This window comes from Candidatus Palauibacter sp. (assembly GCF_965197445.1).
In the GTDB taxonomy this organism is placed as follows: Bacteria; Gemmatimonadota; Gemmatimonadetes; order Palauibacterales; family Palauibacteraceae; genus Palauibacter.
In genome coordinates, this window is sequence record NZ_CBDANE010000003.1 from 461,374 (window position 1) to 519,044 (window position 57,671).

A 57,671-nucleotide genomic window follows, 5' to 3' on the forward strand; every position below is an offset into this window, starting at 1 on the left:
CCAGCCCCTCGAGCAACGGCCAGTGCTCGGGCCCCTGCATGCCCCGGCCGCCCGAGACCACGATGGTCGCTTCGCTCACATCGAGACGGTCTCGATCGCCCTGCTCCACCGCGACGGTGCGAACGCGGCTCTCGATGCCGCCGAGATCGAGCGTGGAGACGTCCCCCGCCGCGGCCTGCTCGACGGGCGCAAAGACGTTGGCCCGAATCGTCATCACGGCCGGGCTCCGGCCGAACCTCAGCGTGGCGATCGCCTTCCCCGCGTACATGGGCCGCCGGACCACGATCTCGCCACCCTCCAGCCGGCAGTCGATGACCTCTGACGCGACACCGCGCCCGAGGCGGGCGCCGACGCGGGGGGCCAGATCTCTTCCCTGTGCCGTGGCCGCGAAGATGACCGCACCGTAGTCCCCGGCTTCGACCACCCGGGCGACGGCCTCCGCGGCAACGTCCGGCTGGCACATGGCGAGAGCATCGGATTCCCCGACGAAGATGCGGTCGGCACCGAAGCCGCCGAGCCGCACGGCCGCCTCTTCCGTTCCCGTCGGACCGAGAGCGACGGCATGCGCCTCGCCCCCCAGTTCGTCGGCGAGCCGACGACCCAGCGTGACCGCCTCCCGCGACGGCCGCCCGGCCGACCCCTCACGAATCTCGGCATAGGCGAGCACATCGGCCATCAGAGAACCCCCGCTTCCTCGCGCAGCGCGCGCATGAGGTCGGGGACAGCGTCGGAACCCTCGCCGATAATGCGACCGGCCGCGGGTGCCGGCGGTTCCTCCAGACGGATGAAATCAATGGTGGGGGCGGAAAGGGTCACCTGGCGCTGCTCCAGGGGCTTTCTCTTCGCCGCCATGATTCCCTTCAGACTCGGATAGCGCGGCTCGTTGAGGCCCTTCTGCGTCGACACCACGGCCGGCAGCCGGAACTCTAGCACCTCGTGTCCCCCCTCGACTTCGCGCCGAGCCGTCGCCTCTATCCCATCGATCTCGAGCCCGACCACGACGGTCGCGCACGGCAGGCCCAGGAACTCGGCCACCATCTGCGGGACCTGCATGTTGTCGTCATCGATGGCCTGCTTCCCGAACAGAACGAGATCGTACTCGCGGTCCCGGATCTCGTCCGCAAGCGCCCGCGCCACCGGGAGCGCGTCGTGCGAGCCGTCGCACTCGAGGAGCACGCCCTCATCGGCGCCCATGGCGAGCGCCTGACGAATCGACTCGACGCTCTGCGGCGGTCCGAGCGCGATCACCGTCACCCTGCCTTCTCCCGCCTCTTCCTTTCGGCGGATGGCGTCCTCGAGCGCGAACTCATCGTAGGGGTTCACGACGTACTTGACGCCGGCCGGGTCCAGCCCCCTCCCGTCCGGAGTTACTCTTACCCGGGTCGCCGAATCCGGGACCCGCTTCATACAGACGATTGTTCTCATATCGGAAATCAGGTGGGGTTCAGGCGTTCTGATAGGTGTCGATCTCGTCGTTGCTGAGGGAGCACATGCGAAACGCGATGATGTCGATGAGATCGTCCGTCACGTCCTTCTGGCGGAGAATCCTGGCCCGTTTGTCCTCCGAATCGGGCCGCGCTTCGCGAAGCTTGACGAGCCGCACCGCCAGCCAATCGAGGAAGTCGTGCACCACATCGCGGTGCTCGCGGTCTCGATCCGGCTCCCCGTTCGGAGCCCTCGGCAGGAAGGCGTCGATGAGCGCGAGCAGCCCCGGGAAGACCATCTCGGTGAGTTCCTCGTCACCCATCAGTTCTTCGTCGGTGATCTCCTCCCAGCTCATCTCGTTCCAGTACAACTCACACGCCTCTTCGAACAGATGCTGACGAACCTCCGGTGACGCCTTGCGCAGAACGATGTCGCCGGGCGCGAGTCTTCGGCCGATGACTTTTCGCATGCCGCGGATGCGTTCCCTGACGAGGGTCCGGCCGGCGAGGGCGTACGCATCATCGTAGGGTTCCGCCGTGGCGGTTCGGGGTTGCGTTGCGTTGTTCACGGGGCCGAAGATGCGATGGCCCCGGTCAGGGAACAAGCGCCGGGGCCGACGCCGCCGTGGGCCGGTGCAACGGCCGGCATCGAGGGGGTGTTACCCAAACGATGGTGACGTCTTTGGCGGAAGACACGCGAACGCAGAGGCAACGACCGGACGCCTCGACCCGCCCCGGCTCCCGGCCCGAAGCAGCGCCGGACCCGGGCGCGGACGAGCCCGGCCTCGTGGAGGCCGTGCAGGCTGGCGATGTGCAGGCGTTCTCGCAGTTCGTGACGCGGTACACGGACCCGGCGTACGCGGTGGCCCTCTCGATCCTGCGGCACGAGCAGGACGCGGAAGACGCGGTCCAGGCAGCGTTTATCCGCGCGCTGGAGCGAATCGGGCAGCTGCGGCCGGGGAGTCGCTTCGGACCGTGGTTTTATCGCGTGCTGCGGAGCACGTGTCTGAATCTCCGTCGGCGGGAGCTGTTACGGACACATTCCGAACTGACGGACACGGCGGCGTCGAGAGATGACCCGCACCGGGAGTTCGAGCGGAGTCAGGCCCGCGGCCGGGTGTTCGATGCGCTCGAGCGGCTTCCGGAACGGCAGCGGACGGCAGTGATGATGTACGATCTGGAGGGATACGATCACGCCGAGATCGCCGGGATTCTCGGGATCGCGGTCGGTACGTCGAGGGCGAACCTTCACCACGGTAGACAGGCGCTGCGCCGGATTCTCAGCGAGGACGCCGGGTCTCCCAGCGATGGAGGAGAGGAAGATGAATAACAGGGATCAGGGGCGATCCGGCCGGCGGGAATCCGAGTGGCCCGAGTACCTGGAGCCGCTGCGGCCCGATCAGATCACCCGGCGCCGTCTGCGCCGGAGTGTGATGGCCGCGGCGGAAACGTTGCTCGAGCGCCGGCCGCTCTCCTGGATCGACGTCACGGCCAGATGGTCGGCGGCGCTGACTCCGATCGCGGCCGGTCTGCTGGTCGCTGCCGGGGTGACGCTCTATCGCCTCTCGCTGCCCGGTTCGTCCCAGCTGTCCGCAGACCCGGGTCCGGAGCCGGTCGGGCTGGTACGCTCGCTGGCGCCGGATGCGGAGGCGCCGCCCGCGCTGCTTATCGATTTCGTCGAGCCCAGTCGCGACGCGGTCTTCGCGGCCGCGTTGATCAGCCCGTAACGCGCTGAAACGCGAGCGCTGAAGGGTGCGTATGGACACTTCAAGATTCCGGGCGATGCTGCTGCTGGCCCTCGTCTTCGCGGCCGGGGCCGTCGTTGGCGTGGCCGCCGACCGCTTCAATCTCGCCGTGGCCGCCGACCAGGCTGGCGAGTCGGAGGACGGAGGGCCTGGCGAGTCGGACGCCCGTGGCGGGGATCGTCGCGGCGGACAGACGGCGATCGAGGAGTTCGCGGATGAACTGGGCCTCACGCCCGAGCAGCGGTCGCAGATCGAGGGCTTCCTCGACCACTACCGCGAAGGCGCCAGGAGCCTCCGGGAGGCCGTGCGTCCGCGGTACGGGGCGCTGATGGACTCCGTTCGGACGCAGATCGAGTCGGTGCTGACGGAGGAGCAGGTGGAGGGCTACCGTGACCACCTGCGGCTGCGGTATGGCGGAGGTCGGGATCGAGAGCGGGGGCCGACGGACGGGAGCGATTCCGGCCGAAACGACTGAGACACGAAAAGGCAGCCCCTCCGGGGGTGAGGAAAACGATGACGATTCTACATAGATGGGGACGCGAAGGCCGGCGGATCGCCGGTCTTCGTCGGTGGGGGTTCGCCCTTGTGCCGGGGATTCTGCTCGCGGCGGCATCGACCCCCGAAGCGGCGTTGGCGCAGGTACAGGCGACGGACATCGACAATGTCCGAGCCATCACGGTCGACGAAGCGGTCGAGATCGCGCGTCGCCGCAACCCCACGCTGCTCCAGGCCTTCTCGTCGATCGAGATGGCCGAGCACAACCGGCTGAACGCCTTCGGGCAGTTGCTGCCCAGCCTGAATATGAACTTCGGCTACCAGAACTCGTCCACGGGCCGCATCGACCCGCTCGGTGAGGGCATCGTCGCTACGAGTTACTCTACGCGGCTCACGGCTTCCTACAATCTCTTCAACGGGTGGAGCCGGTTCACCGACCTGAAGGGCGCCCGCCTGGGCGTCGTCGAACAGAACGCCCGCTACAGGGAGGTGGAGTTCCAGGTCATCCAGCAGGTGAAGTCGCAATACGCGGCGACCGTCGCGGCGCGCGAACTCGTCTCCGTCGAGCAGCGCCGCGTACAGCGGCAGGCGGACCAGCTGGAATTCGTCCGACAGCAACTGGAGCTGGGGCGAGCGACGCGCTCGGACTCCCTCCGCTCGCAGGTCGACCTCAACAACGCGCGGCTCGCGCTCCTGAACGCCGAAAACAACGCCCGCACGACGACGTTCCGGCTCACCGAGGCCGTCGGGTCGGAGACGCTGGTGGGACCGATCGCCGGGGCGGAGCTCGCCGAGACGCCGATCACCTTCACCCGTGACGAACTGTTCGCGATAGCGGACGTGTCCGCACCCTCGCTGCAGTCCACGTCCGCGGCTGTCCAGGCGGCGGAAGCTGCGGTCTCCAGCGCGCGCTCGGGCTACCTGCCCTCAATCTTCATCGGCGGCGGCTGGGGATGGTCGAACCAGGAATTCCCCCCGAGCAGCCGCTCGTGGCAGTTCTCGGTGAGTGGTTCCTACCCGCTCTTCAACGGCTTCCAGCGCGAGACACAGGTGTTTCGCGCCCGGGCCACGGCGGATCAGGCCCGGCAGTCCGAGCGGGCGGCGCAGCTCAATATCAGCTCGGAACTCGACGCGAGGTACGCCCAGGCCCAGTCCGCGCTCGCGGGCGTGGACCTGGCGTCACAGAACGTCGAGCTGAGCGAAGAGAGCCTCCGTGTGGTCCAGGAGCGGTACCGGCTCGGCCTCGCCACCATCCTCGAGCTCCAGGACGCGCAGATCACGCTCACGCAGGCCGAGGTCGACCTCGTCACGGGGCGGTTCGACTACGAGGTCGCGGTCGCGGCGATCGAGGCGCTGCTCGGCCGGAGACTCGACCAGCCCTGACCCGGCACGGCGGAATCCCGCCGCCCGTGCACTCGTCGTTTCAACGTCCCGATGGCCACGGGTGTCCTCTCAGCGTGCCTTTGGCGGCGTGCGCGCGCCCCTGCGAGTCGCACCCCGGACCTGACACGAGACGAGACTCCGATGTCGATATTCCAACGCTCCCGACGGCGCTCCGCAGCCCCCGACGGGATCTCATGCCGGACCGCTGTTCTCATTGCGCTCGGCCTGGCGGCCGTTGGGTGCGCAACGGGCGAAGCCAACGAGCCCGAACAGATGCTCCAGACGTTGAACGCGACGCGCCAGACCATCGTGTCCAGCGTCGAGGCGACCGGGACGATCGAGCCGATCCGCATCATCGAGGTGAAGTCGCAGGCCGGCGGCGAGGTGTTGGCACTGCCCGTCGAGCTGGGCGACAACATCGACCAGGGTACCCTGCTCGTGCGGATCGACCCGCGGGACGTCAACAACGCGTTCGCGCAGGCGCAGGCCGACCTCGACGTGGCCGAGGCGCAGAACGCTGTCTCGACACTGCAGCTGGACCGGGCTCGGGCGCTTCACGAATCCGACATCGTCACGGCGGAGGAACTGGAGAACGCGACCCTCTCGGCGGCGAACGCAAGGGCGTCGCTCGTCCGGGCGACGACGAACCTCGAACTCGCCAAGGACAAGCTGGACGATGTGACGCTTCGGGCGCCCATCACCGGGACGATCGTGGAGCGGATGGTGGAGGAGGGTCAGGTCGTCACCGGGACCCGGGATCTGACGGGCGGCACGGTGCTCATGCGGATGGCGGACCTCAACGAGGTCCAGGTGCGCACGCTCGTCGACGAGACGGACATCGGCCGGCTGGATCCGGGGCTCCCCGCCGACATCACGGTGGAAGCCTACCCGAGCCGGACTTTCCGGGGAACCGTCCTCAAGATCGAACCACAGGCGGTGGTCGAGCAGAATGTGACCATGTTTGCGGTGCTCACGCGCATCGCGAATGAGGAGGATCTGCTGCGGCCGGGGATGAACGCGGATGTCGAGATCGTGATCGGCCGCCAGGAGGATGTGCTGGCGGTGGCGAACAGCGGGATCAAGTCCCAGCAGGAAGCGGCCCAGATCGTGGAGGCCCTTGGGATGGACGCCGATGTCAACGCCCTGTTGAGCGAATTTCAACGGCAGAATCGGCCGCCGGAGCAGCCGGGAGCCGCGGACGGAGCCGAGAGCGCGGACGGAGCGGAGACGTCGGAAGAGGAACCGCAGATCGGCGGCGTCCCCATGTCCGAGTTCCAATCGATGTCTCAGCAGGAACGCATGCGCGTGTTCCAGGACCTGTCCGACGACGAGCGCCGTCAGGTGATGCAGCAGTTCCGCGCCGCCGGGATGGGCGGCGGACGGGGAGGCGGACCCGGCGGAGCCCGCAGGCGGCCGGACGAGCCCCGGCCGGCGTTCGTGTTCAGGTACGACGAAATGGGGACGCTGGACGTCAAGCCCGTCATGATCGGCCTCAGCGACTTCGACCACACGCAGATCGTCCAGGGGCTTGAGGAGGGTGAGGAGATCGTCGCCGTTCCCTTCTCCCTCATCCAGCAGCAGGAGTTCCTGGACCGGATCCGCAGCAGGTCGGGGCTGCTGGGCGTCGGAGGAAGGCGATGATAACCGGATGATCTTCTTCGAGATCCTGCGGGTCGCGATGGATGCGATCCGGGCCAACAAGCTCCGTTCGTTCCTGACCATGCTCGGCATCGTCATCGGCGTCGGCGCCGTGATCACGATGGTGGCCCTCGGCGAGGGGGCACAGCGGCGCGTCGAGGACCAGATCGCCGCTCTCGGGACCAACGTGCTGACCGTGCGCCCCGGACAGGGGATGTTCCGCGGCGTACGCGGCGGATCGAGCGCGCGGCTGAGGGTCGGAGATGTCGAGGCGGTGCGGAACGGAGCTCCGGCGCTGCTGGAGGTCGCACCGGAGATGCAGGGACAGCTTCAGGTCCAGTTCGGACGCAACAACGCGAATGTCCGGATTCTCGGAACGACGCCCAACTATCCGCGCATCGGCAACTACACGGTCGTCCTCGGCAGGTTCTTCGATGAGTCGGAGAACCGGGGCCGGCGGCGCGTTGCGGTGCTCGGGGGCGCGGTTCCGGCCGTACTGGGAACCGCGCCGGCCGAACTCGTGGGTCGGACGATCTCGATCCGGAACATCTCGTTCGAGGTCGTGGGGGTTCTGGAGGAGAAGGGCGGTCAGAGCTGGTTCAACGAGGACGAGCAGATCTTCGTTCCGCTGGAGACGGCGCAGTTCCGGTTGTTGGGGACGGACAGGGTCAACCAGTTCAAGGTCGTCGTCGAGAGCGAGGCCGCGATCCCCATCGCCATGGTGCAGATCGAGGATGTGCTCCGGCGCGAGCACCGTCTCGGACTGGGACGGGAGAACGACTTCTGGATCTCGGACAGCGCGCAGTTCCTCCAGACGCAGCAGGAGACGACGCAGACCTTCACCATGCTGTTGGCGGGCATCGCAGCGGTCAGCCTCCTCGTGGGGGGCATCGGCATCATGAACATCATGCTGGTGTCGGTCACGGAGCGGACGAAGGAGATCGGTGTGCGCAAGGCGCTCGGCGCGACGAAGGGCGCGGTGCTGCTCCAGTTCCTGTTCGAAGCCACAACGCTTTGTTTGACGGGGGGGATCCTGGGAGTCGCCTTTGCGTACGGCGCGGCGGAGGTTCTCTCGCGGTCGGCGGGCTGGACCATGGCGATCGCACCGGAGGCGATCGGCCTCGCGGTTCTGTTCTCGGCCGCCGTCGGCCTGTTCTTCGGCATCTGGCCGGCACGTCGGGCGGCCGGGCTCGATCCGATCGTCGCGCTGCGGTACGAATAGTCTGCCGCTTCGGACAGCCTTTCGCAGCACCCCTTCGTCACGCCGGATTGGCGGTACGCCGCGGGCGGACGTATGGTCCCGACGTGAGCCCTGACAGCCGCGGTGTCTTGCCGCGGGCTGTCGACGAACCCGGTCCCCGGCGCGATCGATGAGCGTTCCGCTGACAGCACTGCCCGATACCGCCCGCGTGTGGATTTACGGGACGGACCGTCCGCTGGCCTCCCCGGAGCGTGAGGCGCTGATGGCCGACCTTCGCGCCTTCGTCGACGAGTGGACCGCGCACGGGGCGGCGCTCAGAGCCGGTGTGGAGTGGGTTGAAGACCGCTTTGCCGTGATCGCTGTAGACGAAGCGTCGGCACCGGCCTCGGGCTGCTCGATCGACGCCATGGTGCGGCGGCTCGCCGCGTTGGAAACGCGCCTCGGCTGCTCGCTGCTCGATGGCACGCGCGTGTTCTACCGCGACGAGTCCGGCGCGATCGAGGGCTGCAACCGGGCCGCCTTCCGGGCGCATGCGGCCTCCGGAACCATCGTTGAGTCTACACCCGTGTTCGATCCGACCATCGAGAGGCTGGCGGAACTGCGGGCGGGGGAGCTGGAGCGGCCGGTCGCCCGTTCATGGCATCTGCAGCTCACAGGCCACCCCGCCGGACGGTCCTGATCCGGGGACCGGCATGACGGAAGGCCCGGGGGGGGACGCGGGGGACGCGGTGGAGGGGAAACTGGCCTTCGCCCTCTCCGGCGGCGGCGCACGGGCCGCCTACCAGACCGGCGTCCTGTGCCACATCGGTGAGCGGCTGCCGAGACTTCGGATCCCTCTTCTCACGGGCGTCTCGGCGGGCGCGATCAACGTGGGCTTTCTCGCTTCCTATCGGGGCGACTTTCGTCAGGCGACGCGCGCCCTGAGGCGGCGCTGGCTCTCGCTGACGAGCGAAGAAGTCCTGCGGACGAATCCGACCTCCCTGCTCAAGGTCGGGGTCCGCCTTGGTGGTTCCCTCCTCGGCGGCGGAAGCGGCCTCAGTCCGGAGTTCCGCAGTCTCGTGGACACGGCACCCCTGCGTTCGTTCATCGAGCGCAATCTTGTCATGGGGGCGATCGGGGAGCGGATTGGGGCGGGATTCATCGAGGCGATCGGTCTCACGGCGATGTCCTATCAAACCGGGCGCGCGGTGCTCTTCGTACAGGGAGAGTCGCTCTCTCGGCCGGGGCCGTCGAGTTCCCACTACCGGCTCGTCCGGACCAACATCTCGGTGGACCACATTCTGGCATCGGCTTCGATCCCCCTCCTCTTCCCGGCGGTCAAGCTGGGGCAGCAGTACTACGGGGACGGGAGCTTCCGGACCGCCGCGCCGCTCGCCCCGGCGATCCACCTGGGCGCCGACCGCATCTTCACGATCTCGGCCCGCTACCGACGATCGGCGCTCGAGGCGAGACAACCCGATACGACGCGCTATCCGCCCCCGGCGAGGGTGCTTGGGCTGCTGCTCAACTCGGTCTTTCTCGACACGCTGGACTGGGACGCGGCGGCGCTGCGCAGGATCAACCACCTCGTCGGCAACCTCCCGCCCGAGGTGACGGAACGCCAAGGTCTGCGCCACGTTGACCTGCTCATCCTGCGGCCCTCCCGGGACATCGGGAGGCTGGCGCGCGAGTTCGAGATCGAGTTGCCGCGCGCGCTGCGGTTTCTCGTGCGGGGCCTGGGCACGCAGGGGATCAGGAACGCCGATTTCCTCAGCTATCTCCTGTTCGAGAGTGAGTACATCCGGGCGCTCGTGGAACTGGGAGAGGCCGACGCCGAAACGAACTGGGACCGTATCGAGGCGTTTCTCACCTGACTGGGCACGTGAAGATCGTTCACTTCGCCGACCTCCACCTGGACTCGCCGTTCGCCTGGTGCGAGGCGACCGGCGACGTGGCCAGACGACGCCGCGAGGCGCTTCGCGAGACCCTGATCGCCGTCGTGCGTCTGACGCGTGAATCGGGCGCCGACGCGCTCTTCTGCGGTGGCGACCTGTACGAGCACGACCGCGTGACGCTGGATACGGGGGAGTTTCTCCGTCAGCAGTTCGCCTCTCTCGACCCGGTGCCCGTCTACATCGCACCCGGCAACCACGACTGGTACGGGCCGGGGAGCCTCTACGCGACGGAGTGGAGCCACAACGTCCACATCTTTCGCGACGCTACTCTGCAGCCCATCCATCTCGCGCCCGGCATCACGCTGTGGGGCGGCGCGCACTGTGCGCCTGCCAACACCGACAACTTCCTCGGGGGCGGCTTCCGGGTGGAGGGGCCGGGGGTCCACGTCGCACTGTTCCACGGCGCGGAACAGTCATGGCTGGCCGCGCAGGGCGAGGGGAAGGCGCCCCATGCCCCGTTCGAGACGGCAGAGATTCAGGCGGCGGGCTTTCGCCACGCGTTCCTCGGCCACTATCACCGGCCGGCGGACGGCGAGCATCACACCTATCCGGGCAATCCCGACCCGCTCCAGTTCGGGGAGGACGGCACGCGCGGGCCGGTTGTGGCGACTGTGGCCGCCGACGGGACGCTGGAGCGCGAGCGGCATGTCGTGGCAGTGACGCAAGTCCACGAGCTCGCGCTGAACGTGACCGGCTTCACGAGTCGGCAGCAGATCCGGGACGCACTGCGCGAAGAAGCCGAGGGGCTCGCGGGGCTCGCGCGCCTCACCGTCAGCGGCGACCTGGAACCGTCTCTCGACCTCCAGGAGGACACGATACGGGAGCAGTTGCTCGAGACGTTCGAGGCGGTGCGGATCTGGAAGTCGGGGCTGCATCTCGCGTACGACCTCGATGAGATCGGTGAGGAACCGACGGTGCGGGGACAGTTCGTGAGGGATGTGCTGGGCGCGGAGCTGCCGGAGGACGAGAGGCGTCGTGTGCTGAGGATGGGACTCCGTGCGCTCGACGGGCGAGACGATCTCGAGGTGCTCTGATGCGCTTCGAGTCTGTGACCGCCCACAAGTTCGGGCCCTTCCGGGATGAGACGCTGAACTTCGGGCCCGGAATGAATGTCGTCTACGGTCGGAACGAGGCCGGCAAGTCCTCGTGGCACGCCGCGCTCTATGCCGGACTCTGCGGCTTGCGTCGCGGGAAGGGGGCGGCGCCCAAGGCGGAAAGACACTTCGCCGAGAGCCACAAGCCCTGGGGGATTGACGAATGGGAGGTGGGGGCGACCATCGAGCTGGCGGACGGCCGCCGGGTGGAGTTGCGGCACGACCTCGCGGGGAAGGTCGACAGCAGCGCGCTGGACACCAGCGTCGCGAACCGGGACTACGCGAGCGAGATCATCTTTGACGGCGCGCCCGATGGCTCGCGCTGGCTGGGACTCAACCGCCGGTCGTTTCTCAGCACGGCTTGTGTGCGACAAGCGGATATTCTCAAGGTCCGGGACAATCCGGAGTCGCTTCAGGAAGACATGCAGCGGGCCGCAGCGACAGCCGGGGCCGATGCGACGGCGGCCGCCGCGCTTCAGCGGCTCGGCGAATACCTGAAAGAGCGGGTCGGCTCGAAGCGGGCGCCCACGAAGCCCCTGGTGAAGACGGGGCGTGATGTCGCGACCGCGCGCGACGTGCTGGGGGCCGCGCGAGAGGCCCACGCCGACTATGTGGGGCGGCGAGCCCGGGTCGAAGAGCTGGAACGGGCCGTAAAGGACGCCCGGTCGAGAGTGGAGGCCATGCAGGCGGTGCTCGCCGAGGCGGAGGCGGACGCGTTCGCGGACCGGCTGAGGGATGTCGAGGCCTTGTCCGAACAGTTTACCGAGGGCGCGCCTCACCCGCCGCCCGATGGGGGCGAGCTCGAGCGAAGGGTCACCGAGGCGCTCACGACGTGGGGCAATCTTCCCGTCCTGCAGGAATTGACGGGGCCTTCGGCGCGGGAACTCGCAGAGAGAATCGACCGGCTCCAGCGTGAGGTGCTGGCGGCCCGCGCGGTCGTCGCGGAAGCCGGCGCCGAGGAGACCGAACGCCGGGTCGACCGCGCTCTCGAACTGAAGACCCTCTTCCCGACGGGTGCGCCACGCATCTCGGCGGCCGAGGAGGTACACGCCAACCAGATTCGGGATGCCCTCCAGGAGTGGGCCTCGCTCCCCACGCTCCCGGCCCCTGTCGGGCCGAGCGTGGAAGAACTCGAACAGGCACTGACGAGCTTCGACAGGCGGCGTCAACCCGATCCGGAATCGTCCCGTTCACGAAGACCACAGTCGTGGCTCGCGATGTCGGTCATCGCTGCCCTGGGAGGGGTCGCGATCGCCCTGCTGCTGCCTGACTACGGTGTCGCGGGCTTGATCCTCGCGGTCGGAGGAGCCGTGGGGGCCCTGTCGCTTAGGCTCGCGGGGCCACGCCCGGACGCGAACATCGCGCTCGCACTCGACGTGAAGCGCGACGGCCTGGCGCAACAGTTGAGGGCGCGGCGGAGCGAGCAGGCAAGCTACGACGCCGGCCTCCGCCGCCGTAATGACGTGATCGAGCGACTGCGAGCCCTGGCCGAACTCGATGAGGAGGAGGTTGTCGCACCGGACGCGCTGGCCCAGCGCATACGCGGTCGACAGGAGACATGGCGGAGAGAGAGAGAGGCGGCCGACGGGCTGGCTCCGCAGTGGGACGAACTCCAGGGGCTGCTGGGCGGTGTGTCGGTGGACGACCTCGTGGCCGAGGCCGGTCGGCTTCACGCAGAAGCCGACCGGATCATCGGGTCTTCGGACCAGGTCCGCCTGGCCGAGCTGCGGACGAAGGAGCTCACCGGAAGCGATCTCGCCGAGATCGAACGGCAGGCGGATGAGCAGCGTCGCGCTTTGGAGGAGCAGCGAGCGGAGCGTCTCGCGGCGGAGGACCGGCAGCGGCGGGACACGGAGCGGATCGAGGCGGCCACGGAGAGACTGCGCGAGGCCGCCGCGCAGATCGGCGTGACCGACGACGACGCGGACGGCTTGGCATCCGGGCTGGCGGAGTGGCGAGATGGCCGGGTACGGATTCTCGCCGAGGCGGGGCAGCGGGGCGAGTCGTGGGATCGGCTGCAACAGCTGCTGGGCGAGCGTACGCTGGACGAGTTCGCCGCCGAGGCGGAGCGGCGGCGCGCAGGGGCGGTCCGGCTCCTGGATGGGGTCGCCGCGCGCACCCTTGCCGAGGTCCGCGAAGGACAGCCTACCGGCGAAATGCTGATAGACCTTCAGTCGCGAGCGGAGTCGGCGCGCGAGGAGTGGCTGAGCGCGCGCGGGCGGCTCGCCGAACGTGAGAAGCACCTCCCCAGCGTTGCGGACGCCGAGGACTCCCTGGCGGCCGCGGAGCGTGAACAAGCTCGAATCGCGCGACTGAAGGCCACGCTGGACAGTACCATCGACTTCCTCGAACAGGCGCAGGAACGCGTCCTCCGCGACATCGCGCCGATCCTCACGAGCACGGTCCTCGAATGGCTGCCCCGCGTGACGCAGGGTCGGTACACCGGGTGCCGAATCGACCCCGAGTCCCTGCTGGTGGAGGTCCGGACGACGGGGGGCCGTTGGCGGCGTGCCGAGTTGCTGTCGCACGGCACGGCGGAGCAGGTCTACCTCCTGCTCAGGTTCGCACTCTCCCGACATCTGACGAGAGAGGGTGAGACCTGCCCTCTCATCCTCGACGATGTCGTGGGCGCATCGGATGCTGAACGCAAACGGACGGTACTCCGCACGCTGCGGTCACTCGGAGAATCGACGCAGGTGATCCTCTTCACCCACGAGGACGATGTCCGGGATTGGGCGAAGCGGAATCTCGAAGCGCCGAACCACCGCCTGATCGAACTTGCGGGGCCACGGCCTGAAACCGGGGGGCTCCCGGCTACTTGAACGCCTTGGAGCTGGTGGAGTGGCCGGGGTTCACTTTCGCGCTCGGATCCAGGTAGTGCACCGCGTTGTTGACCGCGATGGCGGCCTCGCCGAAGCCGGTGGAGATCAGTTCCAGCTTGCCCTCGTACGTGGCGATGTCCCCGGCCGCGTATACACCGGCGATGTTGGTCTGCATGCGCGAGTCCACCAGGATCGCGTTCCCCTCGAGTTCGATCCCCCATTCGGCGATCGGACCAATGTTGGGAACGAACCCGATAAGGGCGACGATCTCGTCGACCTCGATCCTGACCGTTTCCTTCGTCTTCGTGTGCTGGAGCGTCGCGGCTTCCACGCGGTCGGTCCCGTGGATCTCTGTCACCGTATGGAAGGTCCGTAGAGCCAACTCGCCCCGGTCGTGCGCGCCCTCGACCTGCTCTACCGTGCGCTCGTGAGCACGGTATCGGTTCGACCGATGAATGTGGGTCAGCTCTCCGGCGATCTCGCGCAGAGCCCAACTCCAGTCGAAGGCGGAGTCACCTCCCCCCACGATGAGAACGCGCTTTCCCCGGAATGATTCGGGATCCTTCACATGGGCGGTCAGACCCCGCTTCCAGAACTCATCCCACCCCGGGACGGCCAGCGTCCGACTCTTGAACGCCCCTTTCCCTCCGGCGATTACGACGGTTCGCGTGGGACGAGGTCCCTCGTCCGTGCGGAGATCGAACGCTTCTTCCCCGGGGTTGAGCTCGAGGACGCGCTCTTCGAGGCACACCTCGGCGTCGAACTGCAGGGCCTGCGTTACGAGATCTCGCGCCAGGTCCTTGGCCAGGACCCTCGGAAACCCGGCTACGTCGAACACATCCTTTTCGGGATAGAGGGCCGTCAGCTGGCCGCCGAGTTCAGGGAGAACATCGATGATCCGGGCGGAGACGCCCCGCATTCCGGCGTAGAACAGCCCGTAGAGACCGGTGGGACCGCCTCCAATGATCGTGATGTCGACTGTTTCGGTGCGCACGCCTTCGTCGTCCCCACCATCCGGAGCCGGTCACGCCACGCTCTTCCACTTCCGCCTGAGACAGTGCGTCCCGTAGTCGATGATCGCCCAGACCGAGGTGACGCCGACCAGGAGCACGAGTGCCGGAACATATCGGGGGTCGAAGATCAGAGCGAGAAGCGCCAGGAACTGGAGTCCCGTGGCGATCTTGCCCGGCCATCGTGGCCTGAACGGGATGATCAGAGACACGAGTCTGGCGAGAAAATATGAGCCGGCGGTGTACAGGTCCCTCAGGATCAGGATGAGGAACGACGCCCAGTCGAGCCCGCCTCCCGCCAGAAAACCCGCAAGCGCCAGCAGGACGAACAGCTTGTCGCACAGCGGATCGAGCAGCAGGCCGATCTGCGAGCGCGTCCCGCTGACGCGGGCGATGAAGCCATCGAGAACATCGGTCGCTCCGGCCGTGGCCACCAGGACGGCCATAAGCCCGGGATCCTCCACCGCAATAAACGCGAGACCCAGCGGAATGCGGCTCAGCGACAGGAGATTCGACAGGGTAAGAAACCCCGGATCATGCGTCTGTATCGGAATCCTCCGCTTCGAGCTGGTCGCGGAACCTGCTTCGCGAACGGGAAGATGCATGTTCCGGGGGCGCGTCTCCAGTACCCGCGCCAGGGTCGTCGTCGGCTCCAGGGGCTTGCCGTGGTGCGCGGGTCTACGTCGGCAGGTCGGCGTTCTCGGCATCGAGTCCATCAGCGTCGGGACGCGGATCCAGCATGACCAGATCCTCGACAACGACGTCCACGGTCGGGATTGCGATCCCATCGCGCTCGAAGGAGCCGTACTCGAGATGGCCCTCGACGTACAGGCGCGAACCCTTGTGCACGAACTCTCCGACGGTCTCCGCCTGACGACGCCAGAAGGTGAGTCGGTGCCAGTCGGTGCGGCGCTGCGTTTCGCCGTTCTTGCGAAAAACCCGGTTGGTCGCGAGTGACAGGTGCGCCACCGGAGTGCCGGCTGCGGTCTCGCGGACGTCCGGGTCGCTTCCTGCGTTACCTACCAGGATGACGCGATTCACGGTTCTCGACATGGCCTTGTTCTCCTTGTTGCGCGTGTAGTGGTGACGGCAGACATGCGAGTATCCGCTCCGGGGCGAACGGGTCCAAGGCGGGCCCCGCCATCACCTGAAGTGGCCGAACCAACCTTGACGAAGAGCTCACGAGTGGGTCAGGTCAGGGATGGCTGCGACGGATCTTTCCTCGAAATCGGCGCGCGGACGGGCCCGCACCGGGCTCGTCCTGATTGCCGTCAGCATGCTGCTGGGGGGGGCCGTCTTCTTCAGCGACCTGATCATCCGCGCCGGTCTCGAGGGGGCGCGGATCACCGTGCTGACCCATTCGGCCGCGGGAATTGGGCCGGGTTCGGCCGTCTGGCTGGCCGGGCGACCGGTGGGACGCGTGCTGTCGATCTCCTTCCGCCCGGTCGACGTGATCGCCGCGGACGCGCCGACATACGGGCATGTCGTCATCGAGGGAGTGATCGACCGGGCCGTCGAGCCGATGCTGCGAGCGGACGCCACGGCCGATGTGCGGCCAGCGGATATCCTGGCCCCGGTGATCGTAGCGCTCGATCCGGGGACCGGAACCGCTCCGCCCTGGAACTTCTCGGATACGCTCCGCGCGTCCGGGCCTCCGCTCGATCCCGAGACCGTGATGGCGATGGCGGACACGCTGTTCATGGCGGCGCGATCGCTCGAGGCTCGGGCTGCAGAAGCTGGAAACGTGATCGCTTCGGGACAGGGCTCGATCGGACGTTTCCGCCGGAACCCGGGGGCGCTGGCGTCGGTGAAGCGCGACCTCGACGGGCTCCAGGGCATCTTGCTACGCGACGTTCCGCGCTCTTCGCTTGCCCGCCTCGCGGCGGACACGCTCGTGGGGCCGGCCACTCGCCGCGTCCGGGAGCGACTGGCCGAGTGGAACGCGTCCCCTCAGCGCCGGATCGCGCGGCAGAGTCTCGTTACGGCCACCGACGCGCTGGATGCAATGGTCGTCCGTCTCGGTTCGCTGATGGAGCGGGTAGAGCGCGGGGAGGGCACGGCGGGCCGCGTCCTGATGGACGGCGAGATCCAGAGACAGCTCGCCGCGCTCCGCACCGCGGCCGCCGAACTGGCCGAGGACCTGAAGTACAATCCGTCTCGCTGGCTTCGCGTGCGCGTTTTCTAGCGGATCTTCCGACAGCCCGCGACGGCTACATCCTGCGGCGCGGCAGCCCGCCGTGCACGGCGAACTTCAGCACTTCGGTCTTGCGGCCGCGCTTGTGTCGAACCCCGATGATGATGTGGTCGACGACGTGGTCGCGGTCCTCCAGCGAAACCGCGATATCGACCGATCCATCCGCGGCCGTGATCCGGGTGCGCACGGATCGGCCGGGTTCGGCGTCCGCGGCGCGCGCCGGGTTTCGGCACAGCGTGCGGGACGAGCGGCGTCTGCCGGGGAGCGGGAGCGACAACTTCAGTAGTCGAAACCAGTCCGGCTGGTAACTGATGCGCCACAGATTGCCGAGTTGGTCGAGTCCCCTTCCCTCACGATTGTGTCTGGCCATCCGGCGCTCGACCTTTGCGGTAACGGTTGCGGCCGGTCGCTTGACCGTGCCCGGCGGCACCATTATGGTCGTTGAGTCCACCCTGGACCACATCCCCTGGCCGCAGCAGGACACCTCACGATATGACCACGCCACATGCCTGGCGTGGCCGCTTCAGGGCCCCGAGAGAACAACGGCAGCCCGTCTCACTTACTCTTCCGGAGGATGGCGTTGGATATCGCCGAACTCAAATCGAAGTCGATCGGCGAACTTCATGACATGGCCGAAGAACTCGACATCCTCAACTTTTCGGGTCTTCGCAAACAGGATCTGATCTTTCGGATCGAACAGAACCTGCTCGACTCCGACATCGTCCTCCGGGGCGAGGGAGTACTCGAGATTCTGCCGGAGGGGTACGGTTTTCTCCGGAGTCAGGACTGGAACTACCTGTACGGCCCCGACGACATCTACGTCTCTCCCTCGCAGATCAAGCGGTTCGACATGCGCACGGGGGACACGATCCAGGGTCGTGTACGGCCGCCGAAAGAAGGAGAGCGGTATCTCGCCCTCCTCAAGGTGGAGACACTGAACGGCGTGGATCCGGACAAGGCCAAACACCGAATCGCGTTCGATAACCTCCGGCCCCGATATCCGGAGGAGCGGCTCGTCCTCGAGAAAAAAGACGGCGATGTGTCGATGCGGATTCTCGATCTCATCGCACCGATCGGGAGGGGGCAGCGAAGCCTGATCGTGTCACCGCCGAAGGCCGGGAAGACGATTCTCCTCCAGAAAATCGCCAACGCGATTGTGGCAAATCAACCGGACGCCAAGGTGATCGTGCTCCTCATTGATGAGCGGCCCGAAGAGGTCACCGACATGGAGGAGAATGTCCCCGCCGAAATCATCTCATCGACCTTCGACGAGCCGGCCGACCGGCATACGCAAGTCGCGGAGATGGTGATCGAGAAGGCGAAGCGGCTGGTCGAGTACCAGCATGACGTCGTGATCCTCCTCGACTCGATCACGCGCCTGGCTCGCGCCTACAACACCACGGTCCCCCATTCCGGGAAAATCCTCTCCGGCGGCGTGGATGCGAACGCGCTCCACAAGCCGAAGCGTTTCTTCGGCGCCGCGCGGAACATTGAGGAGGGCGGGAGCCTCACGATCATCGCCACCGCGCTCATCGAGACCGGAAGCCGGATGGACGAGGTCATCTTCGAGGAGTTCAAGGGCACCGGCAACAGCGAGGTGCTGCTGGACCGCCAGATCTCGGACAAGCGCATCTATCCGGCGATCGACCTCAACCGTTCGAGCACGCGCAAGGAGGAACTCCTCCTCAACGAAATCGAACTCAACCGCATGTACCTGCTCCGGAACTTCCTGTCCGACATGCCGCCGGCCGAGGCTATTCAGTTCATGATCGACCGGCTACAGCGCACCGAGACGAACCAGGAGTTCCTCGACTCGATGGCTGCGGGCGGCTAACTCCCCTCCGCCAGGCCCCTGCGCCGACGTCACGGCGCCCGCAGCCAGCGATCCTCCAGGACCTCGAGGAGGGCAGTGTACGTCGCGCCCACAGCGGTCATTGTGACGCGGTACGTGCCGGGATCCACCGGCGGCCCCAGCCTCCGAACCCCGCCCTCGGGGCCCGGGTTCGTGCGCAGATCCCATGTCACCCGGTTGAGCCCCGCATACCCCGTTCCCTCGAGCTGCTGCACGACTTCGCCCGTCGCGAGGTCCGAGACCTCGATCGATACGTCGGTGGGGGCGGCCAGATAGTACTGGATCATCGTGCCCGGAGGCGCGCTTTCCCCCGTCCAGTTCTTGTCACCCGTGATGGATCGGCTGCGCTGGATTTCGTTCTTCCATCGCACGGCCGGGCGTGGATCGAACAGGTGAGCCTCGCTCGCCAGCACGTCTTCGTTCAGCGCCTGGAGCGCCGCGATGTCGTCCAGCACGTAGATGCTGCGGCCGTGCGTGGCGAGCACAAGGTCGTTATCCCGTGGATGGACGAGCACGTCGTCGATCCGGACGACCGGAAGACCCGGCATGAAGTCGTGCCATGTGCCGCCCTCATCGAACGAGACGAAGAAGCCGAATTCCGTCCCGGCGTAGAGTAGACGCGGGTTCCTCGGGTCCTGGCGGATGGTGTTCACGTTGCCGAAGGACGGGAGATTGGAACTGATGCTCGCCCAGGAGCGGCCATAGTCCCGCGTCACGTACACATAAGGTCGGAGGTCGTCGTTCTTGTGCCCGTCGATCGAGACGTACGCCGTCGCGGGATCCACGTGCGACGCTTCGACCCGGGACACGTAGTGCCGCGTAGTACCGCCGGGCAGGTTGCGGCTCACTTCAGTCCAGGTCGCCCCGCCGTCTCGACTCACCTGGATGTTTCCGTCATCTGCCCCGGCCCAGAGAAGACCCGGAACGATGGGAGACTCGGTGATCGACGTCAGGCTGCTCCACCTCGATACGCCGTCGTTGCGAGACAGAGCGCACTCCAGCCCCCTCTCGAACTGCGAGCATCGGGGAACGCTGTTGGCGACGCCCATCACGACTTCGGCATCCCGGTCGATGTCCTTCGTGAGGTCGGGACTCATCGTCCACGTCTCGCCGCGGTCGCGCGACGTGAAGAAACGGTTGCCCCCGGCGTGGAGAGTCCGCGGGTTGTGCGGCGAGAGCAGGAGCGGCGTGTTCCAGTTCCAGCGGATCTCCGCCGGCGGGACCGGGACGATGTTGGTGTCCTCCGGCCTTTCCTCATCCGGAGCGCGGGGTGAGATGGATCGGGTCGCTCCCGTACGAAGGTCGACCCGCCGGATGCGTCCGTTCTGGGACTCCACGAAGACGATGGCGGGGTCGGTGGGGTCGACCTGTGTGTAGAATCCGTCGCCGCCACCGACCCGATACCAGTCCTGCGCGAGAATGGGCCCGGAGCGCACGGAACTCGGTCCGCACCAGCTTCCGTTGTCCTGCAGACCCGTGCAGACCTGGTAGGGGCGGCGCATGTCGACCGAGGCGTGATAGGGCTGGCCCACAGCCCAGGAACGCAGCGATTCCCACGTCTCACCCTGGTCCCAGCTCACGTCGACCGAACCGTCGTTGCCGATCATTAGATGGTCGTGGTCGGCCGGATCGATCCACAGCGCGTGCTGGTCGACGTGCCCGTACCCGTCCAGAGTCTCCCACGTCCGGCCACCGTCGAGCGACTTCGCCACGCGCTGGTCCACTGTGTAGACGATGTCCGGGTCTTCGGTCGAGGCGCGAATCTGACTGAAGTACATGGGCCGCCCGTTCTCGTTGCTGCGGAACTCCCATGTCCGGCCCTTGTCAGCGGACCGCCATACCCCGGACCACTGAGGGTCGGGCGGCAGCGAATCGACTCTCGCGAGCTGGCGCCACTCTTCGATTTCGTCTTCCGAGAGCGGCGCCTCCTGATCCGCGGCCACCTCGATCTGGGCGTAGACGACATCGGCATCGGCCGGCGTCATGGCGAGGGCGATGCGCCCCATGGTTCCGGCGGGGAGGCCGGAGCCAACGACGCGAGACCACGTCTCGCCGCCGTCTTCCGAGCGCCAGATCCCGCTTCCCGGACCGCCGCCGACGAAGCAGCAAACGGTGCGCTGGCGCTGATACGTCGCCGCCAATAGCACGTCGGGGTTCGACGGATCCATTACGAGGTCCGTAGCGCCTGTGTCTTCGTCAACCGCGAGGACCTGCCGCCACGTCTCGCCTCCATCGGTGGACTTGAACACACCGCGCTCGGGGTTGGGTCCGAAAAGGTGGCCGATCGCGGCGACCCACACGACGTCGGGATTCGCCGGGTGGACGAGAACCCGCGCGATGCTCTGGATCTCGCTCAGCCCCATGTGAGCGAACGAGGCGCCGCCATCGCTGCTCTTGTACACCCCGTACCCGAACGAAGAGCTCTGCCGGTTGTTGGCTTCGCCCGTCCCTACGTAGAGGACCTCGGGATCTGACGGCGCAAGGGCGAGATCCCCGATGGAGTGCGTCTCGTAGGAGTCGAAGATCGGCTGGAAGGTGGTCCCGTTGTTCGTGGTCTTCCACACACCGCCGGTCGCGAAGCCCACGTAGAACACCCGTGGGTCCGTGGGGTGGACGGCGAGATCGTCGACGCGGCCACCCTGCCCCACCGGCCCGATCGATCGCCATCGGAACCCCTGGAGCAGCGGGTGTTCCGGAGCGTTGATGATCGGTACTTCGTCGCCGTCCTGGCCGCTCGCGGGCAGTGCAGCGAGTGAGACCGCGGTGAGCGCGAGGGCGATCGTGGAGACAACGCGCGTGCCTGATGCGTCGGGCATGGAGGCCTTCTCTTGAAGCGGGATCGGGGTCGTGACCCGCCATTATCCGACGAGTGGTCGCCGTCTGTCAAAGCGAAACCGTCGCGGCGGTGGGCGTCGACTTGCCCCTTGGGTCCCCGGAAAGCATGCTGCTTTGTGCGGCTCGACCGGAGGATCCATGCCCATATATGAGTACAGGTGCCGCGGCTGCGCGCACGAGTTCGAACTCCTGGTCCGGGGTCGGCTGACGCCCGCTTGTACGTCGTGCGGAAGCGAGAAGCTCGAGAAACTCATTTCGCTGCCACGCGTCCATTCCGATGCCCGGAAGGAGCGATCGCTCGCGGCGGCGAAGAAGCGCGACGCGAAGCTGGGGAGCGAACGCACGCGCACGCAGCGGGAGTACGAACTCAGCCACAACGATTGAAGACCCGACCCAACGACGCGAGCGTCGATGATTTCCTGGCGCGTGTCGGGAAAGAGAGAAGAAGAAGGGACGCGCTCGCCGTGCTGGCACTGATGAAGCGCGTGACGGGCGAGAAGCCGGTGATGTGGGGGGATTCGATCGTCGGGTTCGGCAGCTACCGCTACCGTTACGCCAGCGGACGCGAGGGCGACTGGCCACTCGCCGGGTTCTCGCCGAGGAAGCGGGCCCTCACGGTGTACATCATGTCGGGTTTCGCGAAGCACGACCAATTGCTGTCGCGGCTCGGCAAGCACTCGACCGGCAAGTCCTGCCTCTACATCAACAGACTCGAGGACGTCGATATGGAGGTGCTCCGCGAACTCGTGGAGTGCTCCGTGACAGAAGTCTCGGCCCGCTACGCCGTCGACGCGTGACCTACGATCAGGCGCTGGCCGCGCACGGGTTGGAGGATGTTCAGCCGCGGTACCGGCTGCTCCTCCTCAAGCTCAAGGCGGTGGACGGCCCAGGATACGGACGAGCCGTCGCGAAGTACCGATCCGAGGTCGAGGGTGTGGCCGGGGGCCCCGACGCGATGGCGGCGTGGCTCTCCTACGGCGCCTGGCTGGCGTCGAGGATCGAGCCCGGAGGGATCGTGACAATCTCGCGGGAGGGACTCGCGACGCCCGCTCCGGATCCGCTCCCTCCCGGGCCGATGCTGATCCATCTGCCTGACGCGTTGAACCGTAGGGGGTTCGTGATCGCGATGCCCGTCGATCCGTCCGACGCGCAGCGTACGACCGCCGACCTGCTGTGTGAATAGGGGGCCGTTCTGGTCCATGGATGAGGTGGAAGAGGAGGAACGGCAGTGACGCACGGTACCCTTCGGCACGAACGCATCGAACCCCGTGCGCTGGAGCAGGAGATGCGCGAGTCGTTCATCGATTATTCGATGAGCGTCATCGTGCAGCGCGCGCTCCCCGATGCGCGGGATGGTCTGAAACCGGTCCACCGCCGGATCCTCTACGCCATGCTGGAAGAGGGGCTCCATCCCTCACGACCTCACAAGAAGAGTGCGACGGTCGTGGGCAATGTGCTCGGGCGCTATCACCCCCACGGCGACAGCGCCGTCTACGACACCATGGTTCGGATGGTGCAGGACTTCTCGTTGCGCTATCCGCTGATTGATGGACAGGGCAACTTCGGCTCGATCGACGGCGATTCGGCGGCCGCCTACCGCTACACGGAAGTGAGGATGACGCCGGTGGCGATCGATCTGCTCGAGGACATCGATCGCGACACGGTCAACATGAGACCCAATTTCGACGGCCGTCTGAAGGAGCCCGAGGTGCTCCCGTGCCGTCTGCCGCATCTCCTGCTGAACGGGAGCGACGGGATCGCCGTCGGCATGGCGACCAAGATTCCGCCGCACAACGCGGTGGAGCTGCTTCGCGCCGTCGACCACCTTGTCGCGAACCCGCAGTGCGACGTGGACGAACTGCTCGCCCGGGTGCCCGGGCCGGACTTTCCGACGGGCGGTTACATCCGAGGTCGGGCCGGCATCGAGTCCGCGTATCGGACGGGCCGTGGCCGGCTGGACATGCGGGCCCGGATCCACCTCGAGGAAGGAAGGTTCGGGAAGAGTTCACTGATCGTCACCGAACTCCCCTACCAGGTGAACAAGACGCGCGTGATCGAGCAGATTACGCGTTTGGTGCGGGCCGGGCGGACCGACGCGATCACCGACCTCCGCGATGAGTCCGACCGGGATGGTATCCGGCTCGTGATTGAACTCAAGCGGGATGCCAAACCGGAAAAGGTCGTGGCTACCCTGTTCAAGAAGACCCAGCTCAGATACACCTTCGGCGTCATCATGCTCGCCCTCGTCGACGGCAAGCCGGAGGAACTGGATCTCAGAGCTGTGCTCGGGACGTGGATCGACCATCGGCTCTCCGTCATCCGCCGGGGTGCGGCGCACGATCTCGCCAAGGCCAAAGACCGCGCGCATGTCGTCGAGGGGCTCCAGTCGGCGCTGGATGAAATCGATCGCGTGATCGAGATCATTCGTGGGTCCAGGACCCCGGGATCGGCCCGCGAAAGTCTAATGGCCGAGTTCGAACTCACCGGCAGGCAGGCCGACGCGATCCTGGCGATGCGGCTCGTTCAACTGACGGGCCTGGAGCGCGAGAAGCTGGCCGAAGAACTCCTTGCGCTCAACAGGAAGATCGTCCGCCTGACCGCGCTGGTGGAAGATGACGTGACCCGGCGGGCATTTCTGCGCGCGGATCTTCAGGAGCTCGCGACACGCTACGATGATCCGCGGCGGACCGAGATTCTCGACGATGATGCGAAGTTCCGGCTCTCCGTGGGCAGCGGGGGCGAGACGAAGCTCGTGCTCGTCAGCCGTGGCGGCTACGTGAAAGCGCAACCCGCGGCGACGGGAGGCGGCCTGGCGGGCGCCGAGGTGCTGTCGAGCCGGGAGGGTGACTTCGCGCGCTACGCGTTCCTGGCCCGCGGGTCGGCCGTTCTCCTGGCTCTCACCGCGCGCGGACACGCGCACGCGGTGCCGGTCAATGCGCTGCCGCGAGGTACCCGGAGTTCGCGGGGTCGGCCCATCGAGGAGTTCATCGATTCCGGGTTGGGCGATGAGATCGTCGCGCTGCTGCCGATCGAAGCCTTTGCCCGGGATCGGTTTCTCGTGGTCGCCACGCGGCAGGGGCAGGTCAAGCGGTCCGCACTGTCGGAGTATGTGAACGCGCGCCCCGCGGGCATCATCGGCGCCCGGATCGCTCGGGGCGACGAGGTCGTTGCCGCTTTCCTCACGGAGGGGGGGAGCGACGTGCTGCTGGCGACCCGATCCGGTCAGTCGATCCGCTTTTCGGAGTCCGAGATCCGGGTCATGGGCCGCACGGCCGGGGGCGTGCGAGCGATCGACCTCGCGCACGGCGACGTCGTGGTGGCGGCGGCGGCTCCCCGCGCGGATGCCGATCTCCTGGTGGCGACGTCGGCAGGTTACGGGAAACGGATCCCGTTCACCGAGTTCCGGGTGCAGGGCCGAGCCGGGAAGGGGCTCACGGTCCTCCCCGAGAAGGAGCGTACGGGCGGCTTGGTGGGGTTCATCGAGGCACATGACGCCGACGAAGTCGCGTGGGAGCTGTCCGACGGCTCGGTAGAAGCGACATCGGCGGCGGCCGTGCTCCGACGGGCACCACGTGAAGCCGGCCGGCCGGTCGTACACCTGCGGCCCGGGGTCGCGGTCGAAGCCGTGCATCCGATGCACTCCGGCCGGCGCACGCAGACCACCCCGCCCTCGGCGGACGAGCAACGGCCGCTACCCTCGCCGGAACTCTCCTCGGAGGAGGGCGACTCGCAAGCCGAGTTAGAGTTCTAGCAGCCTGGGACGACATCGACACCCGAATGGGGCACGAGTACGTTCCGATTCCCATCGACGCAACACCGCGGGAGGGTGCGTGACCAGACCAGGCGAGGCCCTGTACGCAGGGCGACTCCTGTGGCTCACCGGCTTGGCCATCGCGGCGCCGACGCTGGCCGGCTGCGGCGGAGGGTCGCCGGAAGGCGCCTCACGAACCGAGGCGGCGGCCCCCGCCCCGGGAGACACGGCTGCCATGTATGCCGCGCAGCTGGCGGAGAGCCTCGGCGGACGGGACGCATGGAATCAGACGCGCTATCTGTCCTTCCGCTGGATCGTCGAGCGAGACGGTCAGGTCGTCGCGAATCGGGAGCACTCGTGGGACCGATACGATGGGCGGTATCGCGTCGCCTACGAGCAGGACGGCACCTCGTACCTCCTGCTGTTCAACGTCAACGAAATTGATGCGCATCCCGAGCTTGGGAAAGTGCCGGCCGGTCGCGCGTGGATGGGTGGCGTCGAGTTGAGCGAAGCCGCGCGGGACTCTGCCCTGCGACGCGGCTACGGTGCCTTCATCAACGACATTTATTGGGCCCTGATGCCGTTCAAGTGGGAGGACCCGGGCGTTCATCTTGCTTATCAGGGGGCTCGTACGCTTTCCGATGGGAAGCAGTATGCGACGGTCCACCTGACGTTCGACCAGGGCCTGGGCACGACGGAGGATCAGTATTGGGGCTTTCTCGACGAGTCGGGGCGGATGGCCGCGTGGCAGTATCACCTCGGCCGATCCGAGGCTCCCGGCGACGTCATCTGGTGGTCCGACTGGCGCCAGGTGGGCGATATCCAGTTCGCCATGACCCGGGTACTGGACGGAGGAGACCGCTTCATCTACTTCGAGGATGTGGCCGCGGCTGAGACCGTGCCCGAGGGGCGCTTCGACCCGCCGACACGTTGAGCGCACTCGCCTCCGGTTCACCGGGACCGGATTCGATCGCGGCGAGTGACGAGGCGGGACGCCGATATCGCGACGGCGTGTACGAACCGCTCGACGAGGGTACGCTGCCGGACGCGCCGGACGGCGAGGCCTTCCCCCGCCGGGGTCACGGGCCACCGTTCAAGCTGATCCGCAGGATGTCGCGGGTCCCTCGCCTCAAGCACATCATCGGTCCTTCCGTCATCGCCCTCGGTATGGGTCTGGGAAGCGGCGAGTTCCTGCTGTGGCCGAATCTCGTCGCCGCCAACGGCTTTTCCATCTGGTGGCTGTTCTGGCTCGGGGTCGTCACTCAGTTCGTCGTCATCGGCGAGATCGAGCGCTGGACGATCGCCACCGGCGAATCGACGTTCGCCGGCATGGCGCGACTCGACCGGCTCGGGTTCTGGCCGTGGCTCTTCCTGGTCGCGACACTCGTGAGCTTCTTCTGGCCCGGTTGGGCGTCTCAGTCTGCCGAGTTCGTGGGCCAGATCGTTGTGATCAGCGGGGGACCGCAGATCGCCTGGCAGCCGATGGCGCTACTCATGCTCGCCTGTATCTGGTTCGGGCTCGCGGTCTCGAGAATCGTCTACAACGTTCTCGAACGTTGCGAGATCGCGTTGGTGGCCGGGTTCTTTCCCCTGCTGCTCATTACGCTGCTCGTCGTCGGCCTCGTGCCGTCGCATCTACTTGAACTGACCGTGGGCGCGGTCTCGTTCGGGAGCGCGCCGGCGGAACTGTTCACGGGCGACCAGTTCCCGACACTCATCCTGGCCGTTGCCTACGCGGGAACCGGAGGCACACTGCTTCTGGCTCAGTCGCTGTGGCTGCGCGACAAGGGCTTCGGGATGGCGAGATTCCAGGGTCGGATCGCCGGAATCCGGGGCCGGAACGAAGAGATCAGCACTTCCGGATTCGTCTTCGATGCGGGCGACCCCACGGCGCTTGGACGGTTCAGGGGCTGGATGAGGGTCCTGCACCAGGAGCTGCTCGTCACCTTCGTTCTGCTCACTCTGCTGAGCGTCGTGATCACCTGCATGCTCGTCGCGGCGACGCTGGGGACGGACACCCCCGAACTCGCGGGCGACCTGACGACGATGGTGACCCTTCAGGGCGAGGCCATCCAGCGCGTGGGTGGGATTTGGCTGAGGGTCGCCTTCCTGCTGGGCGGATCGTTCGTCATCTTCTCGACCCAGCTCGCGATCCTCGACACCGTGACCCGCATCACGGGCTGCATCTTTTACGAGCGCTTCGGATACCGAACCCGCTTCTTCACCCAAAAGCGGACGTTTCTCGTGTTTCTGACGATTTTTGTGCTGGCCGCGATGGGGATCATCACTGCGTCATGGGTGGGAGGCGAGGGGCTGGATGTGCTTCAACCCGATTTCCTTCTCCTCATCGCCGGGCCGTTTACGATGACCAGCATGTTCCTCTTCACGCTCGTGATCGGTTACATGAACGTGCGGAGGCTGCCCGCCCAGTTGGGCCCGCCGGCCTGGAAGCGCTGGAGCCTGCTGTGGGCGGCCGTCCTGTGGGGATGGTTCACGGCCGAACAGTTGTCCAGGACGGTAATGTCCGTCGTGGGTATCGACCCGCGGTTCACGGAGTCGCTGGCCCTCCACCCCATCCGGCTCACGTTCTATTTGCTGTGGCTCGCGTCGCTGGTCTGGTTCGCGACCCGCATCCTGCCGGGACGGGGTACGCGAGCGGCTTGAGTGCGCGACCCCGGCGTCGCCTCGTCCATCCGCCGGGACATCTCCTCGGCACTCTGCATCCGCGAGAGGTCGAGCGAGAAGTCGGGCCTCTGCACCGGCGACAACTTGTCCATGAGTTCGCGGATCTCTCGTGGGGCCAGGCCCGCCGATTCGAGGTCGGCGCGCGTGGCCACTCCCTCCGCGTGGATCGATCCCGAATCCGCGTCCGCCCGCAGCAGGCTGCGCAGGATCGCGAGTTCACCCGCGCTCAGTCGCGCACCCATGACTTCGTAGTCGATCCAGGCTTCGTAGCTCAGGGGGGCGACCCGCTGGAGCATGCCCGCCATCACACGGCCGTACTCCTGGATCTCCCACTGCGCGTGGGCGTCTACTCTCAGGCGCAGAAAATGAAGCAGGTTGTGTAGATCGATCTTCCAGTACCACTGAGTATACGTGGAGAGCGGGAGGTCGATCCGCGCCAGTTCCCGGGCGACGTCTTCGGAGAGTAGCCAGCCGTAGGCGTCCGCCGCTTCGGTCCGCAGGCGCTCCCAGCGATCGACCGCGTCGCGATAGAGTTCGCTCGGGGCCGGATCTCCCTCTCGGCCCTGATTGTTCAGACTGCTCTGGTAGGCGAACTGCTCGTGGTCCGGTTCGTAGAACAACAGCGGCAGGAGACTGTACCGGGCGCTGAGTTCGTTGACGGAAGCGGTGCGGTGCCGGATCCACTGGCGCGCCACGAACATCGGCATGCAGCAGTGGAACTTGAACTCGACCATCTCGCTCGGCGTCGTATGCGCGTGTCGTCGCAGGTAGCGGACGAGACCGCGCGTCTGGCTGACCCGTCGGGTGCCGGCACCGTAGCTCACACGGGCGGCCGACTCCACGGCGGCGTCCGAGCCCATGTAGTCGACGAGCGCGACGAACCCGTGGTCGAGCACGGGAAAGTACGCGCCGAGAATCTCCTCGGCGGCCGGAACCGTCGGTCTCTTCGTCTTCTCCATGGACTACCCCTGCGGCTCGAATCAGGTGGGGTCGGGGCAGAATATCAGTTCGACAGCACGCGAGCGACCGCGCGCTGCCACCCGGAATAGAGGATGTCGCGCGCCTTCGGCGCCATGACCGGAGTCCAGGCGCGGTCGTGTCGCCACAGACCGGCGATCTCCGGCAGACTCGCGAACAGGCCGGCGCCAAGTCCGGCCAGCATCGCGGCTCCAAGCGCTGTGGTCTCCGTCACCGCCGGGCGCGCGATCTCCAGGTCGAGGATGTCGGCCAGGAACTGCATGGCCCAGTCGTTCCGTGCGAAGCCTCCGTCCACCCGCAGCCTCGCGGGTCGGGGAGCCCCATCCGCCTGCATGGCCTCGATCAGCTCCCGCGACTGGTAGGCGACGGCCTCCAGGGCCGCGCGGGCGATCTCCGCCCGTCCCGTGTCGCGGGTCATCCCCAGCAGCGCGGCGCGCGCGTCGGGGTCCCAGTGGATCCCGCCCAGCCCTACGAACGCCGGGACGAGTACGACGCCTCCGGTCGAATCGACCGAGCGTGCCAGCGTCTCCGTCTCCGCCGCGTGCGAAATGATGCCCAGGCCATCGCGCAACCACTGGACGGACGCGCCCGCGACGAAGATGCTCCCCTCCACCGCGTACGTGCGTTCGCCCTCGAGCTGCCAAGCCACGGTGGTCAGCAGCCCGTGCGCCGATGCGAGCCGCTCCGGCCCGGTGTTGAGCAAAGCGAAGGCCCCCGTCCCGTACGTGAACTTCATCTCCCCGGGCTCGAATGCCGCCTGGCCGAACGTTGCCGCCTGCTGGTCGCCGGCGATGCCGCGCACCGGGATCGGGCGACCGAACAGGCCGGCTCGCGTCTCGCCGAAATCGCCCGCCGAGTCGCGCACTTCGGGCAGGACGGAGTCGGGCACACGCAGCAGGTCCAGCAACTCGGGGCACCACCCGCCCGTGCCGATGTCGTAGAGAAGCGTCCGTGAGGCATTCGACGCGTCGGTCGCGTGCACGCGCCCCCCGGTGAGGCACCAGAGCAGCCAGCTGTCGATCGTGCCGAAGGCCAGTTCGCCTCGCGCCGCGGCTTCGCGCGCGCCCGGGACGCGGTCGAGGATCCACGCCAGCTTGGTACCGGAGAAATACGGATCCAACCGCAACCCGGTGTGGCCTGTGACCCACTCCTCGTGTCCCTCATCGCGAAGCACGGCGCAGGCGTCCGCCGTACGCCGGTCCTGCCATACGATCGCCGGGTGAATGGGCCTGCCGCTCGCGCGCTCCCAAACTACCGTCGTCTCGCGCTGGTTCGTGAGACCGATCGCCTCCACGCGGTTTCCGAGGGCTTCCGCGGCTCCGATGGCTTCGCGCGTGACCTCGATTGCGTCGTCCCTGATGCGCTCCGCGTCGTGCTCCACCCAACCCGGAGCCGGGTAGCTCTGCGGCAGCTCGCGCTGCGCCGCCGAGACCGGCGTCCCGGCAAGATCGAAGGCGATGGCGCGACTCGACGTGGTGCCCTGGTCAATCGCGACGAGCGCCGCCGAGCCGCTCACCGGCGCGAGAACCGATCCGCCGGCACTCGGACCAGCTCGTAGGCGCGAACTTCGATCTCACACAGGACCACCAGCCGGTCGCCCAGGACGGCCGCATCCATCAGACAGTCGATGCCGCCCTCGGGGGGCAGCACGACCGACGCCGAATCGCCACCGACCAGCGGTATCGATGCCGCGAATACATCATCGATGAGCCCGGTGACAAGCCACAGCTCGCGGTCGACGACTCGGACGCTGTTGAACGGCACGGTTTCCCGAATCCGGGTCCGCTCGCCTTGCTGCTCTCTCTCCACCACCCCGCCCCCGGATCGCGTCCCGCGAACGATCCAGGCGGGGAGCGGCCAGGGAGCTACGTCGGTCACCCGGGTTCGCGAGTCCCCGAGGGCGACGCGCCAGCCGCCGAACAATTCGGCGTTCCGGTTCTGGACCATAAGCAGCGTGTCCGGAGTGACCGCAAAAAACCGCAGGGCGCCGCCAATCAGTCGCTCCACCGGCCGGGTGCCGAGCGCGCTCGGGATGATCGACGGATCGATTTCCAGGTCACGGTGCCGCAGGCCCGATTGGACGGCCAGGAGGCTGTTCTGGTCCGCCGTGGGATAGACCGGCACGCCGTCTCCAAGGATTCCGAAGTTGGTGACCGGCCACGGCGTCGACAGTTCCTCCCTGAGGTCGCCGTCGGGGCTGAACCAGGACAATCGGGTGAGGCTCGGGTCGACGACGCGTACGCCGCCCCGCGGGTCTGGTTCGATCGACACCGGAGCTTCGAATTCGCCGGGTCCCTCGCCGGGCCGGCCGATGACGGCGCGGAGGTTCGCGTCGAGGTCCAGGAAGAACACCTGCTTTCCGCGCTGGTCGAGGACGAACACGCCCTGGCCGTCCTCCGCGATCGCCATTCCGGAGGCACCTTCGATCAGGACCTCGGCTTCCGGATCGTAGGGGTTGGGCGGGAAGCGTCCGAGGAACGCCCCGGGTACCGATACGCGGTACCCGGGAACGTTGGCCGCTTCGCCGTCGCCGTCGCCCATGAAGCAGGCGGCGAGGACGGGCACGATAGCCATGCCTGCAACCGTGCGGCGCACCACTACACCTTCACGCCGATGATCTCGAAGTCACAGTCCCAATAGCTGGTGCGGTAGAGACGGCCGTCCTCGACCCATGTGCACTCGCAAAGGTCGCAGTAGCTCGTGAATCCGATCCCGGTCAGTGGGATCGTCCAGGTGTACTCGAAGACCCTGACGCAGAACCCGGTGCACACCTGAACAGCCGAAGTGGTCGTCGCGGCCGCAGCAGCGACGGCCGTGGCCGTCGAGACGGCTGCGACCGGTGCGGACGCGTCCGCGCGAGGCGCGTGCGGCGTTTCGGCTCCCAGCGGATCCGCGAGGCCGCCCGCGAAAGCCCACCCCACGACGAGCGCCCACGCCCCCTTGCTTCTCGTTCCTCTCCTCATCATCCACCTCCCCTGATTGATCCCCGAGAGCGACGCCCAGCCGCCCTCTCTGAAACGAGGATCCAGATGGGTATCAACGGGGCATCAACAGGAGATGCGTCAATGAGTGAGAGGACCTCGCGAAGCCAACTCAGACGTCGAGGTTGCGGACGTAACGGGCGTTTCGCTCGATGAACTCGCGACGCGGTTCGACGTTCTCCCCCATGAGGGTCTCGAACAGCTGGTCGGCGGCGGCGGCTTCTTCGATCTGCACCTGGAGCAGCGTCCGCTTGTCGGGGTTCATGGTGGTCTGCCACAGCTGATCGGCATTCATCTCGCCCAGACCCTTGTACCGCTGCAGCGAGGCGCTGCCCCTGCCGTTGTCGAGCCTCGCCTGCGCGGCCAGGCGCTCCGACTCGTCGTAGCAGTAGAACTCCGTCTTTCCCTTCCACACGCGGTACAGCGGCGGCTGCGCGATGTAGATATAGCCTGCGTTGATGAGCTCTCTCATCTGCCGGAAGAAGAAGGTCAGGAGCAGCGTCCGGATATGGGCCCCATCCACATCGGCGTCCGTCATGATCACGACCTTCTGGTACCGCGCCTGCGAGAGATCGAACTCGTCCCCGATCCCCGCCCCGATCGCCGTGATCATGGCCCGGATCTCCTCGTTCGAGAGGATCCTGTCGATCCGCGCCTTCTCGACGTTCAGGATCTTCCCGCGCAGGGGGAGGATGGCCTGGTAGTTCCGATCGCGCCCCATCTTCGCGCTGCCGCCGGCGCTGTCGCCCTCCACGAGATACAGCTCCGCGATCTCCGGGTCCGTGATTGAGCAGTCCGCCAGCTTGCCCGGCAGGATGCCGGTCTCGAGCGCCGACTTCTTCCGGGTCAGGTCCCGGGCCTTGCGCGCTGCTTCCCGCGCCCGCGACGCCTGTACAGCCTTCTCGATGATCTTCTTCGACGGGCCGGGATTCTCCTCCATCCACGTTCCGAGCCGGTCGTTGACCAGACTCTCGACGATACCGCGCACCTCGCTGTTTCCCAGCTTTGTCTTGGTCTGCCCCTCGAACTGGGGTTCCATGACCTTGACCGAGAGCACGGCGACGAGGCCCTCGCGCACGTCATCGCCGCTCAGTGCGGGGTCCCCCTTCTTGAGAATGTTGTTCCGCTGCGCGTAGCTGTTGATGGTGCGTGTGAGAGCGCCCTTGAACCCGGAGAGGTGGGTGCCGCCCTCGTGTGTATTGATGTTGTTGACGAAGGTGAACGTGTTCTCGCTGTAGGCGTCCGTATACTGCATCGACAGTTCGATTTCGGTGTCGTCCTGCGCGCCTGAAACGGAGATCACGTCGGCATGAAGCGGGTGCTTGCGCCCCAGCAGGTACTGGACGAACTGGGCGATGCCCCCCTCGAAGTGGAAGTCACGCCTGGCACCTTCTCCGCGCTCGTCGACGAGGGCGATCCGAACACCCCGGTTCAGATACGCGAGCTCGCGGAGCCGGTTGGCAAGCGTCTCGAAGTTGTATTCGAGGTCCGCTGCGAGCCCGGTGAAGATGGTCGGATCCGGCCGGAAGGTGACCGTGGTCCCCGTCTCCTTCGTCTTCCCCCCCTTGTAGAGCTTGCCCTGGCTGACGCCCCGCTCGTATCGCTGGCTCCACACGTGGCCATCGCGGCGGACCTCCACCTCGAGCCACTCGGAGAGCGCATTCACGACGGAGACACCCACGCCGTGTAGCCCGCCCGACACCTTGTAGCTCGACTTGTCGAATTTCCCGCCCGCGTGGAGCGTCGTCAGCGCGAGCTCGACGCCGGGCATCTTCTCGGTCGGGTGAATGTCGACGGGAATGCCCCGCCCGTCGTCCGCGACCCGGATCGACTCGCCCTCTCCGATCGTGACCTCGATCCCGGAGCAATGTCCAGCCATCGCCTCGTCGATCGAGTTGTCGACGACTTCGTAGGCGAGGTGATGCAGCCCGCGCTCCGACGTGGACCCGATGTACATGCCAGGTCGCTTGCGGACGGCTTCCAGCCCCTTGAGGACATGGATCTGCCGGGCGGTATAGTCCGAGTTACCCTGGTTGTTGTCCCCGGACTTCCGGCCGGTCGTCGACTTCGCCATCAACCCCTCCCGCTCTCGCCTCGGTCGCGGCGCGGCGCGGCCATCGACGAATCCCCGGACTGCACGAACACGATCCGGTCGATCCGGCCGCGGTCGCGGTCCTCGTTCAGGCGGTGCAGCAGCTTCCGCCGCATCATGTTCAACTCCGTCATCCACGCGGCACCCGCGACCTCGATGAACAGCGTCGGGCCCCGGATGCTTCCGACCCTCGTCACGCGGGCAATATGCGGCCCCGCGACACGCTCCCACCGCGCGGCGGTGGCACTGCGCTCCAGGCGCTCGCGGATTCCCATCCGGTCGAGCAACTGAGCCAACACCCCGCCAACCCGTTGAGGATGCCGTTCATCGCTCCGTGCATCGCCCGGCGACGACACGTTCCGAGCCGCCCCGCTCATGCGATGAGCCGCCCGTTCCTCAGATGCCAGCGTGCGAGCCCGCCGCCCCTGAGGCCGACATCGCCGGCCTTGGGAGCCGTGAGGATCACCTGCCCGCACCGCTCGGATTCGAAGAGCCGCAACAGCCGGTCCGAGCGACCCTCGTCAAGCTCCGCAAACACATCGTCCAGCAAATACACCGGCTCCCGGCCGAGCCGTTCTCTGAGTCGATCGGCCTCGAGCAGGCGCAGGGCGAGTGCGGCTGTCCGCTGCTGTCCGCTCGAACCGTAGCTCCGCAGGTCGCGCGCCCCTTCTGCCGCCTCCACCTCGAATCGGATCTCGTCGCGGTGCGGGCCGACCACCGTCATGCCCCGGCGCCGCTCGCGTTCCCGGGTCGACTCGAGCGCGCGCCGAAACCGGTCCAGCCACGATCCGCCGCCCTCGGGCGCGTCCCACGGATCGCCGGACGCGATCGAAGCGGCGTACCGCAGCTTCGCACCGTCACCGCCCGAAATCCGCGCATGGAAGTCGGCGTATCGCTCCGCTCCCTCCGACACCCACGTCGCCCGCCTTTCCGTGAGGAACGCGCCGGCCTCGATCAGCCCATCGGTCCAGGCGTCGATCTCCTCGCCCGCCCAGCCACGCCGCAGCGCCTCGTTCCGCTGCGACAGAAGGCTGCGGTAGCGCTGCAGGGCCGCCAGATAGCCCGGCACTCCCACGGAGAGCGCCACGTCGAGGAAACGCCGCCTCTCCGTCGGTCCTCCGCGCACGATCTCTGCGTCGTCGAGCCGAAACGCTGCGACGCCGACCGAGCCGATCCCGGCCGAAACGCGATCAACTTCGAGCCCGTCGACCTCCACCTTCTTGATCCGCTGCGACCGGTCGTAGGCCGCTGCGACCGAGGTCGCTCCCTCGACCACGCCCTCCAACCGAAACACCGTCTGTCCGAACCGCACGAGTTCGCGATCCCGCGCGCCGCGGAAGGACCGGAAGACCTCAAGGTAGTAAATCGCCTCGAGCAGGTTTGTCTTCCCCGATCCGTTGGGCCCGATGATCGCGACCCCCGTTTCGGGGAACTCGCATTCGAGTCTCTCGAAATTGCGATAGTCGCTCAGGATCAGGCGCCTGAGAAAAGGCGCGGAGGACGCCTCAGGCTGGCGGATAGACGGTGCCTCCGGTGTCTTCGTCACGTACCCGGAAAATACCGCGAAAACCCTTGTGCCGCAAGGAAATCTAGGCCTCCGGACCCGCCGTCGAACATCGGCGGGCAGCGGTTGCCCGACGGGTTCGGAGAAGTCAGCTTCGGGGGTGCTCATGACACCCTGCGGCCGCCGCCGCGTACACCGCCCGCCGTCGAGAACGGGAGCCCCCCGAAGGGTCGCCGCTTCGCTCGGAGCCGCGTTGTTCCTCTCGCCGCTCCACGTCTTCGCCCAGGCCCCCGAGCCGACGGCGGCCCCCGAGGCGGCGAACCCGAAGACAGGCCGGATCTGGAGGGATATCGGGCTCGGAGCGGGCGGTATGGGCGTCGCGTTCCTCCTCGACGGGCCTACCCGCGACCTGGTCCTGGACCATCAGGGCTCCGCAGGACGCGACCTGGCCGAGATCGGTCACGGTTATGGCGACTGGAAGAAGACGGCACCCTTTCTCGCCGGGGGAGGAATCCTCCTCGGCGTGGCGCTCGAAGGCGACAGAGGGGCACGGAAGGCGACGGCGGCCTTCTTTGGCGTGTTCGCCGGCTCGATGGCCAATACGTTCCTCAACTGGACGCTGGGGCGCAGCCGTCCGAGAGATGAGATGGGGTCGCTGCACTTCGATCCATTGCGCAGCAACGCCTCTCTGGGGTCGGGTCACACGGCCTACGCGTTCGCGATCGCCGCGGCCGTCGATGAAGTGACCGATGGCGCCTGGGCGATTCCCTTCTACGCGGTCGCGGCGGGCACCGGGATCGCCCGGGTCTACGGAGACCGGCACTGGCTCTCCGATATCCTCGCGGGCGGCTTCGTGGGACTCTGGGTCGGGCGGCGGGCGACGCGAGCCGCTACGGGCTGGCTCCACGTGGAGGGGTCACCGGGAGCACCCGGCGACCCTGCGGTTTCCGCGGTCCGGATCGAACCCCTCGTCCTCGTGGACGGGCTTGGGGTGCGGCTGCGTTTCTAGCAGCCCCCCCTCGACCTCTCCGGGAGCGCCGTCGGTTCGCGCCTCCTATCTTGCGGGCCGGCGCAGATCCCGCGGCAAGCGGGTCCCGCATCCCCTGGAGCCACGCAGAAGGAAGGAAAACACATGGTTCACGTACCAGGCATCTGGCTTCCGATCCTCCTGGCCGCAGGGCTCGTGTTCGTCGCGAGTTCGGTGATCCACACGGTCCTGAACTACCACCGGACCGACTTCGGGAGCGTACCGGACGAGGACGGCGTGATGGATGCGCTCCGGGGGTTCGAGATTCCGCCGGGCGACTACTCCTTCCCGCATCCGACGGACAAGGAGATGCTCAAGAGCGAGGCGTTCCGCGAGAAGGCGACCCGCGGACCGACCGGGTTCATGACGCTGCTACCGTCGGGGGACCCGTTCAACATGGGGCGCCAGCTGGTGCAGTGGTTCGTCTACTGCATCGTCGTGAGCCTCTTCGCCGGCTACGTGACCGGCCTCGCGCTGGGACCGGGCGCCGCGTACATGGAGGTCTTCCGCATGTCGTCAACGGTGGCCTTCGGGGGATATGCGCTCGCCCACATGCAGAGGTCGATCTGGTATTCCCAGGCATGGGGGACGACGGCTCGGAACATGCTCGACGGGGCAGTCTACGGCCTGCTCACGGGCGGCGCCTTCGGCTGGCTGTGGCCGGCCTGATCGACTCTGGCTACTTCACGAAGTCGGACACCACGGGCTCGTCGCCGCTGTAGTCGTAGAACCCCTTCCCCGTCTTCCGGCCATGGTATCCCGCCAGGTGCATGCGGCGCAGCAGAGGCGGGGAGGCAAAGCGCGCCTCCTTGTATTCCTCGTACATGATCCCCGTGATGTGGTACAGCGTGTCGAGACCCACGAAGTCGCCCAGCGTGAAGGGTCCCATGGGATACCCGCAGCCCAGCCTGAGCCCCTTGTCGATGTCGGGAATCGACGCCACGCCGGACTCGTACGCGCGGATCGCATCGAGCATGTAGGGGACAAGCAGCCGGTTCACCACGAACCCGGTGTTGTCCCCACAGGCGATCGGGCTCTTGCCAAGCGATTCGGCGAAGGCGAAGGCGCAATCGAACGTCTCGTCCGACGTCTGCCCGCAGCGGATGACCTCCACCAGGGGCATGACCGGGACGGGACTGAAGAAGTGGAGACCAACGAAACGGTCGGGTCGATCGGTTCGGGCCGCCAGCTCGGTGATCGAGAGGCTCGACGTGTTGGAGGCGAAGACCGCGCTCTCCCCGCACACCTCGCCGAGCGCGCCGAACAGCTCGTGTTTCGCCCCGAGGTTCTCCGTGATCGCTTCGATGACGAGATCGCACTCCGCGAAGTCTGCCAGATCGAGGGTCGGATGGAGCCTGCCTACCGCCGCATCCCGCTCCGCCGCTCCCAGCTTATCCTTGGCTACCGCGCGGTCCAGGGTCTTCGTGATGCGGGCCATGCCGCGGTCCAGGAACCCCTGCTCCACCTCGCGCACGACCGTCTCGTAGCCGGCTCCGGCGCTGACCTGAGCGATCCCGCTGCCCATCAGTCCGGCTCCCACGACCCCTACCCTCCGAATCTCGGCCAATGTCGAATCTCCTCCTGAATGATCTCGGCTAAAGGAATGCGTGCGCCCTCAGCGCAGGAGCTTCCGGTGCCACGGCTGCTCGGCGCTGGAGAGATTCTCGCCGCGCTCGAGGCGGTCGAGAAGACCCTCCAGCGCGAGTTCCATCCGTTGTCTCAGCTTACCCATGGTGGACCGGGCGGAAACCGTCGCCACCCCCATGCAGCCCGAGAAGATGATGATCCCTCCGAACACGGGCAAAATCCCGCCCCCGGTAGCCAGGGCCAGGCCCACCCCGCTGGCGATTCCGCCAATCGTCATCCCCGCGAACCACCCGCCGAGGTGCTCGGCGCGGACGTTCGCAATGTCGGCCGTCAGGCTGACGAGGGACCAGCCGTTCTCGAGCGGCTCGACCGCGACCTGGAGGCTGCGCGCCTTGGCCAGGGTGTATCCCCTGCCGCCGACATCCAGGTTGCGGCGCATCTGGGCGACTAGCCCCGCGGCCGGCTCCCACAGCGACCCACCCGATCGGGAACGAACCCGCTTCAGGAGCTCCTTCTCTCGGAGATGCGGCTCGAGGTTGGCCTCGATTTCCGGCGGACTCCCGGGCACGACCCGACTCGCGCTCACGATCGCCGGCCCGCACAGCCTGCGTGCGAGACCCGTGTCCGCCGGAGGCGTGGGCAGGAGCGAGGCGGCCTGAACCTCGGCCAGCGCCTGCCGGACATGGCGTTCCTCGAGGCCGACCTCCGCCCCGATCTGGACCACCTCGCCCGAGCGGAGGGTGCCGCCCACCGCGGTTGAGTCCCGGAACTGCAGATCCGAGGCCCTGCGGATCACCCTCTCGAGCTGCTCCCGGGTGATCGTCTCGGATCCGGGTGGCCTGCGTTCCGGAAGATCGGATCGCACCGCCTCCTCCGGCTCGGCCGCGGTTCGAGCCGGCGTGTGCCCCCTCGATCCCTTCGGACCGGAATCACCCGGCGACATCAGGCTCCCGCGCCACGGTCTCCGGCTCGACAGCGGCATCATTCACGGCGCCGGGCGGCTCCGTCCCGGGTAGCCGCGGCCGGTCGCCCGAACCCTCGAGCGCCCGTTCTTCGGCGGGGGCGGAAGCCTCGCTCTCCGCCGGCGCGGCCATCCCCTTGAACAGGCCCGCGAGCGGACCGAAGTCGATCGGGAGCGGGAAGAGCGTCGTGGAGTTGTTCTCCGCCGCGATCTCCGTCGCCGTCTGCAGGAAGCGCAACTGCAGCGAGGCCGGGTATTCGCTCAGCTGGCGCGCCGCGTCCCGCAGGTTGCTCGCCGCCTGCAACTCACCCCTGGCGTTGATCACCTTCGCGCGCCGCTCGCGTTCCGCCTCGGCCTGGCGCGCGATCGCCCGTTTCATCTCGTTTGGCAGGTCGACGTCCTTGACCTCGACGCCGGTCACATCGATCCCCCACGCGTCGGTGCCCTGGTCGATGATGTCGCGCAGGATCTGGTTGAACTTCTCCCGCTCGGCGAGCACCTCATCCAGTTCGGCCTGGCCGATGACCGACCGCAGTGTCGTCTGGGCGAGCTGGGAGGTGGCGAAGAGGTAGTCCTCGATCTCGAGGATGGCGCGCCTCGGGAGCCTGACGCGGAAGTAGAGTACCGCGTTGACCTTCACGGAGACGTTGTCGCGCGTGATGACGTCCTGCGGCGGGATGTCCATCGCGATGATCCGCAGGCTGACTCGCTCCATCCGCTCGACCCCGAACGGGACGAGGAAGATGAGCCCTGGCCCGCGGGTGGGTCGCACGCGACCGAGCCGGAAGACGACGGCCCGCTCGTATTCCTTCAGGATCCTGAGACTCGTGGCGAGCGCGAGCGCTCCCGCGCCGGCGAAGATGAAGAAGATGGGATCCATGTTCAGAACCTCCGACAGCTGGGAATACCCGGCGTCAGGCGTCGACCTCCACGATCACGGCCGCCCCCTGTCCACCGCCGATGCAGGCCGCCCCGAGCCCGAGCCCGCCGCCCCGGCGCCGTAGCTCGTGGAGGAGGTGGCCTGTGATTCTCGCCCCGGTCATGCCGAGCGGATGACTGAGCGCGATCGCCCCGCCATCTACGTTGACCTTGTCCCTGTCGAGACCCAGCTCCCGCTCGACCGCCAGATATTGCGGAGCAAACGCCTCGTTCACTTCGACCAGATCGATGTCATCCAGAGTCAGGCCCGCCTTGTCGAGCGCGGCGCGAGACGCCGGGGCAGGCCCGATACCCATGATGTGGGGCGGGACCCCGGCCACCGCATAGGACACGAGCCGGCCGACCGGCTCCAGGCCGTGCGCGGCGGCGTAGCCCGAGCGGGCCAGAACGAGCGCCGCGGCGCCGTCCCCGATGCCGCTCGCATTGCCGGCGGTCACGAGACCGTCCTGCTTGAAGTAGGGCCGCAGCTTTGCCAGCCCCTCGACCGTCGTGTCCGGACGCAGGTGCTCATCGCGCTCGAAGGACTTCTCCCTCCCCTTGCGCCCCACCGTCACCGGCACGACCTCATCCTCGTAGCGGCCCTCGCTCCAGGCCTCCGCCGCGAGCTGCTGGCTGCGCACGGCCACTTCATCGGCCTCCGAGCGGGAGATCCCGTATTCCTCCGCCAGGTTCTCGGCCGTCTGCGCCATCGAGAACCCGCAGTAGGGATCCGTGAGCGCCTCCCACAGCGAGTCCTCGAACTTCGGCGCCGGCCCCAGCCTCAGCCCCCAGCGCGCACCGCGCACGATGTGCGGGGCCTGGCTCATGGACTCGGCGCCACCCACGAGGCATACGTCGCTCTCACCGAGCTCGATTTCCTGCGATCCGTCGATGACCGCCTGGAACCCCGACCCGCACAGACGGTTCACGGTCACCGCCGGGGTCTCGATCGGCAGCCCCGCGCGCAGGCCCACATGCCGTGCCAGGTAGATGGCGTCGGCCGAAGTCTGCATCACGTTGCCCATGACCACGTGCCCGAAGCCGCCGGGCTCCGCCCCGGAGCGTTCGATCGCCGCTTCCGCCGCGACGACGCCGAGGTCGACCGCCGAGTGCTCCTTCAGGCTGCCGCCGAACGCCCCCATGGCCGTCCGGGCCGCAGACAGAAAAACCGTACCATTCCCGTTGCTCTCGCGCATTTTCGCGAAATCCTTCCTCTGTATCGGATCTATGTCCTTCGCGGGTGGGGCCGCCGTGTGCCGAGCGGGCAGACCCGCGACAGGAAACGTAGCGAAGCGGATCAGGCGGCGCCCGAGGCCACCCGTCTCACGAGCCAGTCACCGACTTCGGACGTGCTGGCGCCACCCCCGATGTCGGGCGTTCGCACACCCTGAGCGAGCGCCGCATCCACCGCCCCTTCGAGCGCGTCCGCTGCCTCGGCGGCCCCGTGGTCACGGAGGAGCAGCGCCGCGCTGAGCACCGCCGCCATCGGATTGGCCCGGCCGGTCCCCACGATATCGGGCGCACTGCCGTGCACGGGCTCGTACAGGCCGTGAAGGCCGGGGTTTACGTTGGCCGAGGGCGCGAGTCCCGGTCCCCCCACCACTTCGGCCCCCAGATCCGACAGGATATCGCCCAGAAGGTTCGATGTGACGATGACGCCGAACCGCGCCGGCACCCGGATCATCTCCATGGCCAGCGCGTCCACGTACCTCATTTCCGACTCGACGCCGGGATACTCCGAGGCGACTTCCGAAAACACGCGACGCCACAGGCCGAACATGTGTGGCACCGCATTCGCCTTGTCGGCGAGCGTGACCCGGAGCCCCAGTGGGCCGGCGTACTCAAACGCCAGGCGCACGATGCGCTCGACGGCGAACCGGCTCGCGACCGATTCCGACACGGCGACCTCTTCCGGCGTGCCCTCCTTCTCCACCCGTCCCACGCCCACGTAGAGCCCTTCGGTGTTCTCTCGAAAGATCTCGAAGTCGATGGGCGCGGCGTCCGCCGATTTCAGGGGCGAGAGGCCCGGCGCGCGCAGCCGGAGAGGCCGGCGGTTCAGGAACAGGTCCAGCCGCACCCGCAGTCCGAGCAGGAGATCGCGCGCATGCCGTCCATCGGGCACCCGGGGATCGCCGACCGCGCCGAACAGGATGGCGTCGAAGTCGTCTCTCAGTGTCTCGAAAGTCGACTGGGACATCGTCTCGCCGGTGGCGAGGTAGTGATCCGCCCCGTGCGGGAAGTCAGTGAGTTCGAGCTCGACAAGGCCTGCGGACGCGGCGGCCCTGAGTGCGCGACACGCGTGGCGAGTGACTTCGGGTCCGATTCCGTCGCCGCCGATGACGGCGATACGCAGCCTTCCGGAGGCGATGGCCGGCTACCGTTCGATTTCGAGCGCGCCGACCCGGGCCGAATCCTCGAGGAACGCGCGCGCAGTCTGCCAGGACACGGCGACGCCGGTCAGCGTCTGTAGCCGCAGCGCTTCGTTGCGCATGAAGTCGGAGATGGAGACGCCGGGCTGATCGGACCCGTTGCGCATCGCCCGCACGATCCCGTCCCAATCGCCCTCGTACACGACTCCGTCGGGCGCTCGCACCCGGTGCACGCCCTCGCCCAACGGGTCGGGGGGCCGCCCGAAGAGATCGAGCTGGCCTGCGCCCGGTCGTCGCGGCGGCCCGCCGAGACCGGCTTCGACCTCGGCCAGCAGCCGATCCTCCGGGCTCGGATCCGGCACAAGCTCTTTCAGAGCCAGCAGGTAGGGCTGCAGTTCCTCGGCGTCCGACGGAAGATCCCGAAGTCGCCGCTTGAGTTCGATGATCCTCCAGGCGACCGTCGGGTCCGACACATCGGGCGCCGGAATCGTCTCGAGCTGCGCCAGCGCGCCCCGGAAGTCGCCGCGCTCATAGAGCACGTTGCCGTAGAGCGCACGCGCCTCCTGAAATCCGGGATCGAGCCGAACCGCCTCGCGACTCCAGAACAACGCCCCTTCCGTATCCCCTTCGCGGTAAAAGGTGAACGCCAGATCGAGCGCCGCGTCGGGGCTCGCCGGATCGGCCACCTGCGCGAGCCGGCAGAAGCGTTCAGCTCGCCGGAACAGACCCTCTCGCAGAAGGCTGCGTCCCACGCACATCATGAGTTCGACGTCCTGGTCGTATCCGAGATCGATCAGCGCCTCGAAGATCTGGAAGGCGGCGGCCCGCTCTCCCAGCTTGAGGAGCACGTCCCCGTGCCCGGCCAATGCTTCCTCGTGCTCGGGATCGATCCGGACAACCGCCTCGAATGCGGCCCTCGCCCAGGCGTACTCCTCGCGAGCCAGTCGTGTGTAGCCGAGAGAAACGAGGAGTTCGATCGAGTCGGGATAGCGGGCGAGCGCCTCCTTGAGGAGGCCGAGCGCCTGGTCGAAGTTGCCGGCCTCGTAGAGCCGCTGCGCTTCGGCGTCGAATTGCTCGTAGTTCCAGGAGTCGGGCTGGTTCAAGCGGGGAACCTCAAGCCAGGGACCATTCCGACGGAGTTCGGCGTGTCAGATCGGAGCCTTTCGTTCAGGAGAACACTCACAATTTCGGGCCCGGCTGGCCCCCTAGCAAGTTTCTTCGCCGCCGTCACGGTCCGAACGCCTCACGGAGTTTGCGCACCCCTTCCTCGTCCACGCCGTAGAGGGTGAGACGCGTGATCCGTCGATCAGCCAGTTCGCTGACTTCCAGCTCGCCGCCTCCCAGCGGGACGCGGTCGCCGGGCTCGGGAATCCGGCCCAGCGCACCGATTACGTAGCCCGCCACTGTGTCGTACTCCTCCGCATCTTCCATGTCGTCGATGCCGAGGCCCGAGAGCAGGTCGGCGAAGGAGACGCCTCCGTCCAGCGCGACGGAGCCGTCGGGACCGACTTCCATCCCCTCCTCCGCCTCATCGTGCTCATCGTAGATCTCGCCCACGATCTCCTCGAGCAGGTCCTCGAGCGTCGCGATCCCGTCCGTACCACCGAACTCGTCGACCACGACCGCCATGTGTGTCTTGCGGGTTCGCATCTCCGCCAGCAGGTCGTCCACCGCCTTCGATTCGGGAACGAACAGGGCTTCGCGCATCATGTCACGCGCGACGAGACCCGAGGGCCGTTCGGCGACCACCTCGGGGAGCAGATCCTTCACCACAATGATGCCCACGATATCGTCCAGGGAATCCTCCGTGACCGGGAGCCGGGAGAAGCCCGATTCGGCCACCACTTCAAGGATGACTTTCACCGGATCGTCGGCGCCGACCGACACGATGTCCGGACGCGGCGTCATCACCTCCCGTACGACGGTATGGGTCAGATCGAACACCCCCTCGATCATCGCCTGCTCGTCCTTCTCCACGGCTCCCTCTCGCAGACTTTGCCGAACGAGAAGCTCGATCTCGTCCGGGCTGTGGACGTGTTCGACGCCCCGCGTGTCCCCGACCGGGGCCCGGATCAGCTTGAGGAAGAGCCGCGCCGAGCCGTTGAGCAGCCAGATCCCCGGACTCACGAGGCGGTTGAAGGCCATGAGCGGCCCGGCCAGATAGCGGCTCACGGCCTCCGGCCGCACGAGCGCTACCGTCTTCGGCGCGAGTTCGCCCAGCACGATGTGCAGGTATGTGAGGAGGATGAAGGCGATGATGATCGCCGTCGCATGGAGAGTCGCCGGGTTCGCGACGATCCCCAGCGCGCCGAGAAACGGCTCGAGCGAGCGGACGAGGGCAGGCTCACCGATCCAGCCCAGGCCCAGCGAGGCGAGAGTAATCCCGATTTGTGTACCGGAGATCGCGCGGTCGAGATCGCCCTGCGCCTTGCGGACCACGCGGGCCAGCCGGTCCCCGGCATCCGCCATTTCCCCTATTCGGGATCGACGGGCGCTGACCAGTGCGAACTCCGCGGCCACGAAGAAGGCGTTCGCCACCACGAGCGCCAGAACCGCGCCGAGCCTCAGAACGAGCCCGAGGTCCATTCAGCAGGTGGGAGTGCGCCCCGGTTTTTCCGGGGGCGGGGGTTCGTTCAGGCTACGCTCACCTCGTCAGCGGCTTCCTGCTTCGCTCTCTGGGCCGCACCCCCGTGCGGAATCGCGGGAGCGCAGTACCTTTCGCCGATCGTGCGCAGGACCGAAAGGTCAGCCGGCGTCAGTTCGGGGTATCGTTCTCCGAGGTACTGGATCGTGTCGTCGAACCACTCGTGCCGCTGGTCTTTCTCGGCGTCCAGCACACCGCAGCGTCGAATGTGGCTGAAGAGCTCATCGCGGGCCCGGTCACTTGAATTCGGCATGTAGCTTCCTCTGCTCAAGACACCTCCTGACGGTCGTCCGTCGCTTTGCGGACTTCAAGTCTAACCTGGGATGAGCCTGCGCAGAAAGGGTGCCCACGAGATCGGCGGGTCGCCTCATCCACCCGTCTCAGCTTCACCCGACGTGGACTCGCGCAGGTACATATTCACGGCTCCTCTCAGCATGCGGCTCTTGATCTGCACAATGAGCCGCCGGTCGTCGTCGGAGATGAAGACCTCCGCCCGGCCGTCTTCCCCGAACAGGCCATCCGTTTGAATGATCGGACGCACGACGATGGTCTCGAACGTGCCCGCCGGGACGCGTACGCGCTCGCGCCGAAGAACCTCCACTACGACGGGATTACCGTCTTCCTCGAAGTAGCGGTTGAACTCGTACGTCCGACCAATTTCGAAGTCCAGTTTCCGGATGAGGAAAAGGTAGGAGATTTCGTCCAGGGCTCCCGGCGGCATGGGGAGATCGCGTTGTCGCCGGTGTGGACGATACGCCTCCGCCTCCTCGTCCCAATCCTCCCTCGTGGCCGTGAGAGTCTCATGGTCCAGTTCCCAGCGGCGGTGCCTTCGGTAGCTGCCCTGGCGAAGAACTTCCTCGAAGCGAAGCGACCGGTACGGGTCGCTCGCAATCCAGCTAACGGTCCGATCGTCCATCCGGTAGAGTGGGATGCGCCCCTCAATCTCCATCGAGAGTCGGTGCGTGGGCGTGCCGCGAATCGTGTCCTGCGCCTCGACGCGCAGCGTCATGCGCCCGAACTGGATACGGCCGAACAGCACCGCGTACTCGGCCTCCTCGCCGACCTGGAAGGGCCACGTCTCGGGGAACGCACTGTCGTCCACCGTCGGCTCGGTCTGGCCCACGAGCGAGCCCGCGTTCGCCACAGCGACCGCAAGGATCGCCACACACGCGGCAGAGAGCTTGAGGCTGCGTCCCGACATCTCAGGCCGCCTCAACGATCTGCCGGCCGAGTTCGCGCAGCGAGCGGTCGCGGCCCGCGGCGAACAGGTGCCGGAGTTCCTCGCCGGCGTGAAAACGGGGTCCGCGATAGCGACGCATGGAGTGCGGAGCATAGGGGATCTCCTCGAACCTGCGAACAAAGGGCCAGACGTGCAGCAGCAATGCGGCGTTAGCGGCCCATCCCTCGTACAGCAACAGTTTGCCGGCGCCGGCGCCGGTCGCGCGCTCGAGGGCAAACAATCGATAGAGTCGGAGCGTGGCATAAGGGTCCGTCACCGCCGGTGCCGCGAGCAGGCTGCGGGCGAGCAGGCGACCCCCGAGCCGGGTGAGCCGCCGCTTGTACGGCTCCGCGTCGGACCGCGCGACGGTGACGAGATCAGCCCCTCCCTCGAACCGCCGCAGCATCTCCGACAACCGCTCGGGTGGATCGGAAAAGTCTCCCTGCATGGAGACGAACGCGTCGCGGCGCGGGTACGAAGAACGCCGCAGGGTCGCCCGGACGAGCCGGTCGAGGCTCGCCGCGTAGCCGAGCCGCTCCTGGTTCCGGAGCACGGTCAGGGGGAGCACCCGCGGGTATAGCTCGAGTGCCTCGGGAGTGCCGTCGTCCGAGGCGTCGTCGCAGACGAGCACGTGAAACTGCCGCCGCTCCCCGTACAGAAGCTCGCGGATCCGCCACAGCAGCGGGCCGATCGTCTCGCGCTCGTTGTGAACCGGTATACCGATGTGGATCACGCGTCCGCTCCGTTTTCCGTCACCTGCTTCCACCTCCTGTGAAACCAGAAGTACTGTTCGGGCCGAAGTTCGATCTGCCGCTCCAGCACCCGAACCCAGCGCTTCGTGATCTCGACCGGGGCCGGTGAGGCGCCGGTCGAGCCGCAGTCGATCTCTTCATGGACGATCCGATACGCCGATCCGTCTCGCACCAGGGCGGCGAAGAAGAGAGGGACTTCCGCGGCCAGACACAAACGAGCGGGCCCGAGCGATGTCCAGGCGGGACGGCCCAGGAACTCGATCGGAGCGCTCCCGCGCCGCGCATGCTGGTCGGCCACCAGGGCCAGAATCCGGCCCGACCGCAGCGCGTCGAGCGCCCCCCGGGCCGCCGTCTCCCGGTAGAGCACTTCGAGCCCCAGCGCCGATCTCATGTTGCGGAGTCGGCGTCCGAAGGCGCCACGTTGCGATTGCACCACCGCGGTGATGTGAATGCCGGACGCCCTCATCGCCGCGCCGCCCAATTCCCAGTTACCCAGGTGCCCGGAGACGACCACGGCCCCGCCCCGTTGCGCCGCTGCCGTGCGCAGCCGCAGTCCAAGCCCCGACTCGTCGACGACACGAGAGAGCGTTCGTTCGATCCGCGGCGGCCCGCCCATCAGCAGCGCGACCTCCTGGCCGAAGTGACGGTAGCAGGCGCGGGCCGTGTTGCGGACCCAGCGCGGAGGCGCGTCCGGGAAGCTGGCCGCGAGCTGCCTCTCCACCACACGCCGCCGAACCCTGAGCGGGGCGCAGGACAGCCTGCCCAGCGCCCGTCCGGCCGCCAGGGCCACCGGTTCCGGGGCGGCCCGCAACGCGAGGTGCAACCCGGCCGCGATGGCCCCGACGCCGCCGTCCACGAGCGCGCCCCCGGGCCGCGCGCGGGCTTTCCTCCGGGGCCGATCCACCCGCTCCGTCACGACCTCGCCATCGAGACCGGCGCCAGCTGGTGGTCGAACAGGCGGCGGTATGGCCCGTCCCGGGACACGAGCGCCTCGTGGCTGCCTGCGTCGACGAGCCGCCCGCGCTCGAGGACGAAGATCCGATCGGCCTCGCGCACGGTGGAAAGCCGGTGGGCCACGACGATGACCGTGCGGTCACGGAACAGCGCGGCCGTGGCCTCTCTGATCACCGACTCCGTCCCGGCATCGACGGCCGACGTGGCCTCGTCCAGAACGAGGATCGGGGGGTCCCTGAGGACCGCCCGGGCAATCGCGATACGCTGGCGCTGCCCGGCCGACAGGCGCACGCCACGCTCGCCGAGGACCGTTTCATAGCCCTGCGGCAGCCCCTCGATGAACTCATGCGCGTACGCCGCCCGAGCCGCAGCCTCCACGTCCGCGAAGGCGGGCGGGTCTTCCCCATAGGCGATGTTCGCGGCGACCGTATCGTGGAACAGCACCGCCTCCTGGCCGACGAGGCCGATGAGGCGGCGGAGCGAGTCCATCGAGAACTCACGGATGTCCGTGCCGTCGATCGTGACCCGTCCCGCCTGCGGATCCGCGAACCGGGGCAGGAGGTCGACCAGCGTGCTCTTGCCGCTCCCCGACGACCCCACGAGGGCCACGACCGATCCGCGGGGAATCCTCAGGTCGATGTCTTCGAGCACCGGGCGTCCCGGCTCGTACGCGAAGGTCACCCCCTCGTAGCGGATTTCGGCCGCCGGAGCCGCCGCCGTCCGCGACCCGCCGACGGGCTCGGGCTCGTGGTCGAGGATCTCGAGGAAGCGGTCCGCGGCGGCAAGTCCCTGGGCCGTGCCGGCCGGATACTGGGCGAGCCCCTTCACCGGCGAGATCGCGCGCAGCGCGATCGTCACGAAGGCGACGAACTGCTCCGGCGCCAGCGACCCGTCACCCATGACGAAGGCGGCCCCGATCCAGACCAGTCCCAGCGCTACGGCGGCCGCGAGCACCTCAGACAGCGGGGAGGCGAGATGCCGCATCGTGGCGGCCGCGATGCGCTTGCGGCTGAACGCATCCGAACGCCGCCGGAAGCGCGCTTCCTCGAAGTGTTCCGCGGCCCGCACCTTCACGAGGCGCACGGCCCCGAGTGACTCCTGCAACGCGGCGACCAGCTCGCCCTGGTCCTCCCAGGTGCGGCGGAACCTGTCGCGCAACCCGCGGAGCAGCGGGCGCAACCCGAGCATCACGAGCGGCACCAGAACGATGGCGAGCAACGCGAGGCGCCACGATAGCGCGAACAGCACCAGGGCGTAGGCAGCGAGCGTCGCCAGTTGACGCACCGCCAGGGCGAGCGCGTCCGTCACCACTGGCTTCGCCTCGCCGGTGTCCGAGATGACCCGCGCGACCATCTGTCCGACCTTCCCGCGCTCGAAGAAGGCGAGCGGCAGCCGCTGCAGCCGAGCGTGCACGGCGTTACGCGCGTCCCGCACCAGGAACTCCTGGGTGCGGATCGACAGCACCCGCCCCCCGAACAGGCACAGATTCTTGAGGAGCAGCGCGGCCAGGACCACAACACACACAGCCCGCAGGGCGTCCAGCCCCTCCGCCCCGCCGAGCCACCCACCCGCAATCCCATCGATGAAGCGCTCCGCCGCGTTGCGTCCGCCTTCGGGAAGCAGCGGACCCATCCCGAACAGCGAGCGGAGGAACGGGATCAGCAGCAGGAGGCTGAACGCCTCGAGCCCGGCCGCCACCACGCCGAGTCCGAGACTCCCGAGAAACATCCAGCGGTAGGGCCGCAGGAACCGCAGCAGCCGCCGGTACGACGAGCCCCCCATTACGGGCCCTCCTGTCAACGCGGCGTCAGCAGGGCGACCGGAAGCACCATCTCATCGGGGCTCACGCCGCCGTGCAGAAAGCTGTCCCGGTAGCGGTTCTGGTACTCCCGCAGTCTGGTCGGATAGACAAAGAAGTGATCCTCCCGACAGAGGGCGTAGTTCTGATTCAAGCCGCCGGGCGGGAGACGCCAGTCGTCGGCAGCGGATGTCATCATGACGGCCGCGGGGTTCTCCACCTTCATATCCTCGCCGAACTTGTAGCGAAGACTCGTCGACGCGTCGCGCCCCGCGAAGATGGTGGCCGGCCGGCGGCAGTGAATCGACCCGTGGTCCGTCGTGATGAGCACCCGCACCCCCCGCTGTGCGGCCAGTTGCAGCGCCTTCAGGGCCGGAGAGCGCTCGAACCACGTAACGGTGAGCGAGCGGAGCGCACTCGTGTCCTGAGCCATCTCCCAGATGAGCCTGGACTTCGCGCGGCCGTGCGTCAGCATGTCCACGAAGCCGAACACCAGCGCCGTTGCGCACGGGCTCGACAGGTAGCCGCCGAGCCGCGTGAGCATGGGTTCTCCCTCCTGAGCCGAGAAGATCTTCTCGTAGTGAACGCGGATCCGCGACGCGGTCAGTGCGCGCACATGGCGCTCGAAGAGATCGTCCTCGAACGAGTTGTATCCGATCTCGTTCCCCCGTTCCCACCAGTCGGGCCGCAGTTCCGCGAGTTCATCCGGGAAGAGGCCGCCGAAGATCGCGTTGCGCGCGAACGGGGTCGCCGTCGGCAGAATCCCGGCATACAGCGCCTCTTCGATCTCGAAGTGCTCGCTGACGATCGGGAGGATGGCCCGCCACTGGTCGAGGCGCATGCAGTCCATGACCACGAGGAGAGCCGCCGGATCCTCGTCGAGGATCGGTCGAAAGAACCGCGCCAGCACGTCCACCGACAGCGTCGGGCCGGACTCCCCGCCTTCGTGCACCCAATCGGCGTAACGGTCCGCGACCAGGTCGCAGAACCCGCGGCTGAGGTCGCTCATCAGCCCGTCGAGGATATCCCGGAGACCCGACTCCCCGCCCTCCTCCAGCCTCAGGTCCCAGTCGACCAGTTCGGAGTAGAGTTCGGCCCAGTCCCGCCACGAGTCCGCGGTCGAGAGCCGCTCCCGCAACTCGCCGAAGCGGCGTGAGAAGTCCCGCGTGATGTGCTCATGGCGCAGCGCCGGGCCCGCGAGGAGACGGGTCACCACCGACAGTACCTGCCGAGGGCTCGTCGGCTTGACGATGTAGTCGTCCGCCCGCCGCCCGATCGCCTCGTGCATGGTCGACTCCTCTTCGCTCTTGGTGACCATGACCACGGGGAGGCGCGGCGCCGAGCGCCGGATCCGGTCGAGCACCTCGATGCCGCGCAGCCCGGGCATGCGCTCGTCGAGCAGCACCAGGTCGTACGAGGCGCCGGTGAGCAGTTCGATGGCGTCCTGGCCGTTCATCACGGCGTCGACCAGATACCCGGAGGATCTCAGCAGCAGCAGATGGGGCCGCAGCAGGTCGACCTCGTCGTCCACCCACAGGATCCGGCCCGCCCCCGTCTTTGTCGCCTCCGTCATGCACTGCCTTTCAGGTAGCGGCGTATCGCCCGTTCCAGCTTCTCCACGACCTCTTCCACGCGAATCTGCGACATCCGCGCGGGGCGTGTGGCCCGGGACGGCCGCCGCTCGCCGTCGCCGCTGTGCCGATCCACCAGCAGATCGAGAAACCGGCCGTACGGGCCGCTCCGCTTCGGATCCGTGTACCCGTACAATCCGACCGTCGGCGTCCCCAGCGCCACCGCCACGTGGAGAGGACCCGTGTCCGGCGCGAGTACGATGTCGCTCGCTCGCAGTCGGCCGGCCAGCTGCCTCAGCGTTCCACCGAGCACCGGACGCGGCGGAACGGAGCATAGCTCCCGGAGACGACGGCCGTCCCTCAGTTCGTCCTCGGAGTCCCCGCCCAGCAGAACCGTCCGCAGCCCCAGATCTCCGCCCGCCACGTCGATTACCCGCGCGGTCCGCTCGAGGGTCCAGTTCCTCCGCGGGTTCGAACTGCGGGGCACGACGGCAAGCACGGGCCGAGCGAACGTCTTCCGCCACCGCGCGCTCTCCGCACGTTCCTCGTCCGTGAAGTGGAAATCCCACTCATGGCGCCGGGGCACGGCCAGGTAGTCGAGGAATTCGAACAGTTCATCCTGCACGTGCGCCACAGGGCGGGGCGTAATGCGATGATTGGTCGCCAGCCAACTCAGGTCCCGGGCGCGCCCGCGGTCATACCCTAGCCGAACCGGGGCCGGGAGCAGGCGCGTCACCAGACCTCCCTTGAAGTTCGGCTGCAGGCAGATGACGAGATCGAACGCCTCGGCCGCCACCTCGCGGCGAAACCGAGGATAGGCGCGCCCGCCGAGCCCTCGGTGAAACAACAGGAACCGGTCCACATCCGGACGGCCGGTCATGAGCGCCGCCGGGCCGGGCTGTATAATCCATGTGATGTGCGTCTCCGGCCAGGCTCGCCGCAGCGAAGCGACGACCGGCATCCCCTGGACCGTGCTGCCGATCGCACTCATGAGGACGATGGCCACGCGTCGGGGCGGGACGCAGGAATCGAGGGGTGGAATCACGCGACGACCTGCCGCGAAGGACCCGCGAGGGATCTTCCGGCCCACTCTCCGGTATCGGATCGGGGCCACCCAGGCTGACAACGGCCGCAAAACACTGTAATCTCGGGGCGATGCGAACACTCACCCGCTATATCCTGCGCCTTCATGTCGCGCCGTTCCTGTTCTCCGCCATCGGGCTCACGGTGCTGCTCCTGCTCGATCAGGTGAGCAAGCGCTTCGACAGGCTGATCGGCAAGGCGCTCCACTGGTCGGTGATCGCCGAGGTGTTCGTCTATTCGATCCCCTTCATCCTCGCCCAGACCCTGCCCATGGCCGTGCTCATCGCGGTCCTGTACGTCTTCAGCCGGCTGGAGGGCGATTTCGAGGTGACCGCGATCAAGGCCAGCGGCATCCCGCTCTCGCGTGTGATGGCGCCGGTTCTCGTCTGTGGTGTCCTTCTCGCCGGCACCATGACGTGGTTCAACGACACGATCCTGCCGCAATCGAACCACCACCTTCAGGTGCTCCTTACGGGGATCGGCCTCAAGAAACCGACCTTCAACCTGCGCGAGCAAACCGTCAACGCAGTGCTCCCTTCCCGCCTCTACGTCCACCCCGGTACGATCGATCAGGACAGCAGCTCGATCGAGGATGTCAGAATCTACGACGAACGAAACGGGCAGCAGAGTCGGACCATCTACGCGGCCCGCGGGAAGATGGCCTTCTCCGAAGGGGGAGCGGACCTTTACTTCGACCTCGAGGACGGCGTCGTCCAGGTCCGGCCCAACGGGCGCACGCACGCCTTCCGCCGTATCGCGTTCGAGCGGATGACGCTGAGGGTGCCGGACGTGGGCAACAGTCTCGAGCGTGACACTCTCGGGGCCGTGCGGGGCGACCGGGAGATGAACATCGCCGACATGCGCGTCGAGGCGGATCTCGGCTTCGCGATGGCGCAGGCGGCGCGGGCGGAGAGCGCGGTCTACGCCCGGGAGATCACGAGCCAGCTCCTGAACTTCATGCAATCGCTCGAGGCCGGAGGCGAAGAGGAGATCGCCCTGGTCGATGAGGCGACGGTCCGGGTTGAGACGATCGCGGGAGCGGGAGAAGGAGCAGCAGAAGGAGAGGCTGAGGCGGCCGCGCCGGACTCTGCATCGCTCGTGGCGGAGAGCGCGGCGCGGCGCTTCTACACGGCCTTCGACGCGGCGACCCAGTTTCAGTCCTACGAAGACCGCGAACTTTCCGGCCTCCGCAGGAACAACCAGTTCCTGGTCGAGATTCACAAGAAAGGAACGATCCCGGTGGCGTGTATCGTGTTCGTCCTCATCGGCGCACCCATCGCCGTCCGTTTCCCGCGGGGCGGGGTCGCCCTCGTCGTCGGCGTCAGTCTCGCCTTCTTCGGGGCCTACTACGTCTCGCTCATCGGAGGTGAGGAACTCGCCGACCGGCTCTGGGTCTCGCCCCTGTTCGCCATGTGGGCCCCGAACATCCTGTTCGGGATCTTCGGAGTGGTGGCGCTGGCGCGCTCGACCCGAGTGACCCGCTGATCCCGTGAAGCTGCTCGACCGTTACATGGCCCTGCAGTTCCTGAAGACCGTCGCCGTCTGTGCGATCGGCGTTCCCCTGCTCTTCGTGGTGATCGACCTCGCGGACAACATAGACCGATTCATCGATCAGGGGGCGAGCAAGTGGCACGTGGCGCTGCACTACATCTACCAGTTCCCGTACCAATCGCTGCTCGGCTCACCGATCGCCGCCCTCCTCGGCTCGGTGTTCACCATCTCGGCCATGTCGCGACGTTCCGAGGTGACGGCCGCGAAGGCGGGAGGCGTCTCGTTCTACAGGCTCGGTCTTCCGATGCTCATCGTCGGGGTGGTGCTGAGCTTCGCCGGACTCGCGCTCACCGAGGTGATCGCAGTCACGACGCGGAAGTCGGCCGAGGTCCTGGTGCAGGAGGAGAACCGGAGCCAGTCGATCCGCCAGTCCTTCGTCTATCGCGGAGATGACGGGTACGTGTACAAGGTGCGTCAACTCGACACGCGCGCGGGGCAGATGGAGGACGTCCAGATCGAGCGCAAAGGGACAGGGGCCGACTTCCCCACGATGCACATCGCGGCGGCGACGGCACGGTACGACTCGGCCTCCTCGCGCTGGGTGCTCGAGGACGGATGGGTCCGGCGGTTTTTCGGGCCGGATCGCGCACTCTCATACGAGTTCCGGGAGATATTCGTACGCCAGCTCGACGAATCTCCCGAGGAACTTCAGGCCAGACCCAAGGAGCCGGACGAGATGCGCTACGCGGAGCTGGGTCGTCTGATCGAAGCGGTCGAGAGATCCGGAGGCTCCACGAACCAACTGCGGACATCGCGCGCTTTCCGCGTGGCATTTCCCTTCGCCATGGTCGTGATCATCGTGTTCGGGATGCCGCTCGCGCACAGCAATCGGCGAGGCGGCGCACCGACCTCGGTCGGGATCGCGCTCGGAACGACGATCCTCTTCCTGACGTTGGCTCGCATAGCCGAGTCGATGGGCGCGGGCGGCGCGCTGTCGCCGACCCTGGCCGCCTGGCTGCCGAACGCCATCTTCCTCATCGCCGGGCTCCTGCTGTTCACCAGGCTGCGCACCTAGTCGCCCGCCGCACCCGTAACGCTAGGGTGTGGCACCGCGTTCGAGGCGCTCGATGTCGGCGCGGACCATGAGCCGGATCAACTCCTCGAACGACATTCTCGGGCTCCAGCCCAGCTGCCGACGCGCCTTCGAAGGATCGGCGCAGAGGCGCTCGACTTCGGCCGGCCGCAGGAACGCCGGGTCGAGTTCGACATGGTCGCGCCAGTCGCGTCCGATCTCGTCGAAGGCGATCTCGAGCAGCCGCTCGACGGAGTGCGTCGCGCCGGTCCCGATCACATAGTCTTCCGGCGTCTCCGCCTGCAGCATGAGCCACATCGCCTCGACGTAGTCGCCGGCGAACCCCCAGTCGCGCTCCGCCGCCAGGTTCCCCATGGGGAGCCGCTCCGCGAGCCCATGGTGAATGCGCGCCGTCTCCCAACTCACCTTGCGGGACACGAACTCCAGTCCTCGGCGCGGACTCTCGTGGTTGAACAGGATGCCGCTCGTCGCGAACAGGTCGTAGCTCTCCCGGTAGTTCACCGTGATGAAATGCCCGTACACCTTGGCGACTCCGTACGGACTTCGCGGATAAAACGGTGTGTCCTCATTCTGCGGCGTCTCACGCACCTTCCCGAACATCTCGGAGGACGAGGCCTGGTAGAAGCGGATGGCCGGATCGACCGCGCGGATGGCCTCGAGCACGCGTGTGACTCCGAGCGCCGTGAACTCTCCCGTGAGGAGCGGCTGCTCCCATGAGGTGGGCACGAACGATTGCGCGGCGAGGTTGTACACTTCCCGCGGGCCGACGCGTTCCAGCACCCGGATGAGCGACAGCTGGTCGAGCAGGTCGGCCTGATGGAGCGTGATCCGATCCGTGAGGTGGGAGATGCGGTCGTACTTCTCGACCGACGACCGGCGGACGACGCCGTGCACCTCGTACCCCTTGTCGAGCAGAGACTCCGCGAGGTAGGAGCCGTCCTGTCCGGTGATCCCGGTGATGAGTGCGATCATGCCGCGAATATGCGCGGCCGTCGCTGCGCGGCAAAATCGCGACAGGCTCGGCTGCCGGGGCCAACGCGGTTCCGGCGTCGGCACTTGACCGAACACAACCCGAAGCCACATTCTCGCTCCTGCCGTGATCCAGGGCTCGAGACAGAGGAGGCTCCGCAATTCCCCGCGCCACACCGGTTCCGAAATGGGTGCCCGATCTGCCCGCAGGCCCGGGGGTCTACGTCTTCGTGGACGCGCACGGCCATCCCCTGTACGTGGGGAAGAGCGTGAATCTGCGGCGGCGGGTACGCGGATACTTCTACGCGGGCGGACCCACGAACGAGCGCCTCGCGGAGATGCTGCGCATCGCTCGGGGCGTGGAGGCGCACCCGACGGGAAGCGATCTCGAGGCGCGCCTCGTCGAGGCGGAACGGATCCTCGAGCAGCGTCCGCCCTACAACAAGGCGCTCAAGCGCCGCGACGCCGGCTGGTATCTCGAACTGCGGTGGAACGAGCCCTTCCCCCGGTTGCGGGTGGTCCGCCGGCCGCGTCGCGCCGGAGCCCGCTACGTCGGGCCCTTCTGGAGCCGGCGCCTGCCCGACCGCATCCGCCACCTGGTCGGGAAGATCTTCCGGTTGCGGAGCTGCGCCGAGCCAGTCCGCCCGGAGCTGGACCGGAGCCCGTGCATGCAGTTCGACATGGGACTCTGCACCGCCCCGTGTGCGCGCCGGGTCGGGATCAACGACTACCGCCGGCAGGCGAGTTCGGCGGGCCGCCTGCTGGTCGACCGCGAGTTCGCGTGGGACCTCATGGAACGGCTCGAGGGAGCCCGCGACAGGGCCTCGGAGCGACTCGAGTTCGAGCGGGCCGCAGAGGCTCAGGCACGCCTCGACTGGCTGGAAGAGCTCGAGGAACTCCGGTTCGCCCTGGAGCCGGAGGCAGAGCCGCGGTCCTGGCTCATCGTCCTTCCGGGCGTGGCGGCAACGGAGCGGACGCTTCAGCCCGTCGCGCGCGGGCAGGTGCTGCGGCGCCGTCGGGTGGCATGGGTCGACGGGGCCTGGCAGAAGGCCGTCGAGGACGCATGCTACGCGGTGCGGGTGGCGGAGCTGCGCGCGCCATCCGTGCTCTCGCCGCGGGAAACCGTGCCCAGCGCGATGGTCGGCCGCTGGCTTGAAGAGGAAAACGCGGACGGACACGCCGTAGACCTGACGCGACTCGACACCGCCGCCGCCATCGACCGGCTCCAGCGAATCGCCTCATGATCCTCCGTCACGGAACTCCGGAAGCGGCTTCCGGGTCTTGATGCTCATGCTCGCTTACGAAGACATCGTCGCGGCACGCGCACGTATTCGCTCCGGGGTCGTCGAGACCGGGTGTCCGGCATCGTTTGCCCTCGCCGCCCATGGCGAAGGCCGTTTCCACCTGAAGGCCGAGTTCCGGCAGCGGACCGGGTCTTTCAAGGACCGCGGGTCGCTCAACAAGCTCCTGCGCCTCGATCCGGCGGCCCGGGAGGCCGGGGTCGTCGCGGGCAGCGCCGGAAACCACGCCCAGGCCCTCGCCTATCACGCGTCCCGGCTGGGAATCGCGTGCACGATCGTGATGCCGGTCCACGCACCGCTGATAAAGGTCGCGAAC

General features: G+C 67.4%; 54 protein-coding genes (2 of these 54 only partly in view). 24 read left to right on the forward strand and 30 right to left on the reverse strand.

All coding sequences use genetic code 11. From position 1 onward, the window contains the following. The 3 genes in view from ACN9M6_RS02715 to ACN9M6_RS02725 are tightly spaced (at most 19 nt apart) and all read right to left on the reverse strand, a layout consistent with a single transcriptional unit that may run on beyond the window. Positions 1-676, reverse strand: the 5' portion of a protein-coding gene (locus tag ACN9M6_RS02715; RefSeq protein ID WP_419161376.1) for an electron transfer flavoprotein subunit alpha/FixB family protein. The gene continues 308 nt to the left of window position 1, outside the view; 676 of the gene's 984 nt are visible here — the first part of the coding sequence; the start codon lies at positions 674-676; the stop codon falls past the left edge of the window. Then, positions 676-1,425 carry an electron transfer flavoprotein subunit beta/FixA family protein gene (locus tag ACN9M6_RS02720; protein WP_419161377.1) on the reverse strand — a complete coding sequence of 250 codons (750 nt, stop codon included), beginning with the start codon at positions 1,423-1,425 and terminating at the stop codon, positions 676-678. The genes ACN9M6_RS02715 and ACN9M6_RS02720 overlap by 1 nt, the downstream gene beginning before the upstream one ends. Positions 1,426-1,444: 19 nt before the next feature. Next, positions 1,445-2,029 (reverse strand): hypothetical protein, encoded by a 585-nt coding sequence (locus ACN9M6_RS02725; protein ID WP_419161378.1) that lies wholly within the window; start codon positions 2,027-2,029, stop codon positions 1,445-1,447. Positions 2,030-2,106: 77 nt separating this feature from the next. Here ACN9M6_RS02725 and ACN9M6_RS02730 point away from each other — a divergent pair, with 77 nt between their 5' ends. The 10 genes from ACN9M6_RS02730 (at position 2,107) to ACN9M6_RS02775 (ending at position 13,736) form a co-directional block, all read left to right on the forward strand. Then, entirely contained in the window at positions 2,107-2,754 is a 648-nt protein-coding gene (locus ACN9M6_RS02730; RefSeq protein WP_419161379.1) for an RNA polymerase sigma factor, read from the forward strand. Then, the gene (locus ACN9M6_RS02735; RefSeq protein ID WP_419161380.1) at positions 2,747-3,151 is read left to right on the forward strand and encodes a hypothetical protein; all 405 of its coding nucleotides are present in this window, start codon (positions 2,747-2,749) and stop codon (positions 3,149-3,151) included. The genes ACN9M6_RS02730 and ACN9M6_RS02735 overlap by 8 nt, the downstream gene beginning before the upstream one ends. Before the next feature lie 31 nt (positions 3,152-3,182). Further along, positions 3,183-3,644 (forward strand): hypothetical protein, encoded by a 462-nt coding sequence (locus ACN9M6_RS02740; RefSeq protein ID WP_419161381.1) that lies wholly within the window; start codon positions 3,183-3,185, stop codon positions 3,642-3,644. A 38-nt stretch (positions 3,645-3,682) separates the two neighbouring features. After that, positions 3,683-5,047: a TolC family protein gene (locus tag ACN9M6_RS02745; RefSeq protein WP_419161382.1), complete on the forward strand. Its 1,365-nt coding sequence runs from the start codon at positions 3,683-3,685 to the stop codon at positions 5,045-5,047. A gap of 141 nt (positions 5,048-5,188) precedes the next feature. Further along, positions 5,189-6,688, forward strand: a complete 1,500-nt coding sequence (locus ACN9M6_RS02750; protein WP_419161383.1) for an efflux RND transporter periplasmic adaptor subunit — start codon at positions 5,189-5,191, stop codon at positions 6,686-6,688. A gap of 7 nt (positions 6,689-6,695) precedes the next feature. Then, positions 6,696-7,907 carry an ABC transporter permease gene (locus tag ACN9M6_RS02755; RefSeq protein ID WP_419161384.1) on the forward strand — a complete coding sequence of 404 codons (1,212 nt, stop codon included), beginning with the start codon at positions 6,696-6,698 and terminating at the stop codon, positions 7,905-7,907. A 148-nt stretch (positions 7,908-8,055) separates the two neighbouring features. Next, a complete protein-coding gene (locus tag ACN9M6_RS02760) occupies positions 8,056-8,565 on the forward strand; it encodes an ABC transporter ATPase (RefSeq protein ID WP_419161385.1) in 510 nt (169 codons plus the stop codon). A gap of 13 nt (positions 8,566-8,578) precedes the next feature. Next, a complete protein-coding gene (locus ACN9M6_RS02765) occupies positions 8,579-9,739 on the forward strand; it encodes a patatin-like phospholipase family protein (RefSeq protein ID WP_419161386.1) in 1,161 nt (386 codons plus the stop codon). 8 nt (positions 9,740-9,747) lie between these two features. Beyond that, entirely contained in the window at positions 9,748-10,854 is a 1,107-nt protein-coding gene (locus ACN9M6_RS02770) for a metallophosphoesterase family protein (protein WP_419161387.1), read from the forward strand. Beyond that, positions 10,854-13,736: an AAA family ATPase gene (locus ACN9M6_RS02775; protein ID WP_419161388.1), complete on the forward strand. Its 2,883-nt coding sequence runs from the start codon at positions 10,854-10,856 to the stop codon at positions 13,734-13,736. Before ACN9M6_RS02770 ends, ACN9M6_RS02775 begins: the two co-directional genes overlap by 1 nt. Here ACN9M6_RS02775 and ACN9M6_RS02780 read toward each other — a convergent pair. The 3 genes from ACN9M6_RS02780 to ACN9M6_RS02790 all read right to left on the reverse strand — a co-directional run bounded on the left by ACN9M6_RS02780 (position 13,729) and on the right by ACN9M6_RS02790 (position 15,799). Beyond that, positions 13,729-14,730: an NAD(P)/FAD-dependent oxidoreductase gene (locus tag ACN9M6_RS02780; protein WP_419161389.1), complete on the reverse strand. Its 1,002-nt coding sequence runs from the start codon at positions 14,728-14,730 to the stop codon at positions 13,729-13,731. The genes ACN9M6_RS02775 and ACN9M6_RS02780 overlap by 8 nt on opposite strands. Positions 14,731-14,760: 30 nt before the next feature. Further along, positions 14,761-15,351, reverse strand: a complete 591-nt coding sequence (locus tag ACN9M6_RS02785; RefSeq protein ID WP_419161390.1) for a CDP-alcohol phosphatidyltransferase family protein — start codon at positions 15,349-15,351, stop codon at positions 14,761-14,763. 73 nt (positions 15,352-15,424) lie between these two features. Next, on the reverse strand, positions 15,425-15,799 hold the full coding sequence (locus tag ACN9M6_RS02790) for a single-stranded DNA-binding protein (RefSeq protein ID WP_419161391.1): 375 nt from the start codon (positions 15,797-15,799) through the stop codon (positions 15,425-15,427). A 148-nt stretch (positions 15,800-15,947) separates the two neighbouring features. Here ACN9M6_RS02790 and ACN9M6_RS02795 point away from each other — a divergent pair, with 148 nt between their 5' ends. Then, entirely contained in the window at positions 15,948-16,931 is a 984-nt protein-coding gene (locus ACN9M6_RS02795; protein WP_419161392.1) for an MlaD family protein, read from the forward strand. Between the two features lie 25 nt (positions 16,932-16,956). Here ACN9M6_RS02795 and ACN9M6_RS02800 read toward each other — a convergent pair whose 3' ends face one another. Further along, positions 16,957-17,310, reverse strand: a complete 354-nt coding sequence (locus ACN9M6_RS02800; protein WP_419161393.1) for a hypothetical protein — start codon at positions 17,308-17,310, stop codon at positions 16,957-16,959. A gap of 204 nt (positions 17,311-17,514) precedes the next feature. On the opposite strand from ACN9M6_RS02800, the gene rho reads away from it, so the two are divergent. Then, positions 17,515-18,774: a transcription termination factor Rho gene (gene rho, locus ACN9M6_RS02805; RefSeq protein WP_419161394.1), complete on the forward strand. Its 1,260-nt coding sequence runs from the start codon at positions 17,515-17,517 to the stop codon at positions 18,772-18,774. Between the two features lie 29 nt (positions 18,775-18,803). Here the strand turns inward: rho and ACN9M6_RS02810 are convergent, their stop codons facing one another. Next, a complete protein-coding gene (locus ACN9M6_RS02810; protein ID WP_419161395.1) occupies positions 18,804-21,608 on the reverse strand; it encodes a hypothetical protein in 2,805 nt (934 codons plus the stop codon). A gap of 157 nt (positions 21,609-21,765) precedes the next feature. Here ACN9M6_RS02810 and ACN9M6_RS02815 point away from each other — a divergent pair, with 157 nt between their 5' ends. The 6 genes from ACN9M6_RS02815 (at position 21,766) to ACN9M6_RS02840 (ending at position 28,042) form a co-directional block, all read left to right on the forward strand. After that, entirely contained in the window at positions 21,766-22,011 is a 246-nt protein-coding gene (locus tag ACN9M6_RS02815; RefSeq protein WP_419161396.1) for an FmdB family zinc ribbon protein, read from the forward strand. Then, on the forward strand, positions 22,008-22,424 hold the full coding sequence (locus ACN9M6_RS02820; protein ID WP_419161397.1) for a DUF1801 domain-containing protein: 417 nt from the start codon (positions 22,008-22,010) through the stop codon (positions 22,422-22,424). The genes ACN9M6_RS02815 and ACN9M6_RS02820 overlap by 4 nt, the downstream gene beginning before the upstream one ends. Continuing rightward, complete coding sequence (locus ACN9M6_RS02825) at positions 22,421-22,810, forward strand: hypothetical protein (protein ID WP_419161398.1); 390 nt, start codon at positions 22,421-22,423, stop codon at positions 22,808-22,810. The genes ACN9M6_RS02820 and ACN9M6_RS02825 overlap by 4 nt, the downstream gene beginning before the upstream one ends. Positions 22,811-22,855: 45 nt before the next feature. Further along, on the forward strand, positions 22,856-25,378 hold the full coding sequence (gyrA, locus tag ACN9M6_RS02830) for a DNA gyrase subunit A (RefSeq protein ID WP_419161399.1): 2,523 nt from the start codon (positions 22,856-22,858) through the stop codon (positions 25,376-25,378). Between the two features lie 79 nt (positions 25,379-25,457). After that, the gene (locus tag ACN9M6_RS02835; protein WP_419161400.1) at positions 25,458-26,312 is read left to right on the forward strand and encodes a hypothetical protein; all 855 of its coding nucleotides are present in this window, start codon (positions 25,458-25,460) and stop codon (positions 26,310-26,312) included. Then, entirely contained in the window at positions 26,309-28,042 is a 1,734-nt protein-coding gene (locus ACN9M6_RS02840) for an Nramp family divalent metal transporter (protein ID WP_419161401.1), read from the forward strand. Before ACN9M6_RS02835 ends, ACN9M6_RS02840 begins: the two co-directional genes overlap by 4 nt. Here the strand turns inward: ACN9M6_RS02840 and thyX are convergent. The 7 genes from thyX to recF form a co-directional block, all read right to left on the reverse strand. Continuing rightward, positions 27,967-29,022 (reverse strand): FAD-dependent thymidylate synthase, encoded by a 1,056-nt coding sequence (gene thyX, locus ACN9M6_RS02845; RefSeq protein WP_419161402.1) that lies wholly within the window; start codon positions 29,020-29,022, stop codon positions 27,967-27,969. The two genes, ACN9M6_RS02840 and thyX, sit on opposite strands and share 76 nt — an antisense overlap. A gap of 44 nt (positions 29,023-29,066) precedes the next feature. After that, on the reverse strand, positions 29,067-30,557 hold the full coding sequence (glpK, locus tag ACN9M6_RS02850; RefSeq protein ID WP_419161403.1) for a glycerol kinase GlpK: 1,491 nt from the start codon (positions 30,555-30,557) through the stop codon (positions 29,067-29,069). Further along, positions 30,554-31,615, reverse strand: coding sequence for a hypothetical protein (locus ACN9M6_RS02855; RefSeq protein ID WP_419161404.1), 1,062 nt, complete (start codon positions 31,613-31,615; stop codon positions 30,554-30,556). The genes glpK and ACN9M6_RS02855 overlap by 4 nt, the downstream gene beginning before the upstream one ends. Positions 31,616-31,638: 23 nt before the next feature. Next, on the reverse strand, positions 31,639-32,007 hold the full coding sequence (locus ACN9M6_RS02860; RefSeq protein ID WP_419161405.1) for a hypothetical protein: 369 nt from the start codon (positions 32,005-32,007) through the stop codon (positions 31,639-31,641). A gap of 127 nt (positions 32,008-32,134) precedes the next feature. Beyond that, positions 32,135-34,096, reverse strand: a complete 1,962-nt coding sequence (gene gyrB, locus ACN9M6_RS02865; protein ID WP_419161406.1) for a DNA topoisomerase (ATP-hydrolyzing) subunit B — start codon at positions 34,094-34,096, stop codon at positions 32,135-32,137. Further along, the gene (locus ACN9M6_RS02870; RefSeq protein ID WP_419161407.1) at positions 34,096-34,410 is read right to left on the reverse strand and encodes a DUF721 domain-containing protein; all 315 of its coding nucleotides are present in this window, start codon (positions 34,408-34,410) and stop codon (positions 34,096-34,098) included. Before ACN9M6_RS02870 ends, gyrB begins: the two co-directional genes overlap by 1 nt. A 77-nt stretch (positions 34,411-34,487) precedes the next feature. Beyond that, positions 34,488-35,660 (reverse strand): DNA replication/repair protein RecF, encoded by a 1,173-nt coding sequence (gene recF / locus ACN9M6_RS02875; protein WP_419161408.1) that lies wholly within the window; start codon positions 35,658-35,660, stop codon positions 34,488-34,490. A gap of 211 nt (positions 35,661-35,871) precedes the next feature. Here recF and ACN9M6_RS02880 point away from each other — a divergent pair, with 211 nt between their 5' ends. Together ACN9M6_RS02880 and ACN9M6_RS02885 are read left to right on the forward strand one after the other, a co-directional pair. Beyond that, positions 35,872-36,627: a phosphatase PAP2 family protein gene (locus ACN9M6_RS02880; protein WP_419161409.1), complete on the forward strand. Its 756-nt coding sequence runs from the start codon at positions 35,872-35,874 to the stop codon at positions 36,625-36,627. A gap of 123 nt (positions 36,628-36,750) precedes the next feature. Then, positions 36,751-37,314: a hypothetical protein gene (locus ACN9M6_RS02885; RefSeq protein ID WP_419161410.1), complete on the forward strand. Its 564-nt coding sequence runs from the start codon at positions 36,751-36,753 to the stop codon at positions 37,312-37,314. A 10-nt stretch (positions 37,315-37,324) separates the two neighbouring features. Here the strand turns inward: ACN9M6_RS02885 and ACN9M6_RS02890 are convergent, their stop codons facing one another. The 14 genes from ACN9M6_RS02890 to ACN9M6_RS02955 form a co-directional block, all read right to left on the reverse strand. Then, the gene (locus ACN9M6_RS02890) at positions 37,325-38,212 is read right to left on the reverse strand and encodes a 3-hydroxyacyl-CoA dehydrogenase family protein (RefSeq protein WP_419161411.1); all 888 of its coding nucleotides are present in this window, start codon (positions 38,210-38,212) and stop codon (positions 37,325-37,327) included. A gap of 48 nt (positions 38,213-38,260) precedes the next feature. After that, positions 38,261-39,097 (reverse strand): hypothetical protein, encoded by an 837-nt coding sequence (locus tag ACN9M6_RS02895; RefSeq protein WP_419161412.1) that lies wholly within the window; start codon positions 39,095-39,097, stop codon positions 38,261-38,263. A gap of 64 nt (positions 39,098-39,161) precedes the next feature. Beyond that, the gene (locus ACN9M6_RS02900; RefSeq protein ID WP_419161413.1) at positions 39,162-40,073 is read right to left on the reverse strand and encodes a slipin family protein; all 912 of its coding nucleotides are present in this window, start codon (positions 40,071-40,073) and stop codon (positions 39,162-39,164) included. 34 nt (positions 40,074-40,107) lie between these two features. Next, positions 40,108-41,307, reverse strand: a complete 1,200-nt coding sequence (locus ACN9M6_RS02905) for an acetyl-CoA C-acetyltransferase (protein WP_419161414.1) — start codon at positions 41,305-41,307, stop codon at positions 40,108-40,110. 101 nt (positions 41,308-41,408) lie between these two features. Then, a complete protein-coding gene (locus ACN9M6_RS02910) occupies positions 41,409-42,479 on the reverse strand; it encodes an isocitrate/isopropylmalate dehydrogenase family protein (RefSeq protein ID WP_419161588.1) in 1,071 nt (356 codons plus the stop codon). 6 nt (positions 42,480-42,485) lie between these two features. Further along, entirely contained in the window at positions 42,486-43,583 is a 1,098-nt protein-coding gene (locus ACN9M6_RS02915; protein WP_419161415.1) for a tetratricopeptide repeat protein, read from the reverse strand. Between the two features lie 124 nt (positions 43,584-43,707). Continuing rightward, entirely contained in the window at positions 43,708-45,066 is a 1,359-nt protein-coding gene (locus ACN9M6_RS02920; protein WP_419161416.1) for a hemolysin family protein, read from the reverse strand. 47 nt (positions 45,067-45,113) lie between these two features. Then, positions 45,114-45,395 (reverse strand): hypothetical protein, encoded by a 282-nt coding sequence (locus ACN9M6_RS02925; protein ID WP_419161417.1) that lies wholly within the window; start codon positions 45,393-45,395, stop codon positions 45,114-45,116. Between the two features lie 96 nt (positions 45,396-45,491). Beyond that, entirely contained in the window at positions 45,492-46,325 is an 834-nt protein-coding gene (locus ACN9M6_RS02930; protein WP_419161418.1) for a DUF3108 domain-containing protein, read from the reverse strand. Position 46,326: 1 nt separating this feature from the next. Then, positions 46,327-47,076, reverse strand: a complete 750-nt coding sequence (locus ACN9M6_RS02935; RefSeq protein ID WP_419161419.1) for a glycosyltransferase family 2 protein — start codon at positions 47,074-47,076, stop codon at positions 46,327-46,329. Then, the gene (locus ACN9M6_RS02940) at positions 47,073-48,011 is read right to left on the reverse strand and encodes a lysophospholipid acyltransferase family protein (RefSeq protein WP_419161420.1); all 939 of its coding nucleotides are present in this window, start codon (positions 48,009-48,011) and stop codon (positions 47,073-47,075) included. Before ACN9M6_RS02940 ends, ACN9M6_RS02935 begins: the two co-directional genes overlap by 4 nt. Continuing rightward, positions 48,008-49,831, reverse strand: coding sequence for an ABC transporter ATP-binding protein (locus tag ACN9M6_RS02945; RefSeq protein ID WP_419161421.1), 1,824 nt, complete (start codon positions 49,829-49,831; stop codon positions 48,008-48,010). The genes ACN9M6_RS02940 and ACN9M6_RS02945 overlap by 4 nt, the downstream gene beginning before the upstream one ends. A 14-nt stretch (positions 49,832-49,845) precedes the next feature. Further along, positions 49,846-51,420 (reverse strand): response regulator, encoded by a 1,575-nt coding sequence (locus tag ACN9M6_RS02950; protein ID WP_419161422.1) that lies wholly within the window; start codon positions 51,418-51,420, stop codon positions 49,846-49,848. Then, a complete protein-coding gene (locus ACN9M6_RS02955) occupies positions 51,417-52,463 on the reverse strand; it encodes a glycosyltransferase family 9 protein (protein WP_419161423.1) in 1,047 nt (348 codons plus the stop codon). Before ACN9M6_RS02955 ends, ACN9M6_RS02950 begins: the two co-directional genes overlap by 4 nt. A gap of 110 nt (positions 52,464-52,573) precedes the next feature. On the opposite strand from ACN9M6_RS02955, the gene ACN9M6_RS02960 reads away from it, so the two are divergent. Both ACN9M6_RS02960 and ACN9M6_RS02965 read left to right on the forward strand, forming a co-directional pair. Continuing rightward, positions 52,574-53,986 carry an LptF/LptG family permease gene (locus ACN9M6_RS02960; RefSeq protein ID WP_419161424.1) on the forward strand — a complete coding sequence of 471 codons (1,413 nt, stop codon included), beginning with the start codon at positions 52,574-52,576 and terminating at the stop codon, positions 53,984-53,986. Between the two features lie 4 nt (positions 53,987-53,990). Then, positions 53,991-55,067: an LptF/LptG family permease gene (locus ACN9M6_RS02965; RefSeq protein WP_419161425.1), complete on the forward strand. Its 1,077-nt coding sequence runs from the start codon at positions 53,991-53,993 to the stop codon at positions 55,065-55,067. A 21-nt stretch (positions 55,068-55,088) separates the two neighbouring features. Here ACN9M6_RS02965 and gmd read toward each other — a convergent pair whose 3' ends face one another. Beyond that, the gene (gene gmd, locus ACN9M6_RS02970; protein WP_419161426.1) at positions 55,089-56,057 is read right to left on the reverse strand and encodes a GDP-mannose 4,6-dehydratase; all 969 of its coding nucleotides are present in this window, start codon (positions 56,055-56,057) and stop codon (positions 55,089-55,091) included. A 188-nt stretch (positions 56,058-56,245) separates the two neighbouring features. Here gmd and ACN9M6_RS02975 point away from each other — a divergent pair, with 188 nt between their 5' ends. Both ACN9M6_RS02975 and ilvA read left to right on the forward strand, forming a co-directional pair. After that, positions 56,246-57,298 (forward strand): hypothetical protein, encoded by a 1,053-nt coding sequence (locus tag ACN9M6_RS02975; protein WP_419161427.1) that lies wholly within the window; start codon positions 56,246-56,248, stop codon positions 57,296-57,298. A gap of 40 nt (positions 57,299-57,338) precedes the next feature. Beyond that, positions 57,339-57,671 carry the start of a threonine ammonia-lyase gene (ilvA, locus tag ACN9M6_RS02980; RefSeq protein ID WP_419161428.1) on the forward strand. Its footprint extends 885 nt past the window's final position, so 333 of the gene's 1,218 nt are visible here — the first part of the coding sequence; its start codon is at positions 57,339-57,341; the stop codon falls past the right edge of the window.

Coding starts and splice junctions, on each gene's coding strand:
- ACN9M6_RS02720 (WP_419161377.1), bottom strand. CDS start 1,425: ATGAGAACAATCGTCTGTATGAAGCGGGTCCCGGATTCGGCGACCCGG.
- ACN9M6_RS02735 (WP_419161380.1), top strand. CDS start 2,747: ATGAATAACAGGGATCAGGGGCGATCCGGCCGGCGGGAATCCGAGTGG.
- ACN9M6_RS02740 (WP_419161381.1), top strand. CDS start 3,183: ATGGACACTTCAAGATTCCGGGCGATGCTGCTGCTGGCCCTCGTCTTC.
- ACN9M6_RS02745 (WP_419161382.1), top strand. CDS start 3,683: ATGACGATTCTACATAGATGGGGACGCGAAGGCCGGCGGATCGCCGGT.
- ACN9M6_RS02750 (WP_419161383.1), top strand. CDS start 5,189: ATGTCGATATTCCAACGCTCCCGACGGCGCTCCGCAGCCCCCGACGGG.
- ACN9M6_RS02755 (WP_419161384.1), top strand. CDS start 6,696: ATGATCTTCTTCGAGATCCTGCGGGTCGCGATGGATGCGATCCGGGCC.
- ACN9M6_RS02760 (WP_419161385.1), top strand. CDS start 8,056: ATGAGCGTTCCGCTGACAGCACTGCCCGATACCGCCCGCGTGTGGATT.
- ACN9M6_RS02765 (WP_419161386.1), top strand. CDS start 8,579: ATGACGGAAGGCCCGGGGGGGGACGCGGGGGACGCGGTGGAGGGGAAA.
- ACN9M6_RS02775 (WP_419161388.1), top strand. CDS start 10,854: ATGCGCTTCGAGTCTGTGACCGCCCACAAGTTCGGGCCCTTCCGGGAT.
- ACN9M6_RS02785 (WP_419161390.1), bottom strand. CDS start 15,351: ATGCATCTTCCCGTTCGCGAAGCAGGTTCCGCGACCAGCTCGAAGCGG.
- ACN9M6_RS02790 (WP_419161391.1), bottom strand. CDS start 15,799: ATGTCGAGAACCGTGAATCGCGTCATCCTGGTAGGTAACGCAGGAAGC.
- ACN9M6_RS02795 (WP_419161392.1), top strand. CDS start 15,948: ATGGCTGCGACGGATCTTTCCTCGAAATCGGCGCGCGGACGGGCCCGC.
- ACN9M6_RS02800 (WP_419161393.1), bottom strand. CDS start 17,310: ATGGCCAGACACAATCGTGAGGGAAGGGGACTCGACCAACTCGGCAAT.
- rho (WP_419161394.1), top strand. CDS start 17,515: ATGGCGTTGGATATCGCCGAACTCAAATCGAAGTCGATCGGCGAACTT.
- ACN9M6_RS02810 (WP_419161395.1), bottom strand. CDS start 21,608: ATGCCCGACGCATCAGGCACGCGCGTTGTCTCCACGATCGCCCTCGCG.
- ACN9M6_RS02815 (WP_419161396.1), top strand. CDS start 21,766: ATGCCCATATATGAGTACAGGTGCCGCGGCTGCGCGCACGAGTTCGAA.
- thyX (WP_419161402.1), bottom strand. CDS start 29,022: ATGGAGAAGACGAAGAGACCGACGGTTCCGGCCGCCGAGGAGATTCTC.
- ACN9M6_RS02855 (WP_419161404.1), bottom strand. CDS start 31,615: ATGGCTATCGTGCCCGTCCTCGCCGCCTGCTTCATGGGCGACGGCGAC.
- ACN9M6_RS02860 (WP_419161405.1), bottom strand. CDS start 32,007: ATGATGAGGAGAGGAACGAGAAGCAAGGGGGCGTGGGCGCTCGTCGTG.
- gyrB (WP_419161406.1), bottom strand. CDS start 34,096: ATGGCGAAGTCGACGACCGGCCGGAAGTCCGGGGACAACAACCAGGGT.
- ACN9M6_RS02885 (WP_419161410.1), top strand. CDS start 36,751: ATGGTTCACGTACCAGGCATCTGGCTTCCGATCCTCCTGGCCGCAGGG.
- ACN9M6_RS02900 (WP_419161413.1), bottom strand. CDS start 40,073: ATGGATCCCATCTTCTTCATCTTCGCCGGCGCGGGAGCGCTCGCGCTC.
- ACN9M6_RS02905 (WP_419161414.1), bottom strand. CDS start 41,307: ATGCGCGAGAGCAACGGGAATGGTACGGTTTTTCTGTCTGCGGCCCGG.
- ACN9M6_RS02920 (WP_419161416.1), bottom strand. CDS start 45,066: ATGGACCTCGGGCTCGTTCTGAGGCTCGGCGCGGTTCTGGCGCTCGTG.
- ACN9M6_RS02930 (WP_419161418.1), bottom strand. CDS start 46,325: ATGTCGGGACGCAGCCTCAAGCTCTCTGCCGCGTGTGTGGCGATCCTT.
- ACN9M6_RS02945 (WP_419161421.1), bottom strand. CDS start 49,831: ATGGGGGGCTCGTCGTACCGGCGGCTGCTGCGGTTCCTGCGGCCCTAC.
- ACN9M6_RS02950 (WP_419161422.1), bottom strand. CDS start 51,420: ATGACGGAGGCGACAAAGACGGGGGCGGGCCGGATCCTGTGGGTGGAC.
- ACN9M6_RS02960 (WP_419161424.1), top strand. CDS start 52,574: ATGCGAACACTCACCCGCTATATCCTGCGCCTTCATGTCGCGCCGTTC.
- gmd (WP_419161426.1), bottom strand. CDS start 56,057: ATGATCGCACTCATCACCGGGATCACCGGACAGGACGGCTCCTACCTC.